General features: G+C 64.3%; 53 protein-coding genes and 2 pseudogenes (2 of these 55 running past the window's edge). 23 read left to right on the top strand and 32 right to left on the bottom strand.

Going from position 1 to position 56,922, the window contains the following annotated elements; genetic code table 11:
• From JC607_RS04305 to JC607_RS04290, 4 genes are all read left to right on the top strand, one after another.
• A protein-coding gene (locus JC607_RS04305) for a circularly permuted type 2 ATP-grasp protein (RefSeq protein WP_198835711.1) crosses the window boundary here: on the top strand, positions 1-986 show its final stretch. 1,426 nt of this gene lie to the left of the window's left edge; only the last 986 of its 2,412 coding nucleotides appear in the window; the start codon falls outside the window, past its left edge; the stop codon is at positions 984-986.
• Complete coding sequence (locus JC607_RS04300; RefSeq protein ID WP_198835710.1) at positions 983-1,870, top strand: transglutaminase family protein; 888 nt, start codon at positions 983-985, stop codon at positions 1,868-1,870. The genes JC607_RS04305 and JC607_RS04300 overlap by 4 nt, the downstream gene beginning before the upstream one ends.
• A gap of 1 nt (position 1,871) precedes the next feature.
• Positions 1,872-2,630 (top strand): SDR family oxidoreductase, encoded by a 759-nt coding sequence (locus JC607_RS04295; RefSeq protein WP_198835709.1) that lies wholly within the window; start codon positions 1,872-1,874, stop codon positions 2,628-2,630.
• Between the two features lie 98 nt (positions 2,631-2,728).
• A complete protein-coding gene (locus JC607_RS04290) occupies positions 2,729-3,280 on the top strand; it encodes an NADPH-dependent FMN reductase (RefSeq protein WP_198835708.1) in 552 nt (183 codons plus the stop codon).
• 108 nt (positions 3,281-3,388) lie between these two features.
• On the opposite strand, the gene JC607_RS04285 is transcribed toward JC607_RS04290, so the two are convergent.
• The 3 genes from JC607_RS04285 to JC607_RS04275 form a co-directional block, all read right to left on the bottom strand.
• Entirely contained in the window at positions 3,389-4,519 is a 1,131-nt protein-coding gene (locus JC607_RS04285; protein ID WP_198835707.1) for a site-specific DNA-methyltransferase, read from the bottom strand.
• 88 nt (positions 4,520-4,607) lie between these two features.
• The gene (locus JC607_RS04280) at positions 4,608-5,246 is read right to left on the bottom strand and encodes a ribonuclease HII (RefSeq protein ID WP_198835784.1); all 639 of its coding nucleotides are present in this window, start codon (positions 5,244-5,246) and stop codon (positions 4,608-4,610) included.
• A gap of 84 nt (positions 5,247-5,330) precedes the next feature.
• The gene (locus JC607_RS04275; RefSeq protein ID WP_198835706.1) at positions 5,331-6,179 is read right to left on the bottom strand and encodes an SDR family oxidoreductase; all 849 of its coding nucleotides are present in this window, start codon (positions 6,177-6,179) and stop codon (positions 5,331-5,333) included.
• A gap of 181 nt (positions 6,180-6,360) precedes the next feature.
• On the opposite strand from JC607_RS04275, the gene JC607_RS04270 reads away from it, so the two are divergent.
• The 4 genes from JC607_RS04270 to JC607_RS04255 all read left to right on the top strand — a co-directional run bounded on the left by JC607_RS04270 (position 6,361) and on the right by JC607_RS04255 (position 10,671).
• Positions 6,361-7,827, top strand: coding sequence for an AMP nucleosidase (locus JC607_RS04270; protein WP_198835705.1), 1,467 nt, complete (start codon positions 6,361-6,363; stop codon positions 7,825-7,827).
• Positions 7,828-7,999: 172 nt separating this feature from the next.
• On the top strand, positions 8,000-8,287 hold the full coding sequence (locus JC607_RS04265) for an HU family DNA-binding protein (RefSeq protein ID WP_198835704.1): 288 nt from the start codon (positions 8,000-8,002) through the stop codon (positions 8,285-8,287).
• Between the two features lie 127 nt (positions 8,288-8,414).
• Positions 8,415-9,062 carry a DNA oxidative demethylase AlkB gene (gene alkB, locus JC607_RS04260; RefSeq protein WP_198835703.1) on the top strand — a complete coding sequence of 216 codons (648 nt, stop codon included), beginning with the start codon at positions 8,415-8,417 and terminating at the stop codon, positions 9,060-9,062.
• Positions 9,063-9,354: 292 nt separating this feature from the next.
• Positions 9,355-10,671, top strand: coding sequence for a calcium-binding protein (locus JC607_RS04255; RefSeq protein ID WP_198835702.1), 1,317 nt, complete (start codon positions 9,355-9,357; stop codon positions 10,669-10,671).
• Positions 10,672-11,018: 347 nt separating this feature from the next.
• On the opposite strand, the pseudogene JC607_RS25945 reads toward JC607_RS04255, so the two are convergent.
• The 6 genes and pseudogenes from JC607_RS25945 to JC607_RS04230 all read right to left on the bottom strand — a co-directional run.
• Positions 11,019-11,153, bottom strand: a pseudogene (locus tag JC607_RS25945) (IS5/IS1182 family transposase); the annotation flags it as partial.
• A 71-nt stretch (positions 11,154-11,224) separates the two neighbouring features.
• Positions 11,225-11,325 (bottom strand): annotated as a pseudogene (locus tag JC607_RS25940) (IS5/IS1182 family transposase); the annotation flags it as partial.
• Positions 11,326-11,418: 93 nt separating this feature from the next.
• Positions 11,419-12,306: a nickel/cobalt transporter gene (locus JC607_RS04245; RefSeq protein ID WP_198835701.1), complete on the bottom strand. Its 888-nt coding sequence runs from the start codon at positions 12,304-12,306 to the stop codon at positions 11,419-11,421.
• A complete protein-coding gene (locus JC607_RS04240) occupies positions 12,303-12,956 on the bottom strand; it encodes a DUF1007 family protein (protein ID WP_198835700.1) in 654 nt (217 codons plus the stop codon). The genes JC607_RS04245 and JC607_RS04240 overlap by 4 nt, the downstream gene beginning before the upstream one ends.
• 36 nt (positions 12,957-12,992) lie before the next feature.
• The gene (locus JC607_RS04235) at positions 12,993-13,361 is read right to left on the bottom strand and encodes a DUF6525 family protein (RefSeq protein WP_233092631.1); all 369 of its coding nucleotides are present in this window, start codon (positions 13,359-13,361) and stop codon (positions 12,993-12,995) included.
• A 3-nt stretch (positions 13,362-13,364) separates the two neighbouring features.
• Positions 13,365-14,609 (bottom strand): GTP-binding protein, encoded by a 1,245-nt coding sequence (locus JC607_RS04230; protein WP_198835699.1) that lies wholly within the window; start codon positions 14,607-14,609, stop codon positions 13,365-13,367.
• 289 nt (positions 14,610-14,898) lie between these two features.
• Here JC607_RS04230 and tauA point away from each other — a divergent pair, with 289 nt between their 5' ends.
• The 3 genes from tauA (at position 14,899) to JC607_RS04215 (ending at position 17,566) form a co-directional block, all read left to right on the top strand.
• Positions 14,899-15,885, top strand: coding sequence for a taurine ABC transporter substrate-binding protein (gene tauA / locus JC607_RS04225; RefSeq protein WP_198835698.1), 987 nt, complete (start codon positions 14,899-14,901; stop codon positions 15,883-15,885).
• A 71-nt stretch (positions 15,886-15,956) separates the two neighbouring features.
• The gene (locus tag JC607_RS04220) at positions 15,957-16,730 is read left to right on the top strand and encodes a taurine ABC transporter ATP-binding protein (protein WP_198835697.1); all 774 of its coding nucleotides are present in this window, start codon (positions 15,957-15,959) and stop codon (positions 16,728-16,730) included.
• The gene (locus tag JC607_RS04215; protein ID WP_198835696.1) at positions 16,730-17,566 is read left to right on the top strand and encodes an ABC transporter permease subunit; all 837 of its coding nucleotides are present in this window, start codon (positions 16,730-16,732) and stop codon (positions 17,564-17,566) included. The genes JC607_RS04220 and JC607_RS04215 overlap by 1 nt, the downstream gene beginning before the upstream one ends.
• A gap of 15 nt (positions 17,567-17,581) precedes the next feature.
• On the opposite strand, the gene JC607_RS04210 is transcribed toward JC607_RS04215, so the two are convergent.
• The 8 genes from JC607_RS04210 to JC607_RS04175 all read right to left on the bottom strand — a co-directional run bounded on the left by JC607_RS04210 (position 17,582) and on the right by JC607_RS04175 (position 28,581).
• Positions 17,582-17,962 (bottom strand): hypothetical protein, encoded by a 381-nt coding sequence (locus tag JC607_RS04210; RefSeq protein ID WP_198835695.1) that lies wholly within the window; start codon positions 17,960-17,962, stop codon positions 17,582-17,584.
• 168 nt (positions 17,963-18,130) lie between these two features.
• Entirely contained in the window at positions 18,131-18,883 is a 753-nt protein-coding gene (locus tag JC607_RS04205; RefSeq protein WP_198835694.1) for a hypothetical protein, read from the bottom strand.
• A gap of 25 nt (positions 18,884-18,908) precedes the next feature.
• On the bottom strand, positions 18,909-20,936 hold the full coding sequence (locus JC607_RS04200) for a proline/glycine betaine ABC transporter permease (RefSeq protein ID WP_198835693.1): 2,028 nt from the start codon (positions 20,934-20,936) through the stop codon (positions 18,909-18,911).
• Positions 20,936-21,985 (bottom strand): ATP-binding cassette domain-containing protein, encoded by a 1,050-nt coding sequence (locus JC607_RS04195; protein WP_370584748.1) that lies wholly within the window; start codon positions 21,983-21,985, stop codon positions 20,936-20,938. The genes JC607_RS04200 and JC607_RS04195 overlap by 1 nt, the downstream gene beginning before the upstream one ends.
• A 22-nt stretch (positions 21,986-22,007) precedes the next feature.
• Positions 22,008-22,943, bottom strand: coding sequence for an ABC transporter substrate-binding protein (locus JC607_RS04190; RefSeq protein WP_233092629.1), 936 nt, complete (start codon positions 22,941-22,943; stop codon positions 22,008-22,010).
• A gap of 48 nt (positions 22,944-22,991) precedes the next feature.
• Positions 22,992-23,795, bottom strand: a complete 804-nt coding sequence (locus tag JC607_RS04185; protein ID WP_233092627.1) for an SDR family NAD(P)-dependent oxidoreductase — start codon at positions 23,793-23,795, stop codon at positions 22,992-22,994.
• A complete protein-coding gene (locus JC607_RS04180) occupies positions 23,792-26,194 on the bottom strand; it encodes an FAD-dependent oxidoreductase (protein WP_198835692.1) in 2,403 nt (800 codons plus the stop codon). The genes JC607_RS04185 and JC607_RS04180 overlap by 4 nt, the downstream gene beginning before the upstream one ends.
• Positions 26,191-28,581, bottom strand: a complete 2,391-nt coding sequence (locus tag JC607_RS04175) for an FAD-dependent oxidoreductase (RefSeq protein WP_198835691.1) — start codon at positions 28,579-28,581, stop codon at positions 26,191-26,193. The genes JC607_RS04180 and JC607_RS04175 overlap by 4 nt, the downstream gene beginning before the upstream one ends.
• 116 nt (positions 28,582-28,697) lie before the next feature.
• Here JC607_RS04175 and JC607_RS04170 point away from each other — a divergent pair, with 116 nt between their 5' ends.
• The 6 genes from JC607_RS04170 (at position 28,698) to JC607_RS04145 (ending at position 36,402) form a co-directional block, all read left to right on the top strand.
• The gene (locus JC607_RS04170; RefSeq protein WP_198835690.1) at positions 28,698-29,684 is read left to right on the top strand and encodes a LysR family transcriptional regulator; all 987 of its coding nucleotides are present in this window, start codon (positions 28,698-28,700) and stop codon (positions 29,682-29,684) included.
• Positions 29,685-29,767: 83 nt separating this feature from the next.
• On the top strand, positions 29,768-31,288 hold the full coding sequence (locus JC607_RS04165; protein ID WP_233092625.1) for a trimethylamine methyltransferase family protein: 1,521 nt from the start codon (positions 29,768-29,770) through the stop codon (positions 31,286-31,288).
• Positions 31,285-32,610: an aspartate aminotransferase family protein gene (locus JC607_RS04160; RefSeq protein ID WP_198835689.1), complete on the top strand. Its 1,326-nt coding sequence runs from the start codon at positions 31,285-31,287 to the stop codon at positions 32,608-32,610. Before JC607_RS04165 ends, JC607_RS04160 begins: the two co-directional genes overlap by 4 nt.
• 206 nt (positions 32,611-32,816) lie before the next feature.
• Positions 32,817-33,782, top strand: coding sequence for a glycine betaine ABC transporter substrate-binding protein (locus JC607_RS04155; protein ID WP_198835688.1), 966 nt, complete (start codon positions 32,817-32,819; stop codon positions 33,780-33,782).
• A gap of 98 nt (positions 33,783-33,880) precedes the next feature.
• The gene (locus JC607_RS04150) at positions 33,881-34,924 is read left to right on the top strand and encodes a betaine/proline/choline family ABC transporter ATP-binding protein (RefSeq protein ID WP_198835687.1); all 1,044 of its coding nucleotides are present in this window, start codon (positions 33,881-33,883) and stop codon (positions 34,922-34,924) included.
• Positions 34,921-36,402, top strand: a complete 1,482-nt coding sequence (locus JC607_RS04145; protein ID WP_198835686.1) for a proline/glycine betaine ABC transporter permease — start codon at positions 34,921-34,923, stop codon at positions 36,400-36,402. The genes JC607_RS04150 and JC607_RS04145 overlap by 4 nt, the downstream gene beginning before the upstream one ends.
• 1,225 nt (positions 36,403-37,627) lie before the next feature.
• On the opposite strand, the gene JC607_RS04140 is transcribed toward JC607_RS04145, so the two are convergent.
• The 10 genes from JC607_RS04140 to JC607_RS04095 form a co-directional block, all read right to left on the bottom strand.
• Entirely contained in the window at positions 37,628-37,906 is a 279-nt protein-coding gene (locus tag JC607_RS04140; RefSeq protein WP_198835685.1) for a hypothetical protein, read from the bottom strand.
• Positions 37,907-38,462: 556 nt separating this feature from the next.
• Entirely contained in the window at positions 38,463-38,933 is a 471-nt protein-coding gene (locus tag JC607_RS04135; RefSeq protein WP_198835684.1) for a flagellar basal body-associated FliL family protein, read from the bottom strand.
• 2 nt (positions 38,934-38,935) lie between these two features.
• Positions 38,936-39,661 carry a flagellar basal body L-ring protein FlgH gene (gene flgH, locus JC607_RS04130; protein WP_198835683.1) on the bottom strand — a complete coding sequence of 242 codons (726 nt, stop codon included), beginning with the start codon at positions 39,659-39,661 and terminating at the stop codon, positions 38,936-38,938.
• Positions 39,658-40,092, bottom strand: a complete 435-nt coding sequence (gene flgA, locus JC607_RS04125) for a flagellar basal body P-ring formation chaperone FlgA (protein WP_198835682.1) — start codon at positions 40,090-40,092, stop codon at positions 39,658-39,660. Before flgA ends, flgH begins: the two co-directional genes overlap by 4 nt.
• The gene (gene flgG, locus JC607_RS04120; protein ID WP_198835681.1) at positions 40,092-40,877 is read right to left on the bottom strand and encodes a flagellar basal-body rod protein FlgG; all 786 of its coding nucleotides are present in this window, start codon (positions 40,875-40,877) and stop codon (positions 40,092-40,094) included. Before flgG ends, flgA begins: the two co-directional genes overlap by 1 nt.
• 8 nt (positions 40,878-40,885) lie before the next feature.
• Positions 40,886-41,593: a flagellar hook-basal body complex protein gene (locus JC607_RS04115; protein ID WP_198835680.1), complete on the bottom strand. Its 708-nt coding sequence runs from the start codon at positions 41,591-41,593 to the stop codon at positions 40,886-40,888.
• Between the two features lie 2 nt (positions 41,594-41,595).
• A complete protein-coding gene (locus JC607_RS04110; protein WP_198835679.1) occupies positions 41,596-41,862 on the bottom strand; it encodes a flagellar biosynthetic protein FliQ in 267 nt (88 codons plus the stop codon).
• On the bottom strand, positions 41,859-42,140 hold the full coding sequence (gene fliE / locus JC607_RS04105; protein WP_198835678.1) for a flagellar hook-basal body complex protein FliE: 282 nt from the start codon (positions 42,138-42,140) through the stop codon (positions 41,859-41,861). The genes JC607_RS04110 and fliE overlap by 4 nt, the downstream gene beginning before the upstream one ends.
• A gap of 11 nt (positions 42,141-42,151) precedes the next feature.
• Positions 42,152-42,532, bottom strand: coding sequence for a flagellar basal body rod protein FlgC (flgC, locus tag JC607_RS04100; protein WP_198835677.1), 381 nt, complete (start codon positions 42,530-42,532; stop codon positions 42,152-42,154).
• An 11-nt stretch (positions 42,533-42,543) separates the two neighbouring features.
• Positions 42,544-42,924 carry a FlgB family protein gene (locus tag JC607_RS04095; RefSeq protein ID WP_198835676.1) on the bottom strand — a complete coding sequence of 127 codons (381 nt, stop codon included), beginning with the start codon at positions 42,922-42,924 and terminating at the stop codon, positions 42,544-42,546.
• A 98-nt stretch (positions 42,925-43,022) separates the two neighbouring features.
• Between JC607_RS04095 and JC607_RS04090 the strand changes: the two genes are divergently transcribed.
• Positions 43,023-44,327 carry a FliI/YscN family ATPase gene (locus JC607_RS04090; protein ID WP_198835675.1) on the top strand — a complete coding sequence of 435 codons (1,305 nt, stop codon included), beginning with the start codon at positions 43,023-43,025 and terminating at the stop codon, positions 44,325-44,327.
• Positions 44,328-44,359: 32 nt separating this feature from the next.
• On the opposite strand, the gene JC607_RS04085 is transcribed toward JC607_RS04090, so the two are convergent.
• From JC607_RS04085 to JC607_RS04065, 5 genes are read right to left on the bottom strand one after another with little or no spacing between them, the layout of a single operon-like run.
• A complete protein-coding gene (locus JC607_RS04085; protein ID WP_198835674.1) occupies positions 44,360-45,712 on the bottom strand; it encodes an LLM class flavin-dependent oxidoreductase in 1,353 nt (450 codons plus the stop codon).
• Positions 45,709-46,566 (bottom strand): oxidoreductase, encoded by an 858-nt coding sequence (locus JC607_RS04080; protein ID WP_198835673.1) that lies wholly within the window; start codon positions 46,564-46,566, stop codon positions 45,709-45,711. The genes JC607_RS04085 and JC607_RS04080 overlap by 4 nt, the downstream gene beginning before the upstream one ends.
• 12 nt (positions 46,567-46,578) lie before the next feature.
• The gene (locus JC607_RS04075) at positions 46,579-47,844 is read right to left on the bottom strand and encodes an acyl-CoA dehydrogenase family protein (RefSeq protein ID WP_198835672.1); all 1,266 of its coding nucleotides are present in this window, start codon (positions 47,842-47,844) and stop codon (positions 46,579-46,581) included.
• Complete coding sequence (locus tag JC607_RS04070) at positions 47,831-49,240, bottom strand: FAD/NAD(P)-binding protein (protein ID WP_198835671.1); 1,410 nt, start codon at positions 49,238-49,240, stop codon at positions 47,831-47,833. Before JC607_RS04070 ends, JC607_RS04075 begins: the two co-directional genes overlap by 14 nt.
• A gap of 21 nt (positions 49,241-49,261) precedes the next feature.
• A complete protein-coding gene (locus tag JC607_RS04065) occupies positions 49,262-50,602 on the bottom strand; it encodes a sugar ABC transporter substrate-binding protein (protein WP_198835670.1) in 1,341 nt (446 codons plus the stop codon).
• 506 nt (positions 50,603-51,108) lie between these two features.
• On the opposite strand from JC607_RS04065, the gene JC607_RS04060 reads away from it, so the two are divergent.
• The 5 genes from JC607_RS04060 to JC607_RS04040 form a co-directional block, all read left to right on the top strand.
• Positions 51,109-52,800: a sugar ABC transporter ATP-binding protein gene (locus JC607_RS04060; protein WP_198835669.1), complete on the top strand. Its 1,692-nt coding sequence runs from the start codon at positions 51,109-51,111 to the stop codon at positions 52,798-52,800.
• The gene (locus JC607_RS04055; protein ID WP_198835668.1) at positions 52,797-53,795 is read left to right on the top strand and encodes an ABC transporter permease; all 999 of its coding nucleotides are present in this window, start codon (positions 52,797-52,799) and stop codon (positions 53,793-53,795) included. The genes JC607_RS04060 and JC607_RS04055 overlap by 4 nt, the downstream gene beginning before the upstream one ends.
• Before the next feature lie 11 nt (positions 53,796-53,806).
• The gene (locus JC607_RS04050; RefSeq protein ID WP_198835667.1) at positions 53,807-55,210 is read left to right on the top strand and encodes an NtaA/DmoA family FMN-dependent monooxygenase; all 1,404 of its coding nucleotides are present in this window, start codon (positions 53,807-53,809) and stop codon (positions 55,208-55,210) included.
• Positions 55,211-55,239: 29 nt separating this feature from the next.
• Positions 55,240-56,577: a sugar ABC transporter substrate-binding protein gene (locus tag JC607_RS04045; RefSeq protein ID WP_198835666.1), complete on the top strand. Its 1,338-nt coding sequence runs from the start codon at positions 55,240-55,242 to the stop codon at positions 56,575-56,577.
• A gap of 106 nt (positions 56,578-56,683) precedes the next feature.
• Positions 56,684-56,922 carry the beginning of a sugar ABC transporter substrate-binding protein gene (locus tag JC607_RS04040; RefSeq protein WP_198835665.1) on the top strand. It continues 1,105 nt past the right edge of the window, so 239 of the gene's 1,344 nt are visible here — the first part of the coding sequence; its start codon is at positions 56,684-56,686; its stop codon lies beyond the right edge, outside the window.

Genomic DNA, 56,922 nt, shown 5'->3' with positions numbered 1-56,922 from the left:
CCACTGACCCGACGGCGCTGGCGATGCAGCGGGGCGGCGGGGCGGCAGATGTCTGGATCATTTCGCCCGACCATGTGGGCGGCGATACGCTGATGAACCGCCCGGCAGGGCAAAGCGGCACGCCCGAACCGGACGAGCTGCCCGCCCGCGCCGCTGACAACCTGTTCTGGCTGGGCCGCTATGTCGAACGCAGCGAGGGCATGGTGCGGCTGTTGCGCGCGCGCCATGGCCGCATCGCCGAAAGCGGCACCGGATCGCTGCCTCTGCTGGACGAGACCGATCAGCTGCTGGAATCGGCCGGTCTCGACCCCGCCGATCCGATCCCCGAGGGGCTTTTGGACACGATCGGGCGCGCGGTCACCGCGGCGGCGCAGCTGCGCGACCGCTTCTCGACCGATGGCTGGGCGGCGCTGAAGGATCTCGACAAATCGGCGCGGCGCCTGGCGCAGCAGGTCACCCCGGGAGATGACGCGGCCCAGGCGCTTTCGGCACTGTTGCGCAAGCTCGCGGGCTTTTCGGGCCTGGTGCATGAGAATATGTACCGGCTGATCGGCTGGCGGTTTCTGACGCTGGGGCGGATGCAGGAACGCGCCCGAAATATGGCGGGCTGGCTGGCGGCGCTGACAGATCCCGAAGCCGATCCCGGCGGCATCGACCTGTGTATCGAGCTCGGCGATTCCGTCATGATCCATCGGCGCCGCTATGCCATGAGCTCGGGGCGCGGGCCGGTGATCGGGCTTCTGGCGCTGGACCCGCTGAACCCGCGCGCGATCCGCAACCAGGTCGATGGCATGATGGATCTGATCCGGATGCTGCCCGAGGCCCTGGTCGAAAACCGGCTGAGTGCACCCGCCCGTGCGCTGTTGCGGCTGCAGACCGACCTCGCCACCGCCACGCCGGAAACGCTCGACAGTGCAGCGCTCTATGCCGTGCAGGTGCGGCTGGGCGAGGTTTCAGACCTGATCTCGGAGCGCTATTTCCGATGAGCCTCTATAACCTGCGCCTGCAGATCAGCTATGAATTCGACCGGCCCAGCGGCGCCGGGCGGCAGCATTTCCGCATCCTTCCCGCCACGCTGCCCGGGCGCCAGCGTCTTCTGGGATCCCTGGTCACGCTGGAGCCGGAACCGGGCGAGCTGGGTTTTTTTACCGATTTTTTCGGCACTGCTGTCGTTGAGGCGGCGATCCCCGCCGGGCTGACGCGGCTTGAGCTGCGCCTTGAAGCCGAGGTCGAGCGGCTGGCAGAGCCCGAGGGGCTCGACCTCTCGATGCCGGTCTCCCAACTCGGCCCCGAGATCGCGCAATGCCGCAGCCTCGGGCCGACATCGCCGCTGCATTACCACCTGCCCTCGCGCCGTATCCCAGAGGTGGGCGCCATCAGCGATTTTGCGGCCGGCGCGCTGAGGCCGGGCGACAGCGTGGCGGTGGTGACCGAACGGCTTGGCCTCATGCTCCATGACCATATGAGGTTCGAGACCGGCGCCACCGATGTCGACACATCGCCGGCCGAGGCCTTTGCCGCACGCCACGGCGTCTGTCAGGATTTCGCGCAGATCATGGTGGGTGGCCTCAGAAGCCTTGGCATTCCGGCAGGTTATGTGGCGGGCTATCTGCGCACCCTGCCGCCGCCCGGCCAAAAGCGCCTTGTCGGTGCCGATGCGATGCATGCCTGGGTCCGGGCCTGGGGCGGCAGCCAGCGCGGCTGGATCGACTATGATCCGACAAATGCCTGTTTCACCGGCGCGGATCATATAGATGTCGGCATGGGCCGCGACTATGGGGATGTGGCGCCGGTGACGGGGATGCTGCGGCTTGACGGCCAGCAGGAGGGACGCCATTCGGTGGATATTACCGAGGCCGGGGAGGGCTGAGATGACACAAAGCGAATTGCCGGTCGCGGTGATCACCGGCGCCGGATCGGGGATCGGGCGCGCTGTGGCGCTGGCGCTGATCGCGGCGGGCTATCGCTGTGCGCTGATCGGCCGTCGCAAGGCGCCCCTGGCGGAAACGGCGGCTCACAGCGCAGATCCCGACCGCGCGCTGATCGTCACCGCCGATCTGAGCCAGTCCGACGCGGTCCGCGAGGCTTTCGCGCAGATCGTCGCGCGTTTTGGCCGGATCGATTTCCTCTTCAACAATGCCGGCGCCTTTGGCGGCCAGGCGCGGGTCGAGGATACCACGCCGGACTCATGGGATGCGGTGATTGCGATCAATCTGAACGGCGCCTTCTACTGCGCGCGCGAGGCCTGGCGGCAGATGCTGGTGCAGACCCCCAAAGGCGGGCGCATCCTCAACAATGGCTCGATCTCGGCCTATGTGCCACGACCGCAGACGATCTCTTACGCGGCGTCGAAACATGCGGTGACCGGGCTGACCAAGGCGCTCGCACTTGAGGGGCGCGAACATGGCATTGCAGTCGGCCAGATCGATATCGGCAATGCCGCAACGCCGATGACGGCTGAAATGCCGAAGGGCATGCTTCAGGCCGATGGCAGCATCCGGCCCGAGCCGGTGATGGATGTCGCCCATGTCGCCGAGGCCATCGTGATGATCGCGCGCCAGCCGCTGACGGTGAACACGCTCTTCACGACGATCATGGCAACCGCGATGCCCTATGTCGGGCGCGGCTGAGCCTCACGGCTGATCCTTGCCGATCCGCACAGGACCTGTGACGCCCGGGCCGGAATACGCAACACTGAGCGCGTGGATCAACAGAAGGAAGCCTTCAAATGTCCAAGCTGGAAGTCGCCGTCCTGGTCGGAAGCCTGCGCGCCGGGTCTTACAATCTCTCGGTCGCCAAAGGGCTGCAGGCCCTTGCACCCGGGGGCATGACCCTTGAGATCATCCCGATCGGGGATCTGCCCTTTTACAACCAGGATCTGGACGAGGGCACGCCACCCGCCGCCTGGACCGCATTCCGCAAGGCAATTGCGGCGAAACAGGCGGTGATCTTTGTCACGCCGGAATATAACCGCTCGGTGCCGGCGGTGCTGAAAAACGCATTGGATGTCGGCTCGCGCCCCTATGGGCACAGTGTCTGGGGCGGCAAGCCGGCTGCGGTGATCTCGGCTTCGATGGGCGCCATTTCCGGCTTCGGCGCCAATCACCATCTGCGCCAGTCGCTGGTCTTCCTCGACATGCCAACGCTGCAACAGCCAGAAGCCTATCTGGCCCAGGTGCAGAACATGCTGGATGAAAAGGGCGGGCTGAAACCAGATACCGCAAAATTCCTCGGCACCGTGCTGGAAAAATTCGCGACTTTCGCCGCGAAGAACATCTGACCCTCCAGGGCGCGCGCAACCAAAAGGCCCCGCCATGTAAACATGGCGGGGCAGTGGCACCCCAGGCGGACCGGGGCGCAGGCGTTCGTGTATCTTATGGGAATCGCGTCAGTTCGGGCGCGCAGCCCCACCTGCATCTGCCCCCATTTCGGCCCGGATCTGCTGGCGGAGGATATCGATCGGGATCATTTTCCCGTCGCGTTTGAAATGCCAGTAGGTCCATCCATTGCAGGACGGCGCCCGTTCATAGGCCGCCCCCACCTGGTGGATCGAGCCCTTGACATCATTGCCGATCAGCGTGCCATCGGCGCGCACCTTGGCCTTGTAGCGATTGCCCAGCGACCAGAGCTCCTCCCCCGGGCGCAACATGCCGCGTTCCACCACCTGGCCGAAGGGCACCCGCGGTTCGGCCCGTTTCGATCCGGTGATCTCCAGCGCCGAGGCGTCATATTTGCGCACCCGCGCCAGCCGCTCCAGCGCGGCCTTGCGATAGGCTTCCTCGCGTTCGATCCCGATGAAATCGCGGCCCAGCATCTTGGCGACAGCCCCCGTGGTGCCGGTGCCAAAGAACGGATCCAGCACGACATCGCCCGGATTGGTCGTCGCCAGCAAGACACGGTGCAAAAGCGCCTCGGGCTTTTGCGTCGGATGCGCCTTGTCGCCATCCTCATTTTTCAGACGCTCATGCCCGGTGCAGATCGGGATCACCCAGTCCGAGCGCATCTGAATGCCTTCGTTCAGGGCCTTCAGGGCCTCGTAATTGAAGGTATATTTCGCTTTTTCGTCTTTCGAGGCCCAGATCAGCGTCTCATGCGCATTGGTCAGGCGCTTGCCTTTGAAATTCGGCATCGGGTTCGATTTGCGCCAGACCACGTCGTTCAGAATCCAGTAGCCCTGGTTCTGCAGCTCGGCGCCCAGACGGAAGACATTGTGGTAAGACCCGATCACCCAGATCGCGCCATTGGGCTTCAACAGCCGCTTTGCCGCCGCCAGCCAGCGTTTGGTGAATTCATCGTAAGTCGCGAAAGAGGCGAACTGATCCCAGTGATCATCCACCGCATCGACCTTGGAATTATCCGGCCGATGCAAATCGCCCTTCAGCTGAAGGTTGTAAGGCGGGTCCGCAAAAATCAGGTCTACCGAGCCCGCCGGCAGGCTCTCCATGATCTCGATGCAATCACCCGCAAGAATTTCGTTCAGCGGAAGCGCATGCTCCGCCGGTGCTTTTTTCGTCGCCATATTCTGCCTCTGCTCGCGGCAATTCTTGTGTGCCGTCTTGTGGATAAAGATGAGTCAGAACTGATTCGGCGTCAAATTGTTTATTGAATCAAGGGGTTACATAAATACCTTGATACAAGATGTTGTGGATAGGTTTGAAAGACCGTCTATGCACGGGGGTCACGCCAAAATCCAGGAGCGCCTGGAGATGCGCCTTTGTCGGGTAGCCGGCGTTCCGCTCCCAGCCATAACCGGGAAACTGTTGCGCCAGATCCACCATGATCCGGTCGCGCGCAACCTTGGCGACAATTGATGCGGCAGCAATCGACTGGCAGCGGGCATCGCCCCTGACCAGCGCCCGGGCAGGGATCGTCAGACCGCGCGGCAAAAGATTGCCATCGATCAGGGCGAAATCGGGCCCCTGCCCCAGCCCCGCCACCGCCCGTTCCATCGCAAGATGGCTCGCACGCAGAATATTGATCTCGTCAATCTCTTCGACGCTGGCATGTGCGACCGACACGGCCGCATGGGTCAGAAGCCAGTCTGAAAGCCGCTCGCGCGCCGCCTGGCTCATCGCCTTGCTGTCCCTGAGCCCCTCGGGAATATTCCCCGGATCCAGCCGCACCGCCGCCGCCGTCACCGGTCCCGCAATCGGCCCGCGTCCGACCTCATCGACACCCACGACGAAAGCGGCGCCACCTGCCAGCGCCTCCGCCTCAAAACTGAAATCCGGAACCGTCACCATCACGCCTCGCCCAGGCCCTGGTCCGGCCCCGCTCATTTTCTGTCTCTTAAATATCCCCGCCGGAGGCTCCCGCCGCCAGCCATCCTCTCAACCCTCAGCCGCGAGGATCCCCCGCAGCCCCGCCCGGTAATCCGGATATAAAAGCCGCACCCCCAGCTCTTCCCGGATCCGTGTATTCCGGACCCGCCGGCATTCCTCATAGAAGCTGCGCGCAAGCGGCCCCATCCTCGCCTCGGCAAATTCCACCGCCGGCGGCTCCGGCAGGCCCAAAAGCCCGGCGGCAAAGCTCAGCACCTCGGCGGCGGATGAGGGCAGGTCGTCGCAGATATTATAGATCCGCCCCGGCACCGGCGCCGCCATCGAGGCCCGCAGCACCTGCACGATGTCATCGACATGGATGCGCGAAAACACCTGGCCCGCTTTCAGGATCCGCCGGGCCGAGCCATTGCGGATCTTCTCAAACGGCCCGCGCCCCGGCCCGTAAATCCCGGCCAGGCGAAACACCTGCACCGGCAGCCCGCTCGTCAGCCAGTCGCGCTCGGCGCGGACCCGCTCGCCCGAACGCGCCCGCGCCGGCAGAACCGGCGAGGTTTCATCCACCCAGGCGCCACGCGTGTCGCCATAAACCCCGGTGGTCGAAAGATATCCCATCCATTCCACCTGCGCCTCGCGGATCCCGGGCCAGGCCATCAGGAAGGGATCGCCCGCCTCATCGGGGCTCGCGGAATGCAGGATATGCGTGGCGCGCGCCAGTGCAGGCGCAAGATCCGCGCCCCGCGCCGGATCCCAGACCAGAGGCTCGATGCCCAAAGCCTCCAGCGCCGCCGCCTTTGCCGCATCGCGGGTGGTGCCGATCACGGTCCAGCCCTCGGCCAAAAGCCCGCGCGCCAGCGCAGCCGCGCAATATCCATGTCCAAGAGAAAGCAGTGTTTTCATGGCCGCGACTATCTCTCTGCACGCGCGCCTGTGCAAGCGCCCCGCTCGGCCCCACGCCCCTGTTACCTGGAGTTCACTTGCCTCAGCGCCCTGCTTTGCGCTTAACTCAGCCAGATGGCCCGCCGGATGTCTCTCCCGATACTCCGTCAGGCCGCAGCGATCCAAAGGACAAAACGGACAAGTGTCGATCCTTCTTTTGCCAGACCCGAGCGAAGCGCAAAGCTTCACCGATGCCACCGAAGCCGTTGACCGGCTGCATGTGCTTTATGACGAGGCCACCGCCCATCTGATCAGCCAGTTCCGCGAGGCGCTGATCACTGGCCGCCCGGCACACCGGATCCGCGCCTATTACCCGGAAATCCGCCTTGTGGTCGACAGTTTCTCAAATGTCGACACCCGCCTGTCCTTTGGCCATGTGGCGCGGCCAGGCACCTATTCCACCACCGTGACCCGCCCCGATCTGTTTCGCAATTATCTGATCCAGCAGATCGGCCTGCTGATCCGCAATCACGGGGTGCCGGTCACCATTGGCCCCTCGGTCACGCCGATCCCGCTGCATTTCGCGGTGGCGGGTCAGCCCGACCTGATCATCCCCCAGGCCGGCGCGCTGGATTTCCCGCTGCGCGATGTGTTCGACGTGCCGGACCTTGCGACCACCAATGACGACATCGTCAACGGAACGCTTGAACATTTCGCCGATGGCTCGATGCCGCTCGCGCCCTTTACCGCGCAGCGTGTCGATTACAGCCTGGCACGGCTGGCGCATTATACCGCGACCAGCCCGCGGCATTTCCAGAACCATGTTCTGTTCACCAATTACCAGTTCTATGTCGATGAATTCGAGGCCTTCGCCCGCGCGGCCTTGGACAATCCCGATTCCGGCTATTCCAGCTTTGTCGCAACCGGCGATCAGGAGATCACCTCCGGGGATGGCAGGATCCTCCCGCCGTCGAAAATGCCGCAAATGCCGACCTATCACCTGAAACGCCCGGATGGGGACGGCATCACGCTGGTCAATATCGGTGTCGGGCCGTCAAATGCCAAAACCGCCACCGATCATATCGCGGTCCTGCGTCCGCATGCCTGGCTGATGGTCGGCCATTGCGCCGGTCTCAGAAACACCCAGGCCCTTGGCGATTACGTCCTCGCCCATGCCTATTTGCGCGAGGATCACGTGCTTGATGACGATCTGCCGGTCTGGGTGCCGATCCCGGCGCTGGCCGAGATCCAGATCGCCCTTGAAGACGCGGTCGAAGAGGTCACCCAGCTGGAAGGCTATGAGCTCAAGCGCATCATGCGCACCGGCACTGTCGCCACCATCGACAATCGCAACTGGGAGCTGCGCGATCAGTCCGGCCCGGTGCGCCGGCTGTCGCAGTCGCGCGCGGTGGGGCTGGATATGGAATCGGCCACCATCGCGGCCAACGGGTTCCGCTTCCGGGTGCCTTACGGGACGCTGCTTTGCGTGTCCGACAAACCCCTGCATGGCGAGCTGAAGCTTCCCGGCATGGCGACCGAATTCTACCAGGCCCAGGTCGGGCGGCACCTGCAGATCGGCATCCGCGCGATGGAGCTGTTGCGCGAAACCCCGTTGGAACGCATCCATTCGCGCAAATTGCGCAGCTTTGAGGAAACCGCATTCCTGTGAGACATGGGGAATTCCGGTGAAAACCGCTGATTTCCGGCCCCGGCTGCGTTCTGGGGCTTGATTTCGCCCCGCTTTCCAGGTGACTGAGCGACAGCCCTGAAAAGGGGGTCCCGAAGCCGCAATTGCGGGCCCGGGATCAGAAGGACAAGCCGAACGAGAACAGGAGACACCAATGTCCAAGCCGATGACCAAGACCCAGCTTGTGGCTGCCCTTGCCGAAGCAATGGGCGCCGACAAGAAAACCGCTTCGGCCGCACTGGATGCGATTGCTGATGTGGTGGCGAAGGAAGTCACCGCAGGTGGTGCGATCACCCTGCCGGGCCTCGGCAAAGTGGCCTGCAAAGAGCGCCCCGAGCGTCAGGTCCGCAACCCGGCCACCGGTGAAACCATGACCAAACCGGCCGACAAGCAGGTGAAATTCACCATCGCCAAAGCTCTTAAAGACCTGGTCAACGGCTGATCTTCTGATCAGGCCAGAAGACCGGTTGCAAGACGGATGGGGTCGCCCGGGATCAGCCCGGGACGGCCCTTTTCTTTTGCGCTCCGCCATCCGGGAGGCGATACTGCCATAAGGCGCGGAGGCGGCAATGACAGATCTTTTCGGAGGCGCAGACCTCCCGCAACGGAGTCGCGAAGACCTGGCCCCCGGTGCGGTTCTGCTCAGGTACTATGCAGGTACCGAGGCCCGGGCGCTGGCCAATGCGATATCGGCGGTCGCCGCCATCTCGCCCTTTCGCCATATGGTCACCCGCGGCGGCTTTGCCATGTCGGTTGCAATGACGAATTGCGGCAGCGGCGGCTGGGTCAGTGACCGGCGGGGCTATCGCTATCAGGCGCTTGATCCCGAAACCGGCGCGCCCTGGCCCGCAATGCCGGCCCCCTTCCGCGCCCTCGCGCAGGATGCCGCCGCAGAGGCCGGCTATCCCGGCTTTGCCCCGGATGTCTGCCTGATCAACCGTTACCAGCCCGGCGCAAAAATGGCGCTGCACCAGGATCAGGACGAGGCCGATTTCTCGCAGCCCATCGTCTCGGTCTCGCTGGGCCTCGCCGCGATCTTCCGCTTTGGCGGGCTGAACCGCAGCGACCCGGCACGGAAGATCCCGCTTTTGCATGGCGATGTCGTGGTCTGGGGTGGCCCCTCGCGGCTGTATTTCCACGGGATCGATTCGCTGAAACCGGGCACACATCCGGTTTGCGGTGATATGCGGCTGAACCTCACCTTCCGCCGCAGCTGACCCCGCCAGATACGCCCCTGAAATGGCCTGTCTTCGAAATCGTGCTTGCGAAATTCAGGAATCGGGCGGCTAATTTGCGCTGTGACCGCCCGGTTCCGGACAGACCAGTTCCGGCCAGACCGGAGCTGAGGCGCCACAGCAGCATATGGACATACCTGCCCCGTCGGCCCGGCGCGGCGCCTCTTCCCGGTGGCGCCATTTACTGCGTCCCGCACGCAAGGCAGCAGACAATACCCGGCCTGACGAAATCGCATCCCCCTATCATCATTCCCAGTTACAGGAGTCCCGCGAAATGGCCCTCGTTTATACGCTCGGAATCAATGCCGGCACAGGAATACGGCATGACCTCGGCACTGCAGACAGCCTTTATGTCGGCAGAGGTGCCACTGTCCTCAGTTCCGACAACGCCGCCGTCACTGGCGGCGGAAGTTCGCAACAGGTCACTGTTGCCGGCGAAATCCATGCCTGGGGTTCCGGTCTCTCCTGGGGCGCCGGCAGCAACCTTCGGGTCGAGATCCTTGCCGGTGGCTCGGTCAGTTCCTCCGTCGGATCGGGCATCTATGTCACCAGCGTCACCAGCACACGTATCGTCAATCAGGGATCGGTGACGGGGCTCACAAACGGGATTAACCTGGGCGCTGATACCGCGGTTCTGATCAATACCGGCCTGATCAGCAGCGGAGGTTATGGCCTGCAGATCTATTCCGTATCCGACGCCGCCGGAACTGCAGTAACCACTTACAATCACGGCACGATAACCGGAGGAACGGCCGCCTATTACGGCGATGCAAGTTTCGACGACCGGCTGTTCAACTATGGCACAATCACCGGCAAGATATTCCAGCTTGACGGCAATGACTACCTGCTCAATCGCGGGCTGATCACCGGAGATGTCGAACTTGGAAGCGGCAATGACGTTCTCGACAATCGCAGCGGCACGATTGACGGGATTGTCTTCGGCGGCGACGGCAACGACACCTTCATTCTGAACCCGCTTGTCGCGGAAATCGTCAATGGCGGTAATGGTGCCGATGTGCTGGATTTCCGCCAGGGCGGTTCGGTGATCGTGGCGCTGGATTACACGCGGAACAATGCCGGCCAGTCGCTGGGCGATCAGTACTACAATATGGAGAATGTCTTCGGATCGCAGGGCAATGACATCATCACCGGCAATAACTCGAATAATGTGCTGACCGGCGAGGATGGCAATGACTGGCTGCATGGCCGCAACGGCAATGACATTCTGCGCGGCGGCGCGGGCGTCGATACTCTGGCAGGCGGCCAGGGCAATGACGTCTTCCGCTATATCAGCCCCGGTGACGGCGGCGACAGGATCATGGATTTCGGCAATGCTGCGGGCAATAATGATGCGTTCCAGTTCTCGGCGGCGGGCTTTGGCGGCGGGTTAGTGGCAGGGGCGCTGCCAGGGGCGGCTTTCCAGTCTGGCGCCACCAATGTCGCGGCAAGCGCCGGCACCCGCTTCATGTATCGCACCACCGACAGCACCGTCTGGTTCGACGCCGATGGCAATGGCGGCGGCGCGGCGGTGCTGATCGCGACATTGCAGGCCGGGGCGGTGGTCACGGCGGTCGACTTCCTGATCTTCTGACGGTTTTGCGGGGGGCTCAGCGCTCCCCGCAATGCGCCGGCCAGCGGGATACCCCCGCACAGGTCAGGCAGCACCCGGCCATCGGGCAGGGGCGCCGCCATCGCGCGGTCAAATCCGATCCTTAGCACCGGATCGCAGGTCAGTTTCAGGCCATCCGCCTTCTGCAGATAATGGCGGATGGCTTCCTCGTCCCAATGCTCTGGAGAACGCGGCCAGACCCTGGTTTGGCGGCAGACACGCGGTCCGGCGGCCTCTCTCACCATCGCCACCCCGGGACCGTCCATGAGCACCAGCGGCTGTATTGCAGAAATCAGCTGACAGCCGGGTCTGCGCTGTCCCGGGCCGGATTATCGCAAGGCCTTTGTGAGGGGTGTACGGACCTTTAGTTCAGCGAGCTTGCGATCGAAGTCCCGCACCATGAGGCATTGGCCCAGGATTTTCTGACAATGCCTTTTCGTTTCGGCGCGGCTCCGGCGGTGACGGTCTTCCCTGGTTTCGCGTTCCTGTGTGGGAGAGGGAGAGGGCGCGAACGCCATTGGTTCGGGAGACTGCCCGATGCAGCATGCGCCCCGCGCTCTGCGATGGCGTCATGGCATCATGGCATTTTCGGGTATCACGGGCTCCATCGGCGATGACGCAGCCAATTTCCTCATACCACGGGACCCGGCCGGGCAGATCGGGCTGGACCGGCGCGCCCGCCAGCGGGCGGGCCCGGGTCTGGGCCCTGGCGTTCAGCGAGGTGCTGTCCTAAAGCAACCTCAGCGCCGTGCTCAGGCCAAGGATCATAACGATCACGCCGGTCACGATCTCGGCTGCCGCGAAGAAGCGCAGGCTGGCGCCGGGCAAGGCCAGCGTCAGACCCTGGCGGGTCAGCCCCGCGAGCGTCGCCGCAAGCGCGGTGATCAGGAAGGTACCCGCCGCCATCACGATGGTGCCAAGGATCCCCAGCCCGTCAATCCCCAGCCGCCAGGTCAGGATCAGAAGGAACAATGCGCCGGTACAGGGTCTGAACGCGATCCCCGCCACCAGCGCCAGAACCTCGCGCCCGCCGGAGGCGGCGGCAACCTGATCGGGGCCCGGCGCATGGCGATGACCGCAGCCACAGGTCTCGTCATGGTGATGATGCGTCTGGACCGTCGCGGGTCGCATCCGCCGCAGCCCGCGCCGCAACAGCATGGCCCCGAGACCGGCGATTGCCAGCATGGCGAGGGGCTCGATCACCATGGCCAGCCCTTCGATCCGGTCGCGCGCGCCCTCGAACATCCAGATCCCGCCATAAACCAGCAGGATCGCAACCAGCGCCTGGCCAAGCGCTGCAAGCCCGGCAATCCAGATGAGACGCCGCAGCGTGGCGCGGCTTGCGAAACCATAGCCGGCGATCAGCGCCTTGCCGTGCCCCGGCCCGAGCGCGTGGAAGAAGCCATAGGCAAAACAGAGACCAAGAAACCCGGTCGCGGCCCCGGCCTCTCCGGCGCGAAGCGCCCGCAGCGACTGACCGAGCGCATTCTGAAACTCACGCTGGACCTCGACCAGCCGGCGCGCCAACCCGTCATCCAGCCCCGTCGTAAAGACCCCGACCGCGATCAGGGCAACCAGCAGAACCAGCCCCGGCAGCAAAAACCGCCGCGTCCTCATGGTGTCTCGCAGTCAAGCAGCACTGTATCGGCAAAGGCGCCGCCGATTTCGGGATAGGTCCCGGCCTCCGGCTCTGCATCGCTCAGCTGCGCGAGGGCCTCATCATAGAGCTGTTGCGCGCGGCGACTGTCGGCGGGCTCAACCCGGGCGCGGCAGTCAGGTTGCCCCTCGACGCCAGGCGTTCCGGCCAGATCATAAAAGACGTAATAAGACGGATCATAGGCCTGGAGGCGGATCTCACCCCCGGCCGGATCGCGGTGCTCGGGCAAGGCGCGGATATGGGTCATCCGGATCCGCCCCTCCCATAGCCCCGCCGCCCCCTCCAGCGGGCGCGAAAGCGCAACCGGCCTGCCCCCCTGGCTCAGCCAGAGATTGCCGTCGAAGCCCTCGGGCCAGTTTGTCGCCATCTCGTTCAGCCTCTTCGCCTCTTCTGCCGTCAGGATGCCATCGCCATCCCTATCCATTCCCAGATCGCTCAGGATCAGAAGCGAGGTGAGGTCGTCATAGACCCATTCGACCGACACCGCCGCCAGCAATCCCTGATCATCGAACCGGAAAGTGAGGCCGGTATCGACAAATTCATGCGGATGCGACCGCGCCATCTGCGGCAGCGCGAGCCAGGCGAGAAGAGAGAGGAGCCGCAAGACCATACCCCCTCATACCCGCCGCCCCGTGGCGGCCGCAATTCACCGCCCCGTGAAACGAGCGCCATTGCGCAAGGGATCATCCGGGCAGAACGCCGCGCCGCCAGAAACCAGCCCTGGAATTGCAGTCCCGGCGGGTCGGGGCGCTGCCTGGCGTGGCCCACCCCAGATGACAGGCGCATCGCGCGAAATCAGTCTCTGTTCTGCCTGATTAAGCCGTTCCAGCATCCGGGAAAGGTCTCCTCCGGTTTCACGCCGCAGCCGCATCCAGAGCCGCAGAGCGGAATGCGGGCTCCAGGGCAGCACCGCCTGCGACAGCCAGATGCGCAGATCGGGCGGCAGGCGGTCAAACCGCTCCATCGGGCGCGGGCGGGCGCGCCCGCGCAGGCTTGTCACCAGATTGCGCGCCATGGATCAGACCGCCTCGCGCCGGGCCCAGTCGGGGAAGGGATCGGGCAGATCGGCCCAGGCCGTCCCTGCCCCTTCTGTCCCGGCCTCCGGCATCAGCGCCGCATCAAGGCCCGCCCGGATCGCCGCCTCATCCATGCCCGCGCCGATAAAGACCAGCTCCTGTCGCCGATCCCCCCAGGGCTCCGCCCAATGCTGCATCACCTGATCCAGCCCCTCGGGATCGGTGGGCCAGCGGTCGCGCGGCACCGTGGCCCACCAGCGCCCCAGTGGTGTGACCCCGGAAATCGCGCCTGCAAGCGAGAATTCCACCGCCCAGTCGGGGCGCGAGGCGATCCAGAAATGCCCTTTCGCGCGGATCACCCCCGGCAGATCGCCGTTGAACAGGTCATGGATCTTCTGCGGATGAAACGGCTGACGCGCGCGGTAAACGAATGAGGAAATGCCATATTCTTCGGTCTCGGGCTGGTGATCCGCGAAACCGTAAAGCTCTTTCGCCCACATCGGATGCAGATGGGCGCGGTCGAAATCAAATAGCCCGGTGTCGAAGATGTCCGAGGGCGAAACGCGCGAGAAATCGGTCTCGATCAGCCGCGCCCCGGGGTTCAGGGCACGGATGATCTTGCGGGCCTGATCAAGCCGCACCGGCCCCGCCAGCCCGGCCTTGTTCAACACGATGACATCGGCAAATTCGATCTGATCGGTCAGGAGGCTCACAAGGTTGCGCGTGTCGTTCTCGCCGAGGCTCTCGCCCCGATCAGCGAGGAAATCATGGCTCGAGAAATCCGCCGTCAGATTGACCGCATCGACCACGGTGACCATCGTATCCAGCCGCGCCAGATCCGAAAGGCTCGCGCCGTCACTGTCGCGAAAGTCAAAGGTCGCGGCGACCGGCAGAGGTTCGGCAATACCGGTCGATTCGATCAGCAGATAGTCGAACCGGCCATCTTCGGCGAGGCGCCTGACTTCGCTCAGGAGATCATCGCGCAAGGTGCAGCAGATGCAGCCATTGGTCATCTCGACCAGTTTTTCCTCGGATCGCGACAGTTCTGAACCGCTGCGTACAAGGTCGGCGTCGATATTCACCTCGGACATATCATTGACGATGACGGCGACGCGGCGGCCCTCGCGATTGTTGAGGATATGGTTCAGGAGCGTGGTCTTACCGGCGCCGAGAAAGCCCGAAAGCACGGTCACAGGCAGGCGTCGGTCCCCGGAGCGGGGCCGGTTCGGAAGGGGGCTGGCGGGCATGGCGACCTCAATACGTTATGTTATTACATCTTATATCGAGTGAAACCGAAACCGCAACCGCCTGAAACACCGGGGCGCCGGGAAATTGGGCGGAAGCCGCTGATTCTGCCCGCCCGAAGGCGATGGCGACCGGGGCAGGAGAATAATCTTCTCCTCCCCGCAGGGCCGGCAAATGGCGCTCGCTTTAACCGGTGGCCTCTTCAGAATGGCCTGAAAAGGCTTTCCCGGCCAGATTTAGCCCATGCAAATGCCGCCCTGGCAGCCTGTGACACCCCGGAACGAGATCATCATGACCCTTCGCAAACTGACCACCACCCTGACCCTTGCTGGCCTCCTTGCCGGTGTCTCGCTGCCCGCTTTCGCCGAAACGCTGCGGATCGGCTGGCAGCAGATCGTCGAGCCCTCGCGCGTGCCCCAGGCCGATAAAACCTATGAAAGCGCCACCGGCGCCGAGGTCGAATGGCATCTGTTCGGCGGTGGCGCCGATGTCATCGCGGCGGTCGCGGCAGGGTCCATCGACATTGGCTATGTCGGCTCGTCGCCGCTGACCGCAGCCGCCTCGCAGGATCTGCCGATCGAGACCATCTATATCGTCGGCAATATCGCCGAGGCCGAGGCGCTGGCCGTCAAGGGGATCGGGAAACCCGAAGACCTCAAGGGCAAGAAAATCGCGACGCCTTTTGTGTCGACTGCGCATTATTCACTGCTGACGGCCCTGAAACACTGGGGCATCCCGGCCTCCGAGGTGAACCTTCTGAACCTGCGCCCGCAGGAAATCGCGGCCGCCTGGGAACGCGGCGATATTGACGGCGCCTATATCTGGGATCCGGTGCTGAACCAGATCAAGACCACCGGCGGCACGGTTCTGGCTGACAGCTCTGATGTGGCGGAATGGGGCGGCCCGACCTTTGACGCCTGGATCGTGCGCAAGGATTATGCCGAGGCGCATCCCGAAATCGTCACCGCTTTCGTCAAAGTGACCGGCGAGGCGACCGATGCCTATATCAAAGACCCCGCCGCCTGGGGTGCCGACAGTGACGCGGCGAAAAAGATCGCCGAGCTGACCGGCGCACCTGCGGCTGACGTGCCGGCGCTTTTGAAGGGCTATGTCTTTGCCGGGCTGAAGGACCAGACCTCGGACGCCTTCCTTGGCGGCGCCACTGCGGCGGCCATCAAAAACACCGCCGCCTTCCTGCAGGAACAGGGTTCGGCAACTGCCAAGGATGATTACAGCGCCTTTGTGAACAAGGGTTTTGCCGAGGCCGCGCTGAAGTAATCCGACCGGGCGAAAAGCCTCTTCCCGGCGCCTGTCCCGGCGCCGGGCTTTGCCGTTCTGAAAGTCGCATCATGTCTGTTCTCAGCCTGTCGCATATCTCCCTGACCTATCCCGGCACTGCCACCCCGGTGCTGAAAGACGTCACCCTGTCGCTGTCGCAGGGTGATTTCATCTCGGTCATCGGGCGGTCGGGATCGGGGAAGACCTCGCTGATGAACCTGGCCGCCGGGTTCTTGCAGCCCAGTTCCGGTCAGGTCAGCATCGGCGGTGCCCCTGTCACCGGGCCGGGGCCGGATCGGGCCGTGGTCTTCCAGGATGACGCGCTGTTCCCCTGGCGCACCGTGGTCGAGAATGTCGCGCTGCCCCTGAAACTGGCAGGCGTGGCGCGGGACGAGCGCGAGGCCACCGCCCGGCGCTGGCTGGCGGCAGTGCATCTGGAAGGTCAGGAAGACAAACATATCTGGCAGCTTTCCGGCGGGCAGCGACAGCGGGTAGGGATTGCCCGCGCGCTGGCCTCGGGGCCGGATTTCCTGTTGATGGATGAACCCCTTGGCGCGCTTGACGCCATGACCCGCGACCGGATGCATGAGCTGCTGCTTCAGCTTTGGGATCAGAGCCATACCGGCGCGCTTCTGATCACCCATTCGGTCGAGGAGGCGCTGTTTCTCTCGACCTCGGTCGTGGTCCTGGCGCCGGATCCCGGGCGCATCAGCTTTCAGGAAAGCTATGACTATGGCCGCCGTTTCATCCGGGGCGAAGACCCGCGCGCCCTGAAATCCGAGCCCGGCTTTATCGCCGCCCGCGAACGCCTGCTGGCCGCGATCTATGAGAAAGAGCCCGCCTGATGACCGACAATACCGCAGATACCGCCGCCCTCAGCACGCCGCACAGCAGGGGCGACCGGCCAAAGCTGCGCCTGCCCTGGGGGCTGGTGCTGGGTCTTTCGACCAGCGGCGGGCTGATCCTGATCTGGGCGCTGGCCTCCTGGGCGGGCTGGGCCTCGCCGGTGTTCCTGCCCTCGCCCGCAAAGGTCTGGGCGGCGCTGACCCGGGTGGCCTTTGACGGCTATGCCAATGCCACGCTGCTGGAACATATGGCCGCGAGCCTCTGGCGGGTCTTTGCCGCGCTGTTCTTCACCATGCTGATCGGGGTGCCGGTCGGGCTTCTGATCGCCACGTCAAAGATCGGGCGCGGCATCCTCGATCCGCTGGTCGAATTCATCCGCCCGCTGCCGCCGCTGGCCTATCTGCCGCTGATCATCATCTGGTGCGGCATTGGCGAGGGCTCGAAAATCCTTGTGATCGGCATCGCCATGCTGGCGCCCATCGTGATCTCGACCGTCTCGGGCGTCAAAGCCGCGGGCGAAAACCAGATCCGCGCCGCCCGCACCTTTGGCGCCACCCGTGCGCAGCTGATCCGCGAGGTGATGTTGCCCGCGGCCCTTCCGTCGATCTTCACCGGCATGCGCATCGCGCTTGGCGCGGGCTGGACGACGCTGGTCGCGTCCGAGCTGGTCGCGGCAACACGGGGCCTTGGCTATATGATCCAGTCGGCGGCGCAGTTTCTGGTGACCGATATGGTGATCGCGGGGATCCTCGTGATCTCGGCTCTGGCCACGATCTCCGAGATCCTGCTGCGCTGGATGGAGCGGCGCTTCCTGCCCTGGATCGGCAAAAGCTGAGACAGGTCGGGCGCCTCAGTCGAGCCAGGAAAGCCGCATCGCCAGACGCGCTTTCGCCCGGCTGAGCGCCGGCTTCAGCCAGTCCGGCAGCGCGGCCCCTGCCCCGCTGCGTGCCAGCTGGTCGGAGACCAGCGCCTGCCGCTCGTCAGAAGCCAGCGAAGCGATCTGTTCGGGCAGGACAGCAACCCCCAGCCGCCCGAGCCGCGCCGCATCGCGCGACCAGATCTCATACCAGACCGGCGAGGCCAGCCGGAGCTCGCGCCCGGGCGGCAGGCTGATCGCCTGATCACCCGCCCGCCGCGTGGTCAGCCACAGCGCCAGATCCGCGAGGCTCCGCGCAAGGCCGGAGCGGGGTGAGTGACCGGCATCTCTGGCCGGGCCGGCTGCGTATGACATGGGGTCACCTGTGGTTTCAGGCGAAATAGTCTCGATTCCCGCAAGGCGCAGCAAGGGAAGGGGCCAGTCAGACTTTGCGCCCCGGCAGGGGATTTATTCTCTTCGCCCGGGCCGGGGGAGAGGCATTCTTCTGCGCCTGCAGGGCGATTCGCGCGGCAGCCCGACAGGTCAGCACAAAGCTTCGGCCAGAAGCTTCTGATAATAGGGCAAATGATGCGCAAGATCGCGTTTCATACGCGGATGCGTCAGGGCGAGAGCGTCGAATTTGGCGCGCGTTTCCCCGGGCTCGGTCGCGCTCAGCGGGCGGATCCCCTTTGAAGCGCTGACATCCCCATGCCAGCCGCCGACCTGATCCCAGTCTTTCGGCTTTTCGTCCTGCCAGGTGAAGGCACGTTCGGAAAATGGCAGCCCGACCGCCTGCCAGAACCGCGCCATCGTGCCGCGACTGTCCTCGCGCACCGCCTCGGCCCGAAGCACAACCGGGGTCCGGCCTGCCGCCTTCAGCGCGCTGTAGTGACGCCATTGCGCCTCCAGCCCGACCTCGTCGAGGCTGACCTCGGGATCAAGCCTGTAATAGGAGGTGATCGAAGCCAGCGGGTCGCGGATCAGGAAGGCATTGACCAGATGCGGCGCAAAGGCCGCATCCGCCAGGATATGCGGCATCACATAATAAGACATGTCCTTGAAGAAAACCGGCCCCTTCGCCGCCCGCGCCAGCAGATGGTCGCGGATCGCGGGATAGCTGACCGGGTGATCCGCGCGGACATCGAAATGCGGCATCTGCCTTATCGCGCGATGGACATAGTAGTCATACATGAAGGGCTCATGCGCGCAGTCGAGATCGCCGCGCTCGCGCATCACCCGCTCCATCGCGGTCGACATCGACCGCGGATGCGACCACAAAGCGTAAATCCTGTTCATCTGACCCTCCTCCTGCCCTTTTGCGTCATGTTTTGCCCCCGGATTTCCCCCCGGATCTGCCGTCTGGCGCCCGCAACAGCCGGTCCGCGACCAGCGCGATGGCGGCGATGATGCCCCCCGCGATCAGCCCCGCCCCGGCATCGGCCTTTGACAGGGCGACATAGACCTGCTGGCCCAGCTCGCGCGTGCCCACCAGCGCCGCGATCACCAGCATCGACAGCGCCGCCATGATGGTCTGGTTCAGCCCAAGCCGCACCGAGCCCCGCGCCAGCGGCAGTTTCACCTGCCACAAAAGCTGCCACTTCGTGGCCCCCATCTGTACGCCCGCCTCGGTCAGATCGGCCCGGGCATTGCGCAGCCCGTGTTCGACATAGCGGATCGGCGGCACGACGGCATAAAGCACGATGGCGATGAGGGCGGTGAATTCGCCCACCCGGAACAGCATCAGCGCCGGAATCAGAAACACGAATTGCGGCATGGTCTGCAGCGTGTCGCAAACCGGGCGCATCAGGGCCGAGACGCGGTCGTTCCCGGCCGCGATCACGCCCAGCGTGGCGCCGATCGCGAAAGAGATCAGCACCGCCACCGCGCAAAGATAGATGGATTGCATCATCGGCTGCCAGAGGCCCGAGACAGCGGCAAGCAGCAGCGCCCCGGTCGCAAGCGCGGTGAGCCCGGCGCCCCCGGCCCGAAAGGTGGCGCAGGCGGTCAGCAGGAAGACGCCGGGCCAGGGAAAGCCCGGCAACCCGGTCCAGAAGATCAGCGCGGCAAAGGCAAAGGCAATGCCGCGCCCGGGCCGGCGCCATCCAAGGCCAAGCGCGATCCCGGTTGCGACAAGGACATAGGCAAAGATCACCGGCGGGCTCAGCGAAAAGCCCCAGACCATCGGGCTCGCCGATCCGGCAAACCCAAGCCGCATCGGCAGCATCAGGCCGTAAGTGATCGCATCGCGCAGCAGGGCAAAGAAGGGCGCGCTCCAGGCGACGAAATCCAGGAGCCAGGCGTCCAGACGGCGCAGCCAGCGCTGCGCCTCCTCGCCCGGCAACAGGGCCTCGCCGGGCAGGGTCACCGCCAGCACCAGCGCGACGATCAGCCCCGCCACGAACCAGCCCCCTGCCCTCCGCCTGCGCCCGGCAAGCCCCCGCGTGATCCGGTCCAGCAGCACCGCGATCAGCACGATCACCAGCCCTGCGCCGAGCGAGCGCCCCAGTTCGGCGGCGCGCATCGCGGAAAGCACCTCCCAGCCGATATCGTTGAAGCCGCCGATGATCGCGATGATGATCACCATCGACAGCGATGCCATCGTGGTCTGGTTCACCCCCACCATCAGCTGCGGCAAAGCCACCGGCACCCGCGCCTGCCAGAAAAGCTGCCCGGGCCGCGCCCCGGCCATCAGCGCGCTTTCGACAATCGCCGGGGGGACCTCGTCCAGCCCCAGCATGGTATTGCGCACCATCGGCGGGATCGAAAAGATCACACTCGCCGCCAGCCCCGCCGCCGGACCAAAGCCGAACATCAGCAAAAGCGGAATCAGATAGCCAAACGCGGGCCAGGTCTGCATGACATCGAGCAGGAAGGTCAGGCCGGGCCGGACCCTCGGCACAAGATGCCCGAGTGCGCCAAGCGCGAAGCCGATCCCGACCGCCAGCGGCACAGAAATCAGCACCAGCGCGAGCGTGTTCATCGCCTTAGGCCAATAGCCCATCAGGACCACGAGCCCAAGCGCCAGCGCCGCAAACACCGCGAGGCCCCGCCCTCCGGCATAAAGGGCCAGCGCGACCAGAGCGAGGACGGTCGCGGGCCAGGGCGCCCAGGCCAGCCCCGCGCGGATCGCGGAAAGTGGCGTCTCGATCGTCAGGGACAGCCCCCGGCCCAGCGGCCGCAATGTCTCGAACACCGGGGAAATCACGGTATTCAGCGCCTCAGACAGCGGCAGGGTCAGCCCGGCGGGAAAGCCGCGCAGGACGGGCAGATGATGCGCCAGCCCCACCAGAAGCAGCGAGACCGCAAGGAGCCCCGCCCAGATCATCTCTTCCCGGGTGAAATGCTGCATCACCGTTCCTCCGTGCCAGAGGCATCACGGCGCAGCACCGCCAGAACCGTCTCGGAGTGCAGCACCATCCCCGGAGCGCCGGCGACCGCGAACTGCCGCCGCCCGCTGGCAAGATCGGGCAAAAGCGTCTCTAACAAGGCCTCAGGCGCGACCGCGGGGCCGTCTGCGGCGCCCGGCATCCCACCGGGGGTCATCAGATCGCGCACCCGGATTGCCCGGCTCAAAGCCACTTCGGCGGTGAAACTCGCGACATAATCATCAGCCGGGGACAGCAGGATTTCAGCCGGTGTGCCGATCTGGATGATCTGCCCGCCCCGCATCAGCGCGATACGGTCGGCAAGCCGGCAGGCCTCCATAATGTCATGCGTGATGAAGATGATGGTCTTTTTCAGCTGGCGTTGCAGCCGCAGGAATTCATCCTGCATCTGCCGCCGGATCAGCGGGTCCAGCGCCGAAAACGGCTCATCAAGGAACCAGAGTTCCGGGTCCGGCGCGAGGCTTCTCGCGATGCCGACCCTTTGCTGTTGTCCGCCCGAAAGCTGCGCCGGCAGCGCATCGGCGCGGGCGGCCAGCTCGACCAGCTCCAGCATCTCCCGCGCGCGGGCCTCGCGCGGGGCCCGCGCCATGCCTTGCAGTTTCAGCGGGAAGGCGACGTTTTCCAGCGCGGTCAGATGCGGCATCAGCCCAAAGCTCTGGAACACCATCCCCATCTTGCGCCGCCGGATTTCGGTCAGCTCGCGCCCCGAGATGCGCGAGAGATCCCGCCCTTCGAATTCCAGCACCCCATGTTCGATATCCAGCAGCCGCGAGAGGCAGCGCACCAGCGTCGATTTCCCCGACCCGGAAAGGCCCATGATGACGAAAATCTCGCCCTTGCGGACATCGAATGTGGCATCCGCCACCGCCGGAATATGCCCCTCCTGCCTGAGGCGCGCGACCAGCGCCCCAGGGTCGATCCGGTAGCCGGTGGTGTCAAAATAGTAGCCGGGCCGTGGCCCGAATACCTTCCACAATCCCCGGCAGCTGAGCATGATGCTGTCTGATGCCACGGCGCTTACCACCGCCCCGGCCTCAGTTCAGCGCCTGATCAAGCCAGGGACGCCAGATCGCCTCATGCGCGGCGACCCATTCGGTTGTCACCAGATCCAGCGACTGGCCCTTCTCGTCGATCGCCAGCATCATCTTCTGCTGATCTTCGGTCGTGATCTGAAAGGCTTTCAGGATCTCATAGGCGGCCGGCCATTTCGGCGCAAAGCCCGACCAGACCACCTTGTTGACATCGGGCGGCATGATGCAATGCTCATTGGACTGATCCTTGCAGGGCGGCATCTCGATCCAGCCGGTCTCGACCTCGGCGAGGATGAAATGCGGCGCCCAGAACATCATGACCAGCGGTGTCTTCGCGGCCGCCGCTGCGCGGAGCTCGGCCAGCTGCGCCCCTTCCGACCCCGAAGGCACCGCCGTCAGTGGCAGGTTATTGTCCAGGATGATCGTTGCCGCGCGCGAGCCCCAATCGGCCGGGTAATCCAGAAACCGCCCGTTCGGCAGCGTGTCGGGCGTCGCGAGCAGCGCCACACATTCCGGATCATTCAGCGCTTCCCATGACGGCAAAGCCGGGCAAAGCTCCTCCATGAATTTCGGATAGAGCCAGCCCTCTTTGGTGGTCAGCCCAAGACTGCCAATATCCTCGACTTTGCCCTCAGCGAGGACTTTCGGGTAAACATCCCCAACATTATTCAGCCAGATCTCGACCGAAGCCGCGATATCTCCGTCCGCAAGCCCCTGGAAATGCGGGTAATTTCCGGCCGTCACGTAATCGACCTTATAGCCCGCCTTCTCCAGGACCTTGCCGGCGATCTGCGCGGAAATCTGCGCGCCCGTCCATTCCAGCATGGCGAGCTTTATCGGCTCATCGACCGCGCCGGGCTCAGCGGCCAGCGCCGGCCCACCGGCCATGGCGGCCAATGCGAGAAGTGACACAGCGGCATTCATGCTCTTCTTTGTCATTGTAATCTCCCTGTCGGTTGTCTGGTGTGTTCTGCCCACCGGAAACGCTCACCAGAGCGCGCCGCCGGTGATCTTCACCTCCTCCATAGTGATGCCTTTAGCGACATCGGTGATCAGAAAAGCCACAAGCTCAGCGACCTCGCCGGGCTGGATGATGCGGCCTTGCGGGTTTTCAGCGGCAATCGCCGCGCGGGCCTCTTCGACGCTGCGGCCCCGGCCCTCACGCGCCACGACCTGCGCCAGATCAGCGGCCATCATCGGGGTATCGACCCAGGTCGGGCTGACCATCACGCAGGTCACGCCATGGGCCGCGCCCTCCAGCGCGACACAGCGCGTCAGACCCAGAAGCCCGGCTTTCGAGGCGCAATAGGCCGGATTGTCCTTCCATCCCACCGTTGCGGCGGTCGAGCCGATATTGACGATCCGCCCCCAGCCCCGCGCCTTCATCCCCGGCAGAGAGGCACGGATCATCCGGAAGGCGCCGGTCAGATTGGTGTCGATGATGGCTTGCCAAAGCGCATCGCCATGCCCCTCGACCGACTGTTCGGCGGTGATCCCGGCGGCGTTGATCAGCACATCTGCCGGGCCGAAACGCTCTGTCGTGCGCTCGCAAAACCCGGCAACCGACCCCGGATCGGTGAGATCGAGCATATCCGCCCGAACCTCGCCGCCGCCGGCAATCGCCGCTTCGGTCAGCGCGCCAAAGGCATCCAGTCGCGCCCGGCTTTCCAGATCACGCGCGCCGACCACGACGCGGTAGCCGCGCGCCGCAAGATCCAGCGCCACGGCATGACCGATGCCGGAAAGGCCGCCGGTGACGATGGCAACGGCGCGCGGCATCGGGGGGCTCATGGCACCCCGCTCCGCAGCCGGAGATTGTCCGGGTCGTAAGGCGGGCGATCAAGGATCCGCGCCTTGCGGCGGGTGCCGAGGATTTCAACCTCCAGCCGATCCCGCGCAGTCCGGTCGCGCAGATAGGCCAGCGCCAGAACCTTGCCGGTCCGATGCCCGGTGGCGGCCGAAGTCACGATGCCGACCGGGGCCGCGCCCTGCCAGAGGGAATGCGCGTAATAGGGCTCGCTTTCGCCGGGGTCGATTTCCAGGAGCACCATCTCCCACCGCGCAGGGTCTGCCATCCGGGCCAGAAGCGCCTCGCGCCCGGGGAAATTGTGATCGGGTTTCACAAGGAACCCCATACCGGTTTCGGCGGGTGTGCGCTCGGTGGTGAAATCGGCGCCCCAGGCGGGATAGCCCTTTTCCAGCCGCATCGCATTCATCGCATAAGACCCAAAACAGCCGATCCCCTCGGGCTGACCTGCGGCTTCGAGCGCAAGGAACAGCTCTGCCGCGCGGGTGGCGGGGACATGCAGCTCCCACCCCGCCTCACCGATATAGGAGAGCCGCAGCGCGCGGACCGGGATCCCCGCGACCGTCATCTCACGCACCGACATCCAGGGCCCGAACGGGTCAGAGGTCAGCCGCCCGAGGATTGCGGGCGCCGCCGGCCCCATCAGGCCGATCACCGCGAAATCGTCACTGACCCGGCTGATTTCGACATCAAACCCCGGTGCGCGCGCGCGCAGAAGATCATCATCGCGCATCTCTGCTGCCGCAGCCGAGGTCAGGCAGAAATGATCCTCCGCGAGGCAGGCGACCGTGAATTCCGCCTCGGTGCCGCCCGCGGGGCTCAGCGCATAGGTCAGCCCCACCCGCCCGGGCTTCGGCGCCAGATTGCAGCCAAGCGCATCGACAAAGGCGCGCGCCCCCGGCCCTTTCACCTCGAATTTCGAGAAGACCGACATATCCGCAAGGCCCGCGCCTTCCGTCACCATCCGGCATTCCTGCGCCACGGCATCGAACCAGTCGGGCCGCCCGAAGGTGAGCCGCGCGGGCGCGCCGAACCAGTTCGGGCGCTCCCATCCATAAGCCGCGCCCATCTGCGCGCCGCGCGCCAGCATCAGATCATGCAGCGGCGTCAGACGTTTGCCGCGCGCGGCGGGGCGTTCCTCATGCGGGTAATGCACCCCGAACTGGAGGCCGAAACATTCGACCGCCTTGGCCACCCGATACGCGCGATCCGCCCATGGGCCAAAGCGGCGGCTGTCCACCGCCAGCGCATCCATCGGCGGCGCGCCATGGGTCATCCAATGCGCAAGGAACCAGCCGGAGCCGCCGCCCTCCATCACCCCCATCGAAGACCCGGTCAGAAGCCAGGCGTTTTCCAGGCCCCAGGCCGGCCCGATCAGCGGATTGGCATCGGGGGTAAAGGTGATCGGGCCATTGACCACCGATTTCACGCCGCCGGTTTCCAGCGCCGGGATCCGCGCCATTGCCGCCATCAGGATATGTTCGACCCGGTCAAGATCGGGCTCCATCAGTTCGGCCCCGAATTCGGGCGGCACGCCGTCAACCGACCAGACCTGCGCCTCTTTCTCATAGGGGCCAAGGATCAGCGCATCACGCTCCTGGCGGACATACCAGCTTTCCTCGGGGTCGCGGATCATCGGCAGTTCCGGCAACCCCGCTTTGATCCGGTCCGCCACTGCAGGCACCGTATCGGTCACCAGATACTGGTGCAGCACCGGGACCGAGGGCACATTCGCCCCCATCATCCGCCCGATCTCGAACCCCCAGGTGCCGGCGGCATTGACGATATGCTGCGCCCGGATCGGCCCCTGCTGCGTCTCGACCGCCCAGACACCGTTTTCGCGCCGGATCGAAAGCACGGGATTGCGCCGGAGGATCACCGCGCCGCGTTCGCGGGCAACCCTGGCCATCGCATTCGTGGCCAAAGTCGGATCAACATGGCCGTCATCGGGCTCAAAAATTCCGCCGATGATGCCTTCGGTCCGCGCGAGCGGATGCAGCGCCGCCACCTCTTCGGGCGAGTGCAAGAGCCTGAGCTCATAGCCGGTGAATTTCGACAGACCCGCAACATGGGCAAATTCCGCCATCCGCTCGGGGTTCGAGGTGATCCGCATCGCGCCTGACGGGTGAAAGCCGCAATCCTCGCCGGTCTCGGCGGGCAGGATATCGCGGTAAAGCCTGACGCTGGTGGCGCGCAGCTCCTGGATGGTCGGGTTATGCGCGAAATGGGTGCAAAGCCCGGCTGCATGCCAGGTTGACCCATGGGTGAGGTCGTTTTTCTCGGTCAGGATCACATCGGTCCAGCCTGATTTCATCAGGTGATACATCAGCGAAACACCCATGGCGCCGCCGCCGATGATCAGAACCTGTGCGTCGCGCGTCATGCCTTCATCCTCTCGCCTGAAGGGTCGAACGGCGGCCGGGTCAGCGCCCGTGCCGCATAATGTTTCCCTGCAATTTCAATGGCAAACTGCCGCAAGGCCGTCGCCTGTAGGGTCTCGCCCGGCGCGATATCGATAAGGCCAAGCGCCAGGGTCTTCCCTGTCCGCGCCCCCCGTGCGCCCGAGGTGGTCAGCCCGACCACCCGGCCCGAGTCCCGGATCGGTTCATCATGCAGGACCAGCGGGTGATCGGGCAGATCGAACAGCACCAGGCGGCGGCGCAGACCCGCCCTGCGCTGCGCCTCCAGCGCTGTTTTGCCAATGAACTCCTTCGACCAGTCGATGGTAAAACCGAGCCCCGCCTCAAGCGCCGAAATGTCCTGGCCCAGATCATGGCCCATATGGCGAAAGCCCTTTTCGATCCGACAGGCATCCAGCGCGTAATGGCCCATCGGCGCCGCCCCCGCCGCCCGCAGCGCCCGGAACACGGCCGGGGCGGAGGCGTTGGGGATATAGAGCTCCCAGCCGAGTTCGCCGACAAAGCTGACCCGCTGCGCAAGACAGGACTGGCCCGCGATCACCACCTCGCGCGCGGTCGAAAAGGCGAAGTCCTGCCAATCTTCCGGCGACAGCCCGGCCAGCAGCGCCCGCGCCCCCGCCCCCATTACACCGATCACGCACTCAGCTTCCGTTGCATCGGTGATCGTGACGTCAAACCCGCCTGCACGGCGGCGGAGCCAGGCCATATCCCGCCAGCGCGTCGCCGCGCCAGAGACGAGACGGAAATGATCCGCCGCACGGCGCACCGTCACATCGCCCGCGATCCCGCCCTGCGCGTTCAGCATCAGCGTATAGACCGCGCGGCCAGGCGCCACATCCATATTGGCGGTGGTGATCTGTTGCAGGAAGGGCAGCGCATCGGGCCCTGCAATGTCGAATTTCCCGAAAGGCGTAAGGTCGAGCAGCGCCACCCCCGCCGCCATCTGTGCCGCCTCGCGAACCGCAATCGGATACCAGGGCTGCGCGCCTACCGACAGCGGCAGGGTCCGTTCCGCCGGGTCTTCGGCATACCACAGACCGCGCTCCCAGCCGGCGGTAAGGCCAAAGACCGCGCCTGCCGCTTCCCATTCCGCATGGAGCGCCGATTTGCGCAGACCGCGCCCGGCTTTCGGCTGTCTGAACGGCCAATGCAGCGCGAAAGCATCGGCCACGGCCTCTTCCATCCGGGTCTCGACATGTGCGGCCGCCGCTGCCAGCGGATCGGCGCGGGCGATATCGACCTCCCAGAGATCCATCGGCGCATGGCCGGCCAGCATCCAGTCGGCCAGAACCCGCCCCACCCCGGCCGAAGACATCACGCCCACCGAATTCATGCCCGCAGCGACGAACAGCCCGTCGGTTGCAGGCGCCTCGCCCAGGAGCATCTTCGTATCGGTGGTAAAGCTTTCGGGCCCGTTCATGAAATGCTGGATACCGACATCGGCAAGGCCCGGGATCAGCGCCAGCGCCGCCTCCATAAAGGGGGTGAACTGCTCCCAGTCTTCGGGCAATTCAAGGAAAGGCCGGTCGCCCGAGGGGCCAAAGGCGTCCCAGCATTTGGCGTTCGGCTCAAAGCCACCAATCACCAGCTTGCCGGCATCGCCCTTGATATAGATGCCGCGATCCAGGTCGCGCAGCACCGGAAAAGGATGCGGCATCAAGGGCATGGCTTCGGTCACGACATACATATGCTCAACCGCCTGCAAGGGCAGCGCGACGCCCAGCGGATCGGCCAGCCGCTTTGACCAGGCCCCGGCACAAAGCGCGACCTGATCGGCCTTGATCACCTCGCCACCCGCAAGCAACACGCCGGTCACGCGGCTGCCTTCGGTCAGGATCCGGTCAACCCGCGCGCCCTCGCGGATCTGCGCGCCCTGGGCTTTTGCCAGCCGCGCATAGGCCATGCACAGATCGACCGGGTTCACATTGGCGTCTTCCGCGACCGCCATCGCGCCGGTCACACCAGTCAGATCGAGCCCCGGCACGGTGACGCCTTCGGGCCCGGTAATCGTCGGATGCAGCCCGAAATGCCGGCCAAGCGCCGCAATCCGATGGAGTTCATCCATCCGCGCCGGATCGCGGGCCAGCCAATAGCCGCCGGTGCGACGATAGCCGGTCGAAAGCCCGCTTTCCGCCTCAAGCTTTGGGAAAAGCTCGCCCGCATACATCGCGAGCCGTGTTGCATTGGGGGTCGCGCGCAGAGGCCCGACGATCCCCGCCGCATGCCAGCTGGTGCCCGAGGTCAGGCTGCCACGCTCCAGCAGCGTGACCGAGGCGGCAGCGGTCTTTGTCAGATGACAGGCGAGGCTGAGCCCCACCGCACCGCCGCCGATAATCACGATCTTCCGCATTCCAGGCGCCCCGTCTCTTCTGGCAAAATCAGACAGAGGCAGCGGCATTCGCGCAAGGATGGACAGGCATCATTAGGGATACTAATTCTTATCAGAACAGCAACCCGGTTAAGATCATGCGCGAACGCAGCAAAGACGAACCTGATATCAACCTGTTCCGCGCCATCGAAGTGTTCATGGCGGTGGCCGAGATGCGGCAGGTGACCGCGGCGGCCTCGGCCCTGCGGATCACGCAATCTGCCGCCTCGCAGCATCTGAAGAACCTGGAACTGATCTTCGGCATGGCGCTGTTCGACCGCTCGACCCGGCCGATTGCCCTGACCTATGCCGGCGAAACGCTGCAGCGGCATGGCTTTCGGCTGCTGAACCAGATCGACGATCTGAAGCGCGACATGCAGCATCTGGGCGCCTCTTCGCTGCCGGCGCTCCGGGTCGGGCTGCTGGCCTCGACCGCGACCACGCTGACGCCGGGGCTTTATGATCTGGTCAATAATGCGATGAAAGTGCCGGAGCTGATCCTGTCGGCGGGCCTCGCCACCGACCATTTCGCAGCGCTGAATGACCGGCGGATCGATATGGCGGTGACCTCTGAACGGCTGCAGGACGGGCCGGGCTTCAGCTTTATCCCGATTCTGGATGAGCCGTTTTATCTTATTCTGCCAGACAGTTACACAGGGCCGGCTGACGATATCCACGCCATTTCCCGCAAGCTTTCCCTCGCGCGTTTTGGCACCACCACCCCGGTCGGGCGCCGCACCGACCAGCATCTGCAACGCTGCCGCCTTGATCTGCCCCGCGCGATCGAGGCCGACCGGACCGCGATGGTGATGGCCGGCGTCATCACCGGCAAATGTTTCGCGATCCTGTCACCGACGCTTTTGATCGACGGCGTCGCCGAAGGGATGCGTCTCAGGATCGAGCCGCTGCCCTTCGCGCCCTTCAAACGCACCATCCGCCTGGTGTCGCGCCGCGATGACCTTGGCACGATCCCGCTGCGCATCGCGCTGGAAAGCCAGAAGATCCTCAAACGTGCCTTCGACCATCATTTCCCCGCAATCTCCGGCCAGGTGAGTTACCACGAGATCGCTAATCCGCCTCATTAGGATTACCGATAGTATAAGTTTAACCTTTGCAGAGCCTCGCGCCCCGCTATCGTCGGCCCGGCAACATGCCGATGGAGACCGGGATGCAGGAGAGGCGGGGCCGCAGCGCCCGGATGCAGGAGAGAAGCGCGAGGAACAAGGTCTCGTCGCCCTATGTGCTGCGCCGCATCGGCATTGTCAGTCTGATCGACGACGAGGCCGTCGCCATCATCGAAAGGAATGCCGACCGCATCCTCGACGAGATCGGCATGGAATTCCGCGGCGATGCCGAGGTGCTGGAGATCTTCCGCAAGGCCGGCGCGCGGGTCGATGGCGAAAGGGTGCGCTTTGATCCCGGCTGGTGCCGCGACAAGATCAAAACCGCGCCGAAGGTCTTTACCCAACATGCCCGCAACCCGGGCCGGTCTGTGCAGATCGGCGGCGAGGCACAGCTGTTTGCGCCCAGTTTCGGCCCGCCTTTCGTGCATGACATGGAAAAGGGCCGCCGCTATGCCACGATCCACGATTTCCGCGAGATCACCAAACTGCATTACAGCCTGAACGCCGTGAACCACTCCGGCGGCGTGGTGGTCGAACCCGTCGACCTGCCGGTTCCCCTGCGCCATCTGCATATGGCCCATACCCATCTCACGCATTCCGACAAGCCTTTCATGGGGGCCGTCACCGCCCCCGAACGTGCCCGCGACACGATTGAAATGGCAAAGCTCGCCATGGGGGCAGAGTTCGTCGACGCGAATTGCGTGCTTTATTCCGTGGTCAATACCAATGCGCCGCTGGTGCTGGATGAGACCATGCTCTGGGCACTGAAGGAATATGCGCGGGCCGGTCAGGCCACGGTCGTCTCGCCCTTCGTGCTGGGGGGCGCGATGTCGCCGGTGACAGTGGCGGCGACTTTGGCGCAGGTGCTGGCCGAGGTCATGGCGAGCGTCGCGCTGATCCAGCTGATCCGGCCCGGCGCGCCTTCGGTCTTTGGCACGTTTTTCTCGCCGCTGAGCCTGCGCACAGGTGCCCCCACCTTTGGCACGCCCGAAGGCACCCAGTTTCAGATGTGCGCGAAGACGCTGGCAGACCGGCTGGGCCTGCCCTTCCATTCGGTCGGCGCGCTGACCGCGTCGAAAGTGCCCGATGCCCAGGCCGGATATGAGTCACAGGCCCAGCTGATGGGCGCCGTCATGGCGGGCGTGAATTTCATCATCCATGCCACGGGCTGCCTCGAAGGCCTGCTCACCACCGGTTACGAGAAGATCGTAATGGATGCGGACCGCTGCGCCGCCATGGCGCGCTTCACGCAGGGCATTGATTTCTCGGAAGCCGCCCAGGCGATGGAAGCCTTTCACGAGATCGGCCCCGGCGGCCATTTCCTTGGCGCAGCCCATACCCGCGAGAATTTCGAATCCGCCTTCTGGCTGGGCGAGATGTCGGACAACGGCACTTACGAGCAATGGACGGCGGAAGGTGGGCTCTGGCAGCAGGACCGCGCATCGGCCCGCGTGAAACAGATCCTGCGCGATTACGAGGCGCCTGCGATGGACGACAGCATCCGCGAGGCGCTCGATGATTTCGTCGCCCGCCGCACATATGAGATCACCGGAGAGAAGGCATGACGCTGCACACCAGCTGGAACCTCGAGGAAACCGCCGCCCGCCGTGACCGCTATTACTCGGCCGCTTTGCGCAAATTCGTCCCCTTCCGCGAGCCGATGGTGTTTCGCCGGGGCGAGATGCAATATCTCTGGGACGAGGCGGGCCGTCGCTACACGGACCTTCTGGGGATGAATGTCTGCATCTCGGTCGGCCATTCGCATCCCGAAGTGGTCAAAGCCGCGATGGATCAGGCGGCAGAGCTGACCCATTGCACCACGATGTTCTACCATCCGGTGCCCGCGCATTTCGCCGAGGAACTGGCGGCAACCATGCCGAAAGGCCCCAGAGGCGATATCGAATGGGTGGTGCATTTCACCAATTCCGGGTCCGAGGCCATTGACCTCGCGATGGCGATGGCGCGGGGATATACCGGCAATCTCGATCTGATCGCGCTGCGCACTGCCTATCACGGCCCGACCTCTGCCGCGCAATCGGTGACCGGGATCGCGGGCTGGCGGCACCCGGGGATGCCCGGCAATGTGGCTTTTGTCGCCGAGCCGAACCAGTATCGCGGCATTTTCGGCGAGAATGCAGGCGCCGCCCCCTATCTTGATGAGATCGAGCGGGTGATCGAAAGCGCAACCTCCGGCCAGGTCGCCGGGATGCTGGTCGAAAGTGTCCAGGGCTATGGCGGCATCATCGAAATGCCGCCGGGCTATATGTCCGGCGCGGCCGAACGCATCCGCGCGGCGGGCGGGCTTTATATCGCGGATGAGGTGCAATCCGGCTTTGGCCGCACCGGCGATCATTTCTGGGGATTTGAGGCCGACGGCGTCATCCCCGATATCGTCGTGATGGCCAAGGGCATCTCGAACGGCTTCCCTCTGGGCGCGGTGGTGGTCCGCCGCGAGATCGCCGAGCCGATGGCGGAACGCTTCATGTTTCACACCTATGGGTCAAACCCGACCTCCTGCGCCGCCGGGCGCGCGGTGCTGGAGATCCTGAAACGCGACCGCATGCAGGAGAATGCGAAAGAGGTCGGCGCCGCGCTGCTCTCGCGCCTGCGCGAACTGCGGCAGAAATATCCGGTTATCGGCGATGTGCGCGGTCGCGGCCTGATGCTGGCAATCGAAATGGTCTCGGACCGGGCGAAAAAGACCCCTGACGCCGAAACCACCGGCGCGGTGTTCGAAGCCTGCCGCGAGGCCGGGCTGATTCTGTCGAAATCGGGGCCGCACCGGTCGACTTTGCGGATGGTGCCGCCTTTGTGCCTGACACTGAAAGATGTCGATCAGGTCGCCGAGGGGCTGGACCGCGCCTTTGACCGCGCCAGACGGGGCTGACCACCATCCCGGGAATTTTTTTCTTCCAGCCCGCCAGATCCCGGGCTGAACAGAACAGATCTGCCCAAAAGCCGCGTGTCAGGACAACAAACCTTCTGTCCGGCTCCAGGCTTTGGAATGTCCCTTAACCACCTGCGATGCGATAAAGCGCTGCAGGGAATGACGGAAACGCGCAGCCACTCCCCTACCCAGACAGGACCATAGCAATGCTGACCGCCTCCCGCCTTTTTGCCGCTCTGATCACCTCTGCGAGCCTCGCGCCCGGCCTCGCGCTGGCCGAGAAGCTGGTGATCCCGGATCCGAATTACGCCTCGGGCCGCGCCACCGCCTTCGCGGTCAAGGGCATCATCGAAGAGGCGCTCGGGCTAGAGGTCGAAACCGTGCCGGTCGCCTCGGTCCCGGTGATATGGGAGGCAATGTCGCGCGGCACCGGCGAGGTCGATATCTGGACCGAGACCTGGCTGCCGAACCAGAGCGCGCCCAAAACCAAATATGTCGATGAGGAGAAGCTGGTCACCCTCGGCGAGAAGTCCTTCCCTGCCGTGCAGGGCTATTGCGTGCCGAAAGCCGCCGCCGGGAAGCACAATATCCGTTCGGTTTTCGATCTCGCGAACCCCGAGATTGCCGCACTGTTCGATTCGGACGGCAATGGCAAAGGCGAAGTCTGGATCGGCCCGCAGGGCTGGCTGTCGACCAATATCGAGACCATCCGCGCCCGCGATTACGGCTTCGCCGAGTTTTTCGAGCTGCAATCGACCGATGAGGCAATTGCCACGGCGGGCCTCGATGCGGCGGTGAAAGCCAACCGTGCCTGGCTGGGCTATTGCTACGGTCCGCACCAGAATTTCGCGATCTATGACCTCGTCCTGCTGCAGGAACCGGCGCATGACCCGGCGAATTTCGTGATCGTGCAGCCCGACCAGGACCCGGACTGGCTGGCGAAATCCCATGTTGCTTCGGCCTATCCCGACACCACGGTGCATATCTCCTGGTCGGCCAATCTGGCGACGCGCGACCCGGCTTTGGTGACGCTGCTGCAAAACATCCAGCTCAGCGCCGATGATGTGAACAAATGGTCGCTGGAGATCATCAACGGCAAAGACCCGAATGAGGTCGTGAAGCCCTGGATCGAGGCCAATGCGGCGCAAATCGCCGCCTGGACCGCGCAGTAATCCATCACCCATTGCGCCTTCGGGGCCGGAGCGGTCTTGCCTCTCCGGCTTTCCGCTTTTCCGCCGCTTCCCCGCGGCCTGTCAGACGGAAGAGAACAGTGAGCGACCCCGTAATCGAACTGCGCGCGGTCTGGAAAGTCTTCGGCCATGACGCCCGGGCGGCGCTGGCCGAGGCAAAATCCGGCAAAAGCAAAGCCGAGCTGATGGCCGGCTCTGACGCCGTGATCGGCGTGCGCGATGCCGGGTTCTCGGTCGCACGGGGCGAGGTCTTTTGCGTCATGGGCCTGTCGGGCTCGGGAAAATCGACCCTTGTGCGGCTGATCAACCGGCTGATCGAACCGACCGAGGGCGAGATCCTTCTCGAAGGCGAGGATATCACCCGTGCCAGCCCCCCGCGCCTGCGCGAGCTGCGCTCTTCACGGATCGGCATGGTTTTTCAGAGCTTTGGCCTGTTGCCGCATCGCACGGTGCGCGAAAATGTCGCCCTGCCGCTGGAGATCCAGGGGACCACGCCGCGTCAGCGTTTTGATCAGGCCGAGATTGCGCTGGCGAAGGTCGGGCTGGCCGGCTGGGGGGACAGCCTGCCGACCGCACTTTCCGGCGGCATGCAGCAGCGCGTCGGCCTTGCCCGTGCCCTGGCCGCCGACCCGCCGATCCTTTTGATGGACGAACCCTTTTCCGCGCTTGACCCGCTGATCCGCCGTCAGTTGCAGGAGCAGTTCCGCAATCTCGCCCGGGAAATGGGCAAAACGGTGATCTTCATCACCCATGACCTCGACGAGGCCATCGCCATCGGATCGCGGATCGCCATCATGAAAGATGGCGAGATCCAGCAGATCGGCCAGCCGGAAGAGATCGTGACCCGCCCGGCCACCGATTTCATCGCAGAATTCACCCGCCATGTCTCGCCCCTGCAGGTCTTGCGCGCGGGCACGATCATGGAGCCGCTGTCCACAATGCCGGAAGGTCTGACAGAGGATCCGGCGCGGGTCGATCAGAACACGGCGCTTGCCGCGCTGACGACGCATTTCGCCACCAAGGACACTCCGGTTCTGGTCTGCCGCGACGGTATTCCGGTCGGCCTTGTGCATCAAAAGACGCTGCTTGCCGCGATCAGCACTCAAGGGGAGGCCGCGCAATGACCCGACCGGACCCGCTTGTCGCCGAATTCGTGCAGCGTGGTGCCGCGTTTTACAGCCGCGCCTTCGCGCTGCTGGATGAAGAGGCCCGGCCGCGCCCGCGTTTCAACCCGATGGCGGCCCTGTTCGGCGCGTCATGGCTTGGGGCGAGGTCGCTCTGGGCCGCCTTCTGGCCGGCGTTTTTTGCCACTGTCGCCAGCGTGGTCCTGCTGGCCATTGCGGTTCTCGGGGACCCTGGCGCTGATGCCCGCGCCAGGGCCGACCGACTCGAGGCACAATCGGCGAGCCGCCTTGCCGCTGCCGAAACCGCCATCGCCAATGGTGACCCTCTGGGTGAGGGCATGAAACGTTCGGCTGAAGGTATCGCGAAGGCCGCCACAAATGCCCGGGCCGAGGCCGAAACGGCGCAATCGCAATCCTTTGGCTACGGCCTCGCGGGCGGGCTCGGTCTGATCACCGTACATCTGGCGACCGGATTTCTGGGAACCATGCTGCTGAACCGGCGCTTCCGGCGCTGGCGGGCCGACCGCCGGCTCGGGCATGGGCTGCCACCACAACGCGCCGTTTTCGCGGCCGGCCTGACCCTTGCCAGCGCAGCGCTCTCAGCCTGGCGGTTCGCCTTTACCGACCCTCCCGCCTGGCTGACCGGTTTCCCTTCCTCCCCCGAGATCTACAACGCCTGCGCGCGCTGGCTGGACCGCGGGTTCAGATCTGCCGCCGAAGGCCTGGGCGGCCTGTTTCGCGCCATCGCATCGGGTATCAACGCCATCCTCGCCCTGCTGGAACTGGCGCTCGTGGCCACGCCCTGGCCCGTTGTCATGGCCGGCGTGATCCTGATCGCCTGGCAGGTGTCCGGCCGCCGCGTCGCGATCTTTTCCGCCGCGGCCCTGGCCTATCTCGCGCTGTTCGGCTTTTGGGAAAAGAGCATGGCAACGGTCGCCCTTTTGGGAACCGCCGCGTTTCTCTGCGTCTTCTTTGGCCTGCCTTTGGGCATCTGGGCGGGGCGGGATCGCCGTGTCCTGACCCTGATGCGACCGGTGCTCGATCTGATGCAAACCATGCCAGCTTTCGTCTATCTTATTCCGGTCATTGCATTTTTTGGGATCGGAAAGCCCCCCGGCATTATCGCCACGCTGATTTTCGGGATGCCACCGGTGATCCGCCTGACGGCATTGGGGATCGCATCGGTGCCCGAAAGCACCCGCGAGGCCGCCCAGGCCTTTGGCGCCTCCCGCCGGTTCATGCTTTTTCAGGTCGACCTGCCCATCGCGCGCCCCTCGATCATGGCCGGCGTGAACCAGACGCTGCTGATGTGCCTCTCGATGGTGGTGATCGCCTCGCTGATCGGCGCGCGGGGCCTTGGAGAAGATGTCCTTTCCGCATTGCAATATGCGGCGGTCGGAAAAGGCGTCCTCGCCGGCCTCGCGATTCTGGCCTGTGCCATGGTGATCGACCGCATCGTCCAGGGCCGCAGCAAATGAGGGCGCAGCCGGCAAGGACTGCCGGCCCGGCCTCTGGTGTCATCTATTCCCCCACCCTGTCAGATGCGGATACCCTGCCTTATCCTCGAAGAGCGCGGCCCGACCGACATCGCCACCGAGCGGCTGCAGCAAAGCCCTGATGTAATCTTCGGGCGCCAGCCCCTCTGGCATGACCGACGCCTGAAACGGCCTTGCCTTGGCCAGCAGATCCGCAATCGGCTCTGGCTGATCGATGCTGACAACATGCCGGCCGCGCGGATCTCCGGTCGGCACAGCATCCGGACGCCGCAGCTGCAAAGCCAGTCATTCAGTGGGAAATGCGTATCCCACCACGGGTCGTTCCACATCAGAACGAGGCCATGCCAGCCGAGGTGCTGCTTGCGGGGAACTTTGGAGGTTCGGCTGTCACCGTGCAAATACTGCCAGTATGGCCGGAGCTTCACCACATCCGGGTCGCGCTTCTGCTTCAGGCGGCCGGCCATGAAGCTGGTGCGGATCCCCCCTGCGCCAGGAAAGCCGGAGGGTCAGCAATGGTTTACGGATCGTCAGTCCTGCAGCTGTGATCCCGCCAGGCGCCGGGTGAAGGCCGGGTTAGGCGATAGTTGTGCCGGAGCCGCCGGGCCGAATGCCGTCTGGGCAACGGGTTTCGGCCGTGACCGGCCGACCCTTGGGCAAAAGCTGCGGATCGCGACCGTCGTCGCCCTCCATGCTCGCTGTTTCTCTGCCACCGACCTGGCGCTCCACCATCGCGGCGAAGACGTGACCCGGATACCGGAACGGATCTGTCGCAAGGTCGGCTCAGCGAAGAGGGTCCTGGCACAGAGCTTTCTGGCTCGGGACGGACATACGCCTTTGGCCGGCAGCTCTCGGGGCATCCGGGCGAACGGAGGCCCTGAGGATGGTTGCGTGGGCGGGTTTCGTCGTCAGGAATGGATCTCTGCCAGAGCAAATGCAGGGCCGGTCTGATTGCCGCCCTCGCCGTCCTGAAGGCGAGATCCATAATCCCGGGCGGCCAGAGGAGGATCAGGAAACTGCCGCCACGGCTCTGCCGAGCCGGGACCTTCTGCCTGGGCACAGCCCGTCAAAGAAGAGACGACAGGATTCGCCGGATTTGATCACGTCGCGAATGGGGCGCTCCGGCCACCATGGGGTCCTGGAAGATCAGCACGGCTCCAATCGGCAGTATGTGCAAGATGACCTGAGCCTCCCTGGGATCGTTCTTGTCTCAGCTGTCGTGCAGCGCCTCGCATATGCCGGCGAGGGAGACCGAAGACTTCCGTTTCGGATCGAACACGGCGACGCCAGGATGATAGATCAGCGCGCGATGACCGGTGCCGGTGGCTTCGAAGTCGCTCCGGACGGGTAGGTCATATTCCCGCCGGATCGCGGTCAGCCGCATCAGGTCACCGGCGCTGTTGGTGACAGAGAGCCGCCGCCGGCCTGTCTTGCCCGGGGCAGCAATCATCACCTCGTGCCGGTGTTTGGTAATGTCGACGCCTGCCAAAAAAGGGAACCCGAATTATGCTCAGCCCTGGCCAGGGCAAGGCCCCTCTGTGGCGGGGGTCACAAAACCTCCGGAGAGACCTGAGACCCGGTTACGGTCGCCCGGCTCGCGCAATTTGAGAGGCGGTGCAGGCGGCGATATCCTTCAGCCACACGTCATTCCCAAAATGCTGCGGCCGCGCCCTCATCTCTCCGACCTGCTGCCTGTTCCGCGAACAGCAGGCCAAGCTGCCATAGCGCGGTCCTCAACTTCCGCAGGGCTCAGACAGCGCGGTTTTGAACTCCAACGCGCCACTGCGGCGCTCCGCCCGGTCGCAAGCCTGACTGTCCCGGCTTTTTACGTCCGTCTCATCATCTGCGATCGCCAGTTCAATGGCCAGGATCTTATCTTCACCTCCACGAAACCGGCGACAGGCCAGATGCTGCCAAAAGGCCGCAGGATTGGGGCAGATGTTCCAGCGACGATGGCCCTGTAGCGCCAACGGGCAAGACGCGCCCCGGGCATTTTGCACCTTTCTGTCACCCTGGCAGAGTTTGGTCACGCAGGCCGCCAGGCCCTAGCTGTCCTGTCTCGCGATTTCGGTGATCAGCACATCATTGACCATCTCGCCAAGGACCTTTCTCGCTTGTTCCAGCAGTGCTTTGCGGAGGACGATAAGATTTGAGGACTCCGTGAAAGACCCCCTGAAACCTCCGGAATTCGCGTGATCGAACATGACCTGGAGAAAGGCGTCCTGCAGTTTTGGCTCGCGGGCAAAGACCATGTCAGACTGCCCTGCGGCAATCTCCAGGCTCAGTGAGGCCGCGATCAGAGACACGATCCGCCCGCCCTCCATCACCGGCACGATGAACTGATTGTTGAGCCGCACAAACTCCACTTTCGCAGGATCAGGAGTTTCGCTCGCCTTGCGATCAGAACCTTCCTGCGCGAGGTCGCCCGCCGGTGCCACGCGCAGGAAATATCCGGCACCACCGCCGAGCGCGAGCCCGACCAGGGCAAGAAACAACGGGATAAGCAGCTTTTTCATGGTCAGAACGGCAGCAGAATATCGGTGATCTGCTGCCCGTAGCGGGGCTGCTGCACATCCGTGATCTGACCTCTGCCACCATAAGAGATCCGCGCTCCCGCGATCTTGTCATAAGTGATTTCGTTCTGGCGCGAGATATCGGTCGGGCGCACATAGCCGGTGACGACAAGTTCGCGAAGTTCGTTGTTCACCCTTACCTCCTGTTGACCCTCGATACGCAGAACACCATTTGCCAGTTGTTCGACCACCGTGGCCGCGATGCGGAGGGTCAGCTGCTCCGATCTCGACACATCACCACTGCCGGAAAATGTCGATGAAGAGCTGGTATCGACCGCGTTCCCCATCGTCGCGCCGGCGGGAAGTTTTTCGTTGATCCGCTGCGGGATTCCGAAAAGCTGCGGCATCCCCATTTTTTGCGCGCCGGTGCGCGACCGGCCGGTCGAATTCGAGATCTCGGCGCTGTCGTCGATTTCGATCACGACCGTCAGGATATCACCCCGCGTTGCCGCACGCCTGTCGCCCAGGAGGGATTCCGAACTGGCGTTCCAGAGAGAGGAATCATAGGCCACTCCGGAAGGGGTGGTCGTCCGGGGCATTGGCGTCGAATAGATCGCATGATGCTGGTAGCTGCCCTCCAGCGGACTGAATTCAGGGGCTTTGCCGACCTGAGAAAGATCGCCGCATCCCAGGAGAGCGAGGGGAGACAAAAGAAGGAGCGGGTATTTCACGGCAATCCTCCGACCAGGATCAGACCATCGGCACCGATGCGGCCCGAAACGGTGGTTTTTGATGCAAGATTCATGACGCGGATCGTCTCGCCCGCCCCACCCCGGGCAAGCGCGCGGCCTTCGGCACGGATCACAAGCCCGCCCGACCGGTATTCCAGCGCAACGATTGAGTTGCGCTCGATCAGGGCAGGAGGACCGATATCGCCTGCCCTGACAGGTCTGCCGGCATAGATGGCAACGCGGGTCTCCTGGCCGATGGCCTCGGCAGGCAGTGTGAGGGCGCCACTGATACTGGTCACAACCTGCATCAGATCGCCTGGCGCGATGATGGTCTGCGCCGGAAGATTTCGGGCCGCGACAAGGCTTTCGGCGCGGGCTGCACCCGCCTGGATCAGGATGGGCAGGGTAAGGATTGCAAGGCCCCGCCGCATCAGCGCAACTGTGTCGTTGCGCCGAGCATCTGGTCGGCGGCGGTGATGACTTTCGCATTCAGCTCATAACCGCGCTGCGCCTTGATCAGATCGGTGATCTCGCGCACCGCGTCGACCGAGCTTTCCTCGAGATAGCCCTGGCGCAGCGTACCGAGGCCTTCGGTGCCGGGCTCGTTCACAATCGGCGGGCCGGAGGCGGCGGTTTCCAGAAAGAGGTTCGAGCCGATGGCCTCCAGCCCTTTTTCATTGGTGAAATCGGTCAGCGTGAACTGGCCCAGAAGCTCGGGTTGAACACGGTCGCTGAAATAGGCCCAGACCTCTCCGGCCGCATTGATCGCAACCGAGCGCGTTTCGGGCGGGATGGTGATCCCCGGGACCACCGGATAGCCGTCCGAGGTCACGATCAGCCCATCCGCCGAGCGTTTCAGCGCGCCATCCCTGGTATAGCCCGAGACGCCCGAGGGCAGCTCGACCTCGAGATAGCCATTGCCGTCGATGGCAACATCGAGGTCGCCATTGGTCTGCGAAAGCGAGCCTTGCTGCAAAACGACTGAAACCGAGGAAGGCCGCACGCCGAGGCCGATCTGAACCCCGGTCGGCAGCATGGTGCCATCGCTGGCCGAGACCGTGCCGGGGCGGGTATATTGCTGGTAATGCAGATCCGCGAAATCGGCGCGCCGCGCATTGTAGCCGGTGGTCGACATATTCGCGAGATTGTTCGAGACGACATCGACCTTCATCTGCTGGGCCGACATGCCGGTCGCGGCGATATGGAGTGCTTTCATCGTCTCACCTATTGACCAAGGGTCTGGATGACGTTGCGGGCGCGGCTGTCCTCGGCTTCGAGGAATTTCTGGCCCATCTCGTAGGTCCGCTGCACCTCGATCATGCGGGCGATTTCCGCGACCGGGTTCACATTGCTCTCTTCGAGAAAGCCCTGCATGATTTTTCCGGTATCGACCGGCTCCACCATGCCGCCGTCAAACAGCGTGCCGGAGCGGTGGCGCAGCGCCAGCGGGTCGCCGGGCTGCCAGAGCCCGATCTGCCCCACCGCCTCGCCATTCGCGGAGATGGTGCCGTCTTCGCCCACCGCGATCGCGGCACCGGGCGGCACGAAAACCGGAGCGCCGCCGGCATCCAGCAGCTGATAGCCTTCGGGGGTGACCAGCTCGCCATCGACCGAAGGCGTAAAGCTGCCGGCGCGGGTCAGGCGTTCCCCTTCGGGCGTCATGACAAGGAAAAAGCCATCGCCCTGGATCGCGAGGTCAAACGTACCGCCGGTCATCGTCACACCCGCCTGGGTGAGATCGGTGATCCGCGCATTGCCATGGCTGAGCGAGAGCGAAGGTTCCCGGTCAAGCCCCGCCACATGTTCGGCAAAGACAAGACCCTCGCGCCGGAAGCCGTTTGTCGAGATATTGGCAACGTTATTCGCCACGATCTGCATTTCCCGCATCAGCCCGGATTGCCGGCTGAGCGCGACGTAACCTGCGGAATCCATGGTCAGCCTCCTTCGATCAGCGGGATGATGACGTCACCGTAAAGCGCGGTCATCGAACTGGTCATGAAGCCCATCGAGATCCAGAACGCCGCCAGCATCGCCGCCAGTTTCGGGACAAAAGTCAGCGTCATCTCCTGCACCGAGGTCAGGGCCTGGAAGAGGCCGATCACCACCCCCGTCACCAGCGCCACCACAAGGATCGGAGCGGATATCTTCACCGCCACCCAGAGCGCCTGGCGCAGCACATCGAAAAAGGCGGCCTCGGTCATACCGGCATCCTCAGAATTTCCTGATAGGCTTCGACAACCTTGTCGCGCACGGTGGCCACCGTCTCGACCGCGAGCTGCGACGAGGACAGAGCTTCGACCAGCGCATGCGGGCTGGCCTTCCCGGCCATCGCGTCGCGCGCCGTGATTTCATGACGCATCAGCGTATCGGTAAACTCGCCCGCAACCGAGGCAAAACTCAGACCGCTGCCGGAGCCAGGCGCTGCGGCCGTTCTGGCCTGCGCGTAATGTGCTGCGGCAAAAGAAGTGTTTACATCCATTCTGGTGTCTCCTAGCGGCGCAGAACTTCAAACAGGCTCTGCATCATCTGCCTTGCCTGATCGAAGAGTCTGACATTTGCGTCGTAACTGCGCTGCGCCTCGCGGGCGTCAGCGATCTCGATCATCAGATCCACATTGGACCCGCTGTAATATCCGGCCTCATTGGCCATCGGGTGGCCGGGGCTGTAAATCTCGGGCAATTCGCGCGGATCGAGGCGGACCCTTCCGGCCCGAACCGTCCCGCTTTCGACCACCTGGTCAAAGCTGATCACCTTGCGGCGATAACCAGGCGTATCGGCATTCGCGATATTCTCGGACACATGGCGCAAACGGTTGGCCTGGGCCTCCATCCCCGAGGCGGAGGCGGCGAGTGACGTGGTCAGATCATTCATCCTGTGAGCCCCTAACCATTGCGACCGAGTGAGGCGCGGATGACGCCAGAGGTTGCGCGATAGATCGCCAGGGCCATTTCATGGTCCTGACGGGCGCTGGCCGATTTCACCATTTCCATTTCGATTGAGACATCATTGCCATTGGGCGCCTCGCTGCCGCTGCCGGCAATGATCTCGCCACGCGCCGCATTGCCCCCTTTGGCGAAATGGCCGGGGCGCGTCGCGCGCATGTCGGGTTCACTTTTATAGACTTCGGCAAATGGCCGGAGGTCATGCGCCCGGTATCCGGGCGTATCTGCATTGGCGACGTTGCGGGCAATGACATCCATGCGCGATCCTGCATGCGATGCCAGGGCCTGTGCCATTCTGGTCAGTTCAAGTTTAGCGAACACCGGGGTTCTCCCTTCGGATGCGGTTTCCCTCATCTGCTTCACCAAGGTTTAAGGGTGATTCCTTTAGAAACCGTAATTGGCTGAACAGGGGGCTCCGGATGGCATTCGCATTTGACTCACTTCGTGCAGAAATCGCCGCGATCTCGGCGGTGCGAGAGGTGGGCCGTATCACCGGAAACACGATGGGAAGCCTTGTTGTCAAAGGCTTACACGGTGCCTCGCCCGGTGACCGCGTGCTTGCAGGCGCGGTGCAACTCGGCGGCGAAGTGATCAGTGTCTCGGAATCAGGCGCCCTGATCCTGCCCGAAGGCGAGACCGGCGGCCTCGGGATCGGCAGCCGGGTCGAACTGGTCGGAAAGGTCGACCTTGCCCCCGATTCCTCCTGGCTGGGCCGGATCGTCGATCCGCTGGGCCGGCCGCTTGACGGACGCCCCCTGCTGGCGGGGCCAGAGCGACGGCCGATGGTCGCCACCCCGCCCGACCCCGCGCATCGGCGCGGTTTTGGCGCGCGGCTCTCGACCGGCGTGGCGGTGTTTGACACGCTGCTGCCGCTGGTCCGGGGGCAGCGGATCGGGCTTTTTGCAGGCTCCGGCGTCGGGAAATCCTCGCTGCTGGCGCGGTTCGCGCGCGGGGTGCAGGCGGATGTGGCAGTGATCGCGCTGGTGGGGGAACGCGGTCGCGAACTCAGGGAATTCACCGATAAGGTGCTCGGGCCGGAGGGAATGGCGCGCTCGGTCGTCGTGACCGCGACCTCGGATCAGTCCCCGCTGATGCGCAAACGCTGCCTCCTCTCGGCGATGACCGTGGCCGAACATTTCCGCGACCTTGGCAAACATGTGCTGCTTCTGGTCGATTCCGTCACCCGCTTTGCCGAGGCGCATCGCGAGGTCGCGCTCGCCTCGGGCGAGGTGGCCTCGCTGCGCGGCTACCCGCCCTCGACCGCCCATGCGCTGATGTCCTTATGCGAACGGGCGGGGCCGGGTATCGAGGGGTCCGGCGATATTACGGCAGTGTTTTCAGTGCTGGTCGCCGGGTCGGATATGGAGGAGCCGATCGCCGATATCATTCGCGGCACGGTGGACGGCCATGTCGTGCTCAGCCGCGATATTGCTGAGCGTGGTCGCTATCCGGCGGTGGATCTCTTGCGTTCGGTCTCGCGGAGCCTGCCCGGCGCCGCGACAGAGATGGAAAACGAGGTGATCACCGAGACGCGCAGGCTCTTATCCGCCTATGATCAGGCCGAGATGATGATCCATGCCGGGCTTTATGTCGCCGGAAGTGACCCGCAGATCGACCGCGCGATCCGGCTCTGGCCGGGCCTTGATGGCTTCCTTGCTGAGCCCGCGCCGCCCGGCGGCAATAAGGCGAGTTTCGAGCGGTTGCAGATCCTTCTGAAAGCGTGAGGGGCCGGGACGACAGGCGCCCCGACACCGGCCTATTCCGCCGCCAGACCCGGATCAGACCCGACCGAAGACCAGCGGTTCGCAGGCCGTTTCAGACCGAGATTTTCGCGCAGGCTCCGCCCCTCATATTCGCGGCGGAAGATACCGCGCCGTTGCAATTCGGGGATGACAAGCGTCACGAAATCCTCAAGCCCGCCCGGCAGCCAGGGCGGCAGGATGTTGAACCCGTCCGCGCCGCGCGAGGTCAGCCATTCCTCCATCAGATCGGCGATCTCGACAGGCGTTCCGATCAGCGTCAGATGACCGCGCGCGGTGGCAACCCAGGCATAAAGCTCGCGGATCGAGAAGCCGGTCTCATCCGCGATACGGCGCAAAAGCTGCTGACGGCTTTTCATCCCCTCGGTCGCAGGCGCCTGCGGCAGCGGACCGTCCAGCGGATAGCCCGCCAGATCCAGCGTCCCCCCGGTCAGCGCATTCAGAAGCCCGATCCCCTCTTCCGGCAGGATCAGCGCGTTCAGCGCGTCATATTTCGCCTGGGCCTCGGCCTTTGTCGCCCCGATAAAAGGCGCGAGGCCCGGCATGATCAGGATCTCATCCGACGCCCGGCCAAGCGCCGCCGCCCGCCCCTTCACATCGGCATAAAACGCCTGAGCCGAAGCCAGATCCTGCTGCGTGGTAAAGATCACCTCGGCCGAGGCGGCGGCAAAATCGCGGCCGGTCTCTGACTGCCCGGCCTGGACAATCACCGGATGGCCCTGCGGCGGGCGCGGCGCATTCAGCGGGCCTTCGACGCGGAAAAACGCCCCCTCATGCCGGATCGGCCGCACCTTTTCCGGGTCAAAATAGACCCCCGTGGCGCGATCCCGCAGGAAGGCATCATCATCCCAGCTGTCCCAGAGCTGTTTGACCACATCGAGATGCTCAGCCGCGCGGGCATAGCGCGCATCATGGCCATATTGCGCCGCAAGGCCGAAGTTCCGCGCCGGCCCGTCCCCATGCGAGGTCACCACATTCCAGGCCGCCCGCCCGCCCGAGATCATATCAAGCGAGGCGAAGCGGCGGGCGACGTGATAGGGTTCCTCATAGCTGGTCGAGGCGGTGGCGATGAAGCCGATATGTTTCGTGGTGACTGACAGCGCCGCAAACAGGGTCAGCGGCTCGAACCCGGCGGCCTTTGCACTGCCGCCCTCACGCCCGCCGATTTCGGCAGAAAGCGTATCCGCAAGGAAATAGGCGTCGAACAGCCCGCGTTCGGCCAGGGCCGCGAGCTCCTGGTGAAAGGCCAGACTGACCGCGCCGTCCAGCGGTTGATCCGGGTGGCGCCAGGCCGCGACATGCTGGCCGCCGCCGGGCAGAAAGGCGCCAAGGCGCAGCTTGCGGCTCATGCGCCTCCCTCCGGTTTGTGGTCGGCGGCGATGGAAAGGGGGCGCTGCGCCTTCAGCTCTGCCACCAGCGGCTCCAGCTTTTCCAGCGCGCGATCGACCGCGATGGCGCCAAGCGCCAGCCGCAGCGGCGCGTCATCGCGCGCGAGCTGCGCCAGCACCAGTTGCACCGCGCGTTTGGGATCTCCGTCTTCCTGGCCCGCGCCGGCCCGGATCGAGGCCGGACGCTGATGCGCGACACGGCCATGATAGGCCGCGATCTGCGGTGCTGCGAGGATCGAGCGTCCGGCGAAATCGGTACGGAACGGCCCCGGTTCGACCAGAAGCACCCGGATCCCGAACTCGGCCACCTCTTCCGACAGCGCTTCCGCCAGCGCCTCGACCGCGAATTTCGTCGCAGCGTAATAGCCGACACCAGGCTTCGCCGCGAGCCCGGCGACCGAGCTGATATTGACGATATGACCATGGCCGCGCGCCCGCTGACCCGGCAGGACCAGCCGCGTCAGGGCCGCGAGGGCAAAGACATTCACCTCGAAAACCTGGCGGATTTCGGCGTCCTGGCCTTCCTCCTGGGCCGCAAGATAGCCAAACCCGGCATTGTTCACGAGGACATCAATCGCCCCGAACCGCGCCTCGGCACCAGCGACCGCCGCCTCGCGCGCAGGCCCATCCGTCACGTCCAGCGCGAGCGGCAGAACGCGATTGCCAAAGCTTGCGGCCAGTGGCTCCAGCGCGCGGATGTCGCGCGCGGTTGCGACCACACGATGCCCGGCCTCCAGCGCCTGGCGGGCAAAGATCGCGCCGAAGCCAGTGGAGGCGCCGGTGATGAACCAGACCGAATTATCCTTTAATGTCATAATCTTGCTTCCTTATGCCACCGCCGGTTTGGCATCCGGGTGTATCGCGGCGATCCATTGCGGCGGCGGCGTGGTGCCATTCACCGCCCAGTCGCCAATGATCCGGTCCTTGTAGATGCGCGGATTATGCGAGGCGAGGGTGCGGGCATTGCGCCAGTGGCGGTCGAGCCCCAGCCCGCTGCGCGTGGCCGAGGCCGACAGCGCATCGAACAGCGAGGTCGTCGCGGCGAGGATCAGGTCGATCACCACCGATTGCGCCTGGGCCGATTCCAGTTCGGCCACGATATTCGCGGCGTCCTCCGCTGCCTCATCGCCGGCAAACCGGGTGGCGAAGGCGCGTCCGACCGCCTCGGCCGCTTTCAGCGTGATCGCCTGGGCGGCATAGACCTGGGCGCGGAGCTTGCCCAGCACCGCCAGGACCTGCGCATCATGGCGCGGCAGCGCGGCATTGGCGTGGCTGAAGGTGCGCCGCCGCAACCCGAGCTCTGCCACGGTATCGCGCACCAGCGCCCGCCCGATGCCCACCAGCGTCGCGAGATGGTAAAGCTGGTAATAGGCAGTCGAATAGCGCAGCCGTTCGGCCCCTTGCCAAAGGTTCTCCGGCGCAACTTCGACAGTCTCATAAATGCTCGTGCCCGAGGCCGAAAGACGCTGGCCGAACCCGTCCCAGTCATCCAGCACCGTCACGCCCGGCGCGGTGCGGGGCACAAAGGCAAAGACCGTCTCGCCCTGATCGTCGCTGGCGGAAACATCGATCCAGTCGGCGTAAAGCGTGCCGGTGGTGTAGAATTTCCTGCCGGTCAGCCGCAGCCCGTCAGCCGTCTGGCTGAGCCGTGTCGAGAAACGGTCGGTCTTTGCCTCGCCGATTTCGGTAAAGCCGACACCGACCAGATCCCCCGCCGCCAGCCGCGGGGCCCAGAGCGCGCGCCGCGCCGGATCGCGCTGGTTCAGCACATCCTCGACAAAACCGAAATGCACCCGCAGCGCCTGGGCGATGTTCGAATCCGCCTCGGCCAGTTCGATGATCAGGTTCAGGAATTCCGGAAAGCTGAGGCCCTTGCCGCCTTCCGAAACCGGCAGCCGCGTCGCGGTAAAGCCGCTTTGCTTCAGCGCCGCGATCTGTTCCAACGGCAGGCTGTGCTCGCGCTCGCGCCGGCCAAATGCATCGGTAATCGCGGCCAGGACCGGACGAAAACCAGATGCGACCTCCTCATACCGGCTGCCAGGATCCGTTTGCGCCGCTGGGGGCGCGCCCCAAAGCTGGTCAATCTGGCTCATTCACTTTCTCCTTCGTCTGGTCGGGGACGACATCCCGTTCCGACCCTATAATTTCTGCAATTTCCACGGCTTGCCGCGCGATATCGGGGATGGCGGTGCTCTCCCACCAAAGCCCGCGCAACGGGGGGCCAAGTGCAAAGAGCCAAAGCGACGGTTGGCCGTCGCGGCCCGTCACCCGCCCGTCAGGCGCCGCGTCAATCCCCAGCGACAGCGGCCCGGGGCGCACCAGCCCGCGTTCCAGCAGGTTCTGGACCAGCGGCCGTTCGATCCGCCGCCAGTCATATTCCACCCCGGCAGAGAGGATCACCGCATCGAACCGCGACGCCGTCACCGCATGACCGCCGCGCAGGCGGTGGCGGATCGTCACGCCCCGTCCTTCCTTGATCCCCTGCACGGTCGAGGCGACCTGGTGCAGCCGCCCCTCGCGCGCGGCCGCACTGACATGGGCATAACCGATGGGCGGGGCGCGGTGATGATGGACCTCCCACAGGCTGCGGACATGGCGCTGAAAGCGCCGTTTCTCACCTGGATCAGAAGCCCGCCACCAGCGCCCGATATGGGCCCGCACCAGATCCAGCGGCGATTGCCAGTCGCGCCCCGAGGCCTGGGCCAGCCGGCATTCCCGGACCACCAGCGCGAAAAGCGCGCGGATGGTGATATGGTCAGGCAGGTCGGATAGGTAATCCGGCCATTCCGGTGCCAGCCGGCGCGGCTCTGGCCGGCGGCCATGGCGCGAAATGACCGTGATATGGCCGTGATGGCCCGCCTCCGCCAGCGAAGCCACCGCATCGACCATACTCAGCCCCGATCCGATGATCGCAACTTCGGCCCCCGGCGGCAGCGCGCGCATCCGCGCGATGTCCCAGGGGGCAATCGCTTCACCAGCGGCCTGGCCCGCATCGGGGCGCGAAAAATGCAGCCCGGTTGCCAGCACCGCATTCCGGCCTGCAAACTCGCGCCCATCCGCCAGCCTGGCACTGACACCACCCGCCTTAGGCGCGAGGTCGGTGACCTCACCCGTGATGCAGGTCAGGCCCCCATTCAGCGCAGCCGCCTCCAGGATCGAAGCGGCGTAATGGCCGTAAAGCCAGCGCGGCACAAAGACATCCGCCGCCCGTGCCTGCGGCCCGCCCCCTGGGAGCGGGCCACCGGCATAGCGGTGCTCCAGCCAGCGGCTGAAATGGTCCGGATCCGCAGGGTCGGCGCTCAGCGCCGAGGCCGGGCCATTGGCCTGGTGGATATCTGCCCCAGCGGCATAGGCAGTGCCCTGCCCCGGCCGGCCATTCTCACCGATCAGGATCACCGGGGCGCCCTGGCGCAGCAGGGCCGCCGCCACCAGCGCCCCGGAGAGCCCGTCACCGATCACGAGTACCGCAGCTGTCGCCTGGCTATTCATGGCTGCAATCATCAGCCATGATCAGGATTTCGCGAAAGGCGACGGGCCTTCAAACGGAATCCGGTAATGTTCGGCATATTCCGCCATCACCGCCTCCCATTCGCCATTCTCTCTGGCGGCTTTATAGGGCGCCGGATAGTCCCAGCCCGGAGGTTTCTCAAACCCGTTCCATTCATGGTCAATATCAAGCGGCGTCACCTGTGCCTGGGGATCCCAGTCTTCCGGGTGCAGAACTTTCGACATCCGGCGATAATCAAAGGGCAAGACATCGCCATTATCGACATGGCGCGCGATATAGCCGTCGACATTCTCTGCCGTAACGATCAGCGATTTCCAGTTTTGCATCCGCTCGGAGGCGCGGGGTTGCCAGCCATTCAGAACATCATAAAGCCGCGAGGTGAAAAGACCCGCCTGATAGGCCGGAGAATTGGCCGAAGTGGCCAGCAACTGCCCGCTTTTTACCGCCAGCAACCCTTCGGCCGTGCCATCCGCGGCAACCACCAGCACATCCTCGCCCGGCACCAGCCCGGCTGCGCGCAGCGCCGCGATCACCCCCATCGCCACATCGTCATTCTGCGCCACAACGCCCCTTATATCGGGGTGGCGGGTCAGCAGGTCCTGGGCGGCCTTGAGTGAATCTTCGCGGTTGAAGAGCCCCGGCAGCTGGTCGGCAAGCGTGGTTTTGGGGAAATCAGCAAAGGCCGCGTCCCGCCCCCGGCTGCGCACCGTATCGGTCGAGAACCCGGGCACCCCGGTGACGCCGATAATCTTGCCGCCGCCAAAGCGCTTTGTCACCTCATCAAGCAGGATCCGCGTCACCGCACCATGGGCCGTGAATTCTTCGGGCACGGCATAGAGCGTGTAGTAATCACTGACATCGAAGGGGGTGAGCCAGGGTAACGTCGCCCAGACATTCGAGAAATAGGTCTTGTTCTGCGCCGAATATTCCGCGATCCGCCGCACTGCACTGCCATCGGGCGCGTGCAGAATGATCGCATTCACGCCAAGGCCCAGCTGCTGTTCGGCCTGGTCCAGCTGGGTCTGGCTGCTCATCTGCCCATCGAGATAGCTATAGGAAAAGCCAAGCTCGCGGGTGGCGGCTTCGGTCGCGCGGCTCGCCTGGATCATGAATTCGACCCGGCTGGTCCAGGCCAGATAGGCCAGTTTACCATCCGCCGAGGCAAGCGCCACATTCGGCAGGCCGCTGATCCCGGCGAAAGCGGTCGCCGCCAGCCCCGCCGATCCAAGCGCCAGCAGATCGCGCCGCGAGACACCTTTCGTGTCGAGCCGGTCAAGGTGACCGTCAACCGCCGCAGTATCATCGGGCGAAAACCATCCGCCGGCCTGTTTCAGGAATTTCATGGATATCTCCGCATCTGATGCCGGCCTCCCGCAACGCTTGTGGTCAGGGGCCTGGCGACAGAACAGATGACACGAAGGGCACAGTCAGATCTTTATCATTCTCGGCGCCGATCCGGGCAATTCCTGCCAATTAGCCGGGTCGAATTGGAAGGAATGCGCTCAACAGAAGATATGATCTGTTTGGCACCACTTAAGGCGAAAAATATTCTGCGCCGGCAGGAATTACCTTCCCGCCACCCCTCGGATTTGTGGGCAATAATCTCTCAGAATCGATCCGTAATTTCAGCAAAATGCACCCGACAGGCGAGGCAGAGAAAATATCGCCTGTAAGAATCGTGATTTAAGAATGCTGCATTGCCGCAAACGGGGGTTGTTTGGAAACACTTACTCTCTGACTTGCCTATATTCACCGGAATGAGGCTGCGGAGGTCCGTGGCCGGTGGCGAGCCAGACTTTTTGTCCCCGGGCAAAGAGAGGCTCGTCGCATCCATCCCGGAACAGGCGAAATGTCATCCAGATCAGAATGGAACTCCATCCCGGCGCAGAGGCCGGGGGACGCAGCACACACTGGCGGCAACCTGCTGGAAGTGCGCAACCTTTCGAAGTCCTATGGCCCCGTGCAGGTGATTTCGGACGTCTCTTTCGACGTGCCGCGCCGATCGGTGGTGACCCTGGTGGGAGAGAATGGCGCCGGGAAATCGACCATATTCAACATCCTTTCGGGCCTGACTGCGCCCGATCATGGCACGCTGCACCTCGCCGGCGCCCCCTATAGCCCGCCGAGCCACCGCGCGGCGGTGGCGCAGGGCATCACCCGCGTCTTTCAGGAACAATCCCTCGTCCAGAATGTGCCGGTCTATGAAAACCTGCTTTTGGGGGAAGAGGCGCGATTCACCCGGTTCGGCCAATGGGTTGACCGCGATGCGATGATCCGCGCCGCGCGGGAAATCGTCAGCGACGCTGGGCTGGATGTCGATGTCCGTCGCAAGACCGGCGACTATGATTTCTCGACCCGGCAATCCATCGAGATCGCCCGCGCCTGCCTGACGCCGAAACTTTTGCGCGGGGTCACGGAACCTCTGGTGCTGCTGGACGAGCCGACCTCGGCGCTGGACCGGCGCGATGAGGAGAGCTTTTTCAGCCTGGTGCGCAAGATCCGGCAATATGGCTCGCTTCTCTTCGTCTCGCACCGGCTGACCGAGGTGCTGGAAATCTCGGATGTGATCTATGTGCTGAAAGATGGCGAGATGGTCACCCGCGTCACCCCGCAGGAAACCGACGAGCACCGGCTGCATGGCTTCATGGTCGGGCGCGAGCGTGCAACCGACTATTACTACGAGAACCGTCAGCAGACCACGCTGCCAGTGACGCCCGCCTTGCGGGCCGAGGGGCTGCGCGTGCTGGCCGATGGGCCGGAGATCAGTCTCGAAATCCGGCCCGGCGAGATCCTTGGCATTGGCGGGCTGCTCGATTCCGGCAAGTCGCGGCTCGGGAAGGCGATTGCCGGAGTGATCCGCCCGCTTGCCGGGCAGGTTGCAATCGGGAATGGCCCGCTGCGGCGCCCCGACATCGGCCGCGCCACCCGCGAGGGCCTGGGCTATATCCCGGCGGAACGCCTTGCCGAAGGCATCATCCCCTCCTTCCCCACGGCCTGGAATTTCTCGACCGGCAGCGGCGGAGATCTGTTCTCGAACCGCTTCGGGATCTGGCACGGCCGGAAAGAGCGCCGTGCGGTCCGCAGCCATATCGACACGCTGGCGATCCGCTCGGCGACGCCGGACCTTGCCATGTCGCGGCTCTCGGGCGGCAATCAGCAAAAGGTGGTGCTGGCCCGCTGGCTGGAGCGCAAGCCCGATGTGCTGATCCTCGACAACCCGACGCGCGGGGTCGATGCCGGGGCGAAACAGGAAATCTACCGCGTCTTACGCGACCTGACCGATCAGGGCGTCGCGATCATCCTGATCACCGATGAGCTGCTGGAACTGATCGGCCTCTCGAACCGTATCCTGATCCTGCAACATGGCGGCGTGGTGGCCGAAGTGCCTGCCCCCGCCGATGCCAAACCCTCGGAACAGACCCTTGTCGGCCTGATGCTGAGCGATCCCGGCCAGGCCGCGCCCCCGGCGCCGCCCGTGGCCGCCCCTGCCCCTGACGCCCAAACCGCCGCACCTGAAACACAGCTGGAAGCCGCAGAATGACCACCGCCCCGCATCCGGAAGGCCGCACCTTCCTCTCGCCCCTCACCGGCCTTTTTGCAAAGGTCGAGACCTCGCTCTGGTTCCCCATCGGGGTCGTGCTGGCGCTGTTCGTCTTCTTCAGCTTTGCCACCGACAGTTTCGCCACTTTGCGCAATTTCTCGGCCGTGAGCGGCCAGGCGGCGACGCTGCTGATCGTCTGCCTTGGCGCGACGTTCATTGTGCTGATGGGGTCGATTGACCTTTCTGTCGGCGCGATTGTGCTGCTGGTCGGCGCGGTCTCGGTCTCGGTGCTGAATGCGCTGAACATCGGCTGGCTGATGATCCCCTTTGCGGCCCTGGTGGGCGCGGGCCTCGGGCTGGTGAACGGGCTGATTTATACCCGCGGCAAGATCCCGTCGTTCATTGTCACCCTCGGCACGCTTTCGGTGTTTTCCGGCATCGCGCTGACGCTGCTTGATGGCCGCGCCATCCAGTTCAATGCGCCGGGGCTGGAGAATATCTCGATCGGGCAGTGGATCCCGCGCCTGCCGAATATCGCGCTCTGGGCGATCCTCGCCTGGGTGGTTCTGGTCGTCATCGGAAGCCGCACCCGCTTTGGCCGCTATATGTATCTGATCGGCGGCGGCGAGCAGGTCGCGCGCACAGCCGGCGTCCCGGTCGAGCGCTACAAGCTTTACGCCTTCGCGCTGTCGGGGCTGCTTGCAGGCTTTGGTGCGATCCTCGCAGTCGCGCGGCTTGGCGCGGCGGGGCCGTCGCTGGGCTCGGATCTTTTGCTGAACAGCCTTGCCGCCATCGTGGTCGGCGGCACCTCGCTGGCCGGTGGTGTCGGCGGCGTTCACCGCACGCTGATCGGCGTTCTCATCATCGCGATCCTCGACAACGGCCTCAATCTGATGGGCGTCTCGCAGTTCCTGCAGATGATCATCAAGGGCCTCGTCGTCATCGCTGCCGTTCTGGTCAGCCGCAAATCCGGCGCCGACCAGGTCATCAAATAAGGCATACGCTCATGACCAAACGTCTGATCCTCAACGGGTTCGTGATGAACTCCGTCTCGCATATCCATCACGGCCTCTGGCGCCGCGACGATACGCTGCAAACCGAATTCAACGATCTGAACACCTGGACCACGCTGGCAAAAGCGCTGGAGGCCGCGAAATTCGACGCCCTCTTTTCCGCTGACATCATCGGGGTCGACCCGGCCTATAAGGGCGGGTGGGAGACCTATATCGAAGAGGCCGTGCAGATCCCGATCAATGATTCCGGCGCGCTGATTGCCGCGCTGGTGGGCGCGACGGATCAGCTGGGGCTGACGCTCACCTCGTCGATCCTGCAGGAACATCCGTTCAATTTTGCCCGCAAGATCTCGACGCTGGACCACCTGTCGAAAGGGCGGATCGGCTGGAACCTCGTGACCTCGGTCAGCCATAACGCCGCGCAGAATTTCGGGCTCGACCGCATCGTCAAACATGATGAGCGTTACGCCTGGGCCGATGAATATATCGACGTGGTCTATAAGCTCTGGGAAGGCTCCTGGGACGAGGGCGCGGTGCTGGCCGACAAGAAAGGCAACCGCTATGCCGATCCGGCGAAAATCCACCGCATCCATCATGAGGGCAAGCGCTACAAGGTGCTTGGGCCCCATCTGTCGCAACCCTCGCCGCAGCGGGTGCCGCTTTTGTTCCAGGCCGGGTCATCGACCGCTGGCCGCGCATTCGCGGCAAGGAATGCCGAGGGCACCTATATCGTCGCACAAAAGCCCGAAGGTGCCCGCCGCCAGATCGAGGAAACCAACCGCTATCTGGTCGAGGCCGGGCGCAAGATCGGCGATCTGAAATACATCCAGGGCATGAGCTTCATCATCGGCTCGACCGAGGAAGAAGCAGCGCGCAAGGCGCGTGACATTGCCGAAGATGTCAGCCTCGATGGCTACCTCGCCCATCTCAGCCGCGATCTGGGCATTGATCTGGGTGTGCTGGATCCCGAACGCCCGGTGAAAGAGCTGGAAATCGAGGGCGTTCAGGGCGTGGTCCGGGCATTCGAGGATTCAAACCCCGGCGTGATCCCGAAAGTGCGCGATCTGGGCCAGGTCTATGCGAAAGCCGGCAATATCACCGGCACGCCGGAAAGCATCGCTGACCAGCTAGAGGTCTGGCAAGAGGCCGGGATCGACGGCGTGAATGTCAGCTATCACCGCCTGCCTGCGTCCTTCCTTGAGTTCGCCGAACATGTGGTGCCGGTCCTGCAAAAACGCGGCCTCGCGCAGCGCGACTACGCCCCCGGCACCTACCGCGAGAAAATCCTCGGCGAGGGGGCCCGCGTCAACACCCGCCACCCGGCCAGCCGTTATCGCGGTGCGTTTGCGAAAACCGCCGCGCCCATCGCAAAAGCCGCTGCCGTCCCCGCCAAGTAAACCAACTCAGAAAGCCAAGGCACTACACTATGAATATCAAAGACTTCGCCCGTCGGATGCCCGACTTCACCAACCGCAAGGTGATCGACGCCCATATGGAACGGCTCGACACCAGTGGCGTGTCGCGGCGCGACTTCCTGTCCTTCGCCTCGGCCAGCGCGGCAGCGGCGGTGGGGGCGGCTTATCTCGGCCTGCCCGCCACCGCGATTGCCTCGGAAAACGGCAAATTCGCCTATCTCACCGGCTTCCTGATCAATGAATGGAACCAGACCTTTGACCGCACTGCGAAAAAGGCGGGTGAGGTCCTGGGGCTGAATTACAGCTCCTTCGACAGCTCGCTGGACGGCGAAAAGCAATATAACCAGTTTGAAAGCCAGGTCGCGGCCAGCACCAATGGCGTGATCTTCAACCTGGCGGATGGCAGCGCGATCCGGGGGATCTCGCGTGTCGCCTCGCAAAACAAGATCTATGTCGCCAATGTCTGGGACAGCCTGCCCTGGTTCACCCCCTTTGACGCCGATGAATACTACACCCTCTTCGCGGTCTCGGAAGAGGTCACCGCGCATCGCGAAATCACCGAAGTGCTGCTGGCTGAAGTCACCGAGAAATTCGGCGGCGGCGATATCATCGGCGTCACCGGATCGAAAGGCAGCCTTCTGGAACTGCAACGGAATCGGGGCCGCGACCAGGCTTTCGAGAAATTCCCGAAGACGAAACTGGTCGATGAGCTTCCGGGCCTGTGGAACCGCGAAGACGCGCTGAAGGCGACCGAAGATCTGCTGACCCGCAACCCGAATGTGGTCGGCATCGTGACCCAGGACGACGATATCGCGCTTGGCTCCATCGCCGCGCTGAAGGCCGCCGGCCTGCGCCCGGGTGAAGATGTGCTGATCGTCGGCACCTCGGGCACCGGGCTCGGGTCGAAAGCGGTCAAGAACGGCGAGATGCTGGCAACCAAGGGGAATACCGGGGCATTCGCCGCCGCGCTTTTCACCACGCGGATCTATGACGTGCTGAACGGCTGGGTGCCGCGCGCGCCGGAACGGCAGCTGAACTGGAACACGCTGACACTGGATCAGTCGAACATCGACGGCTGGATCGAACGCTATGTCGACAATGGTGATGTCGAACCGTTTGACTACAAACGCATGTCGAAAGTGCTGCACCCGGAAGACTGGGATCCGCAGAACGAAGTCTATCCGCTGGATATCGACAATAACTTCGCCGGGATCGACAAGCCCCAGGGCTATGAATACCCCGCCGCCTATGTCGCCGCGCGCGAGAATGGCGAAAGCGCTGCAGTCGCGGCGGAATATGCCGAACACTACAAAATCAAATATGACGGGCCTTCGCCGAACAAGGCCTGACCCCCATCCCGGCCCGTAACGGGCCGGGCTCCCCCCCGCTTTTTCCAGGCCCTTCGCCCGCAGGTCGCGGCGCGATGTGGCCGGTTGCACCCTCACGGAGGCCATCATGGTCCGCAAAAGCTATAACCCCCGGCATCTGCCCGATTTCACGCAGAAAAAGGTCATCGACCGCCATATGGAGCGGCTGGATACCAATGGCGTCTCGCGCCGCGATTTCCTGTCGCTCGCCTCGGCCGGTGTGGCGGCCAGTGCGGCGGCAGCGGCGCTTGGCATGCCCAATGTCGCGGTGGCCTCGGGGTCGAACAAGGTGGCCTACCTCGCCTGGAGCGCCAGCACCGAATATAA

It is taken from the genome of Paracoccus sp. IB05 (assembly GCF_016405985.1).
Classification (GTDB): Bacteria; Pseudomonadota; Alphaproteobacteria; order Rhodobacterales; family Rhodobacteraceae; genus Pseudogemmobacter.
Note: the sequence above shows the minus strand (reverse complement) of the source record. Positions and strands in the feature narration are given on the sequence as shown.

Coding starts and splice junctions, on each gene's coding strand:
- JC607_RS04300 (WP_198835710.1), top strand. CDS start 983: ATGAGCCTCTATAACCTGCGCCTGCAGATCAGCTATGAATTCGACCGG.
- JC607_RS04295 (WP_198835709.1), top strand. CDS start 1,872: ATGACACAAAGCGAATTGCCGGTCGCGGTGATCACCGGCGCCGGATCG.
- JC607_RS04290 (WP_198835708.1), top strand. CDS start 2,729: ATGTCCAAGCTGGAAGTCGCCGTCCTGGTCGGAAGCCTGCGCGCCGGG.
- JC607_RS04285 (WP_198835707.1), bottom strand. CDS start 4,519: ATGGCGACGAAAAAAGCACCGGCGGAGCATGCGCTTCCGCTGAACGAA.
- JC607_RS04275 (WP_198835706.1), bottom strand. CDS start 6,179: ATGAAAACACTGCTTTCTCTTGGACATGGATATTGCGCGGCTGCGCTG.
- JC607_RS04265 (WP_198835704.1), top strand. CDS start 8,000: ATGTCCAAGCCGATGACCAAGACCCAGCTTGTGGCTGCCCTTGCCGAA.
- alkB (WP_198835703.1), top strand. CDS start 8,415: ATGACAGATCTTTTCGGAGGCGCAGACCTCCCGCAACGGAGTCGCGAA.
- JC607_RS04255 (WP_198835702.1), top strand. CDS start 9,355: ATGGCCCTCGTTTATACGCTCGGAATCAATGCCGGCACAGGAATACGG.
- JC607_RS04245 (WP_198835701.1), bottom strand. CDS start 12,306: ATGAGGACGCGGCGGTTTTTGCTGCCGGGGCTGGTTCTGCTGGTTGCC.
- JC607_RS04240 (WP_198835700.1), bottom strand. CDS start 12,956: ATGGTCTTGCGGCTCCTCTCTCTTCTCGCCTGGCTCGCGCTGCCGCAG.
- JC607_RS04235 (WP_233092631.1), bottom strand. CDS start 13,361: ATGGCGCGCAATCTGGTGACAAGCCTGCGCGGGCGCGCCCGCCCGCGC.
- JC607_RS04230 (WP_198835699.1), bottom strand. CDS start 14,609: ATGCCCGCCAGCCCCCTTCCGAACCGGCCCCGCTCCGGGGACCGACGC.
- tauA (WP_198835698.1), top strand. CDS start 14,899: ATGACCCTTCGCAAACTGACCACCACCCTGACCCTTGCTGGCCTCCTT.
- JC607_RS04220 (WP_198835697.1), top strand. CDS start 15,957: ATGTCTGTTCTCAGCCTGTCGCATATCTCCCTGACCTATCCCGGCACT.
- JC607_RS04215 (WP_198835696.1), top strand. CDS start 16,730: ATGACCGACAATACCGCAGATACCGCCGCCCTCAGCACGCCGCACAGC.
- JC607_RS04210 (WP_198835695.1), bottom strand. CDS start 17,962: ATGTCATACGCAGCCGGCCCGGCCAGAGATGCCGGTCACTCACCCCGC.
- JC607_RS04205 (WP_198835694.1), bottom strand. CDS start 18,883: ATGAACAGGATTTACGCTTTGTGGTCGCATCCGCGGTCGATGTCGACC.
- JC607_RS04200 (WP_198835693.1), bottom strand. CDS start 20,936: ATGCAGCATTTCACCCGGGAAGAGATGATCTGGGCGGGGCTCCTTGCG.
- JC607_RS04190 (WP_233092629.1), bottom strand. CDS start 22,943: ATGACAAAGAAGAGCATGAATGCCGCTGTGTCACTTCTCGCATTGGCC.
- JC607_RS04185 (WP_233092627.1), bottom strand. CDS start 23,795: ATGAGCCCCCCGATGCCGCGCGCCGTTGCCATCGTCACCGGCGGCCTT.
- JC607_RS04180 (WP_198835692.1), bottom strand. CDS start 26,194: ATGACGCGCGACGCACAGGTTCTGATCATCGGCGGCGGCGCCATGGGT.
- JC607_RS04175 (WP_198835691.1), bottom strand. CDS start 28,581: ATGCGGAAGATCGTGATTATCGGCGGCGGTGCGGTGGGGCTCAGCCTC.
- JC607_RS04170 (WP_198835690.1), top strand. CDS start 28,698: ATGCGCGAACGCAGCAAAGACGAACCTGATATCAACCTGTTCCGCGCC.
- JC607_RS04165 (WP_233092625.1), top strand. CDS start 29,768: ATGCAGGAGAGGCGGGGCCGCAGCGCCCGGATGCAGGAGAGAAGCGCG.
- JC607_RS04160 (WP_198835689.1), top strand. CDS start 31,285: ATGACGCTGCACACCAGCTGGAACCTCGAGGAAACCGCCGCCCGCCGT.
- JC607_RS04155 (WP_198835688.1), top strand. CDS start 32,817: ATGCTGACCGCCTCCCGCCTTTTTGCCGCTCTGATCACCTCTGCGAGC.
- JC607_RS04145 (WP_198835686.1), top strand. CDS start 34,921: ATGACCCGACCGGACCCGCTTGTCGCCGAATTCGTGCAGCGTGGTGCC.
- JC607_RS04135 (WP_198835684.1), bottom strand. CDS start 38,933: ATGAAAAAGCTGCTTATCCCGTTGTTTCTTGCCCTGGTCGGGCTCGCG.
- flgA (WP_198835682.1), bottom strand. CDS start 40,092: ATGCGGCGGGGCCTTGCAATCCTTACCCTGCCCATCCTGATCCAGGCG.
- flgG (WP_198835681.1), bottom strand. CDS start 40,877: ATGAAAGCACTCCATATCGCCGCGACCGGCATGTCGGCCCAGCAGATG.
- JC607_RS04115 (WP_198835680.1), bottom strand. CDS start 41,593: ATGGATTCCGCAGGTTACGTCGCGCTCAGCCGGCAATCCGGGCTGATG.
- JC607_RS04110 (WP_198835679.1), bottom strand. CDS start 41,862: ATGACCGAGGCCGCCTTTTTCGATGTGCTGCGCCAGGCGCTCTGGGTG.
- fliE (WP_198835678.1), bottom strand. CDS start 42,140: ATGGATGTAAACACTTCTTTTGCCGCAGCACATTACGCGCAGGCCAGA.
- flgC (WP_198835677.1), bottom strand. CDS start 42,532: ATGAATGATCTGACCACGTCACTCGCCGCCTCCGCCTCGGGGATGGAG.
- JC607_RS04090 (WP_198835675.1), top strand. CDS start 43,023: ATGGCATTCGCATTTGACTCACTTCGTGCAGAAATCGCCGCGATCTCG.
- JC607_RS04085 (WP_198835674.1), bottom strand. CDS start 45,712: ATGAGCCGCAAGCTGCGCCTTGGCGCCTTTCTGCCCGGCGGCGGCCAG.
- JC607_RS04080 (WP_198835673.1), bottom strand. CDS start 46,566: ATGACATTAAAGGATAATTCGGTCTGGTTCATCACCGGCGCCTCCACT.
- JC607_RS04075 (WP_198835672.1), bottom strand. CDS start 47,844: ATGAGCCAGATTGACCAGCTTTGGGGCGCGCCCCCAGCGGCGCAAACG.
- JC607_RS04070 (WP_198835671.1), bottom strand. CDS start 49,240: ATGAATAGCCAGGCGACAGCTGCGGTACTCGTGATCGGTGACGGGCTC.
- JC607_RS04065 (WP_198835670.1), bottom strand. CDS start 50,602: ATGAAATTCCTGAAACAGGCCGGCGGATGGTTTTCGCCCGATGATACT.
- JC607_RS04060 (WP_198835669.1), top strand. CDS start 51,109: ATGTCATCCAGATCAGAATGGAACTCCATCCCGGCGCAGAGGCCGGGG.
- JC607_RS04055 (WP_198835668.1), top strand. CDS start 52,797: ATGACCACCGCCCCGCATCCGGAAGGCCGCACCTTCCTCTCGCCCCTC.
- JC607_RS04050 (WP_198835667.1), top strand. CDS start 53,807: ATGACCAAACGTCTGATCCTCAACGGGTTCGTGATGAACTCCGTCTCG.
- JC607_RS04045 (WP_198835666.1), top strand. CDS start 55,240: ATGAATATCAAAGACTTCGCCCGTCGGATGCCCGACTTCACCAACCGC.